Origin of the sequence: Collinsella sp. AM16-21 (genome assembly GCF_003471905.1) — a bacterium.
Lineage (GTDB): Bacteria > Actinomycetota > Coriobacteriia > Coriobacteriales > Coriobacteriaceae > Collinsella.
Map to the genome: position 1 here is coordinate 1 of NZ_QRKJ01000004.1, position 57,671 is coordinate 57,671.

At 60.1% G+C, this 57,671-nt stretch carries 48 protein-coding genes and 1 tRNA gene (1 of these 49 running past the window's edge); 13 read left to right on the plus strand and 36 right to left on the minus strand.

The window, feature by feature from the left end; translation table 11 throughout:
• From DW180_RS03035 to DW180_RS03115, 18 genes are all read right to left on the minus strand, one after another.
• The coding region (locus DW180_RS03035; RefSeq protein ID WP_118237381.1) for a dTDP-glucose 4,6-dehydratase at window positions 1-527 on the minus strand (527 nt) is incomplete at its 3' end.
• Between the two features lie 2 nt (window positions 528-529).
• On the minus strand, window positions 530-1,417 hold the full coding sequence (gene rfbA / locus DW180_RS03040) for a glucose-1-phosphate thymidylyltransferase RfbA (protein WP_117757193.1): 888 nt from the start codon (window positions 1,415-1,417) through the stop codon (window positions 530-532).
• A 178-nt stretch (window positions 1,418-1,595) separates the two neighbouring features.
• On the minus strand, window positions 1,596-2,594 hold the full coding sequence (locus tag DW180_RS03045) for an NAD(P)-dependent oxidoreductase (RefSeq protein WP_118237383.1): 999 nt from the start codon (window positions 2,592-2,594) through the stop codon (window positions 1,596-1,598).
• A gap of 2 nt (window positions 2,595-2,596) precedes the next feature.
• Entirely contained in the window at window positions 2,597-3,808 is a 1,212-nt protein-coding gene (locus tag DW180_RS03050; protein ID WP_118237385.1) for an acetyl-CoA carboxylase biotin carboxylase subunit family protein, read from the minus strand.
• Complete coding sequence (locus tag DW180_RS03055; protein WP_117757196.1) at window positions 3,808-4,944, minus strand: DegT/DnrJ/EryC1/StrS aminotransferase family protein; 1,137 nt, start codon at window positions 4,942-4,944, stop codon at window positions 3,808-3,810. Before DW180_RS03055 ends, DW180_RS03050 begins: the two co-directional genes overlap by 1 nt.
• 75 nt (window positions 4,945-5,019) lie before the next feature.
• Complete coding sequence (locus DW180_RS03060; protein ID WP_117757197.1) at window positions 5,020-6,489, minus strand: lipopolysaccharide biosynthesis protein; 1,470 nt, start codon at window positions 6,487-6,489, stop codon at window positions 5,020-5,022.
• Complete coding sequence (locus DW180_RS10140) at window positions 6,479-7,225, minus strand: hypothetical protein (RefSeq protein ID WP_147357370.1); 747 nt, start codon at window positions 7,223-7,225, stop codon at window positions 6,479-6,481. The genes DW180_RS03060 and DW180_RS10140 overlap by 11 nt, the downstream gene beginning before the upstream one ends.
• Before the next feature lie 392 nt (window positions 7,226-7,617).
• The gene (locus tag DW180_RS03070; RefSeq protein WP_117757199.1) at window positions 7,618-8,778 is read right to left on the minus strand and encodes a hypothetical protein; all 1,161 of its coding nucleotides are present in this window, start codon (window positions 8,776-8,778) and stop codon (window positions 7,618-7,620) included.
• Window positions 8,775-9,671 carry a glycosyltransferase family 2 protein gene (locus DW180_RS03075; protein WP_118237387.1) on the minus strand — a complete coding sequence of 299 codons (897 nt, stop codon included), beginning with the start codon at window positions 9,669-9,671 and terminating at the stop codon, window positions 8,775-8,777. The genes DW180_RS03070 and DW180_RS03075 overlap by 4 nt, the downstream gene beginning before the upstream one ends.
• The gene (locus DW180_RS03080; RefSeq protein ID WP_117757201.1) at window positions 9,671-10,414 is read right to left on the minus strand and encodes a glycosyltransferase family 32 protein; all 744 of its coding nucleotides are present in this window, start codon (window positions 10,412-10,414) and stop codon (window positions 9,671-9,673) included. Before DW180_RS03080 ends, DW180_RS03075 begins: the two co-directional genes overlap by 1 nt.
• A gap of 4 nt (window positions 10,415-10,418) precedes the next feature.
• On the minus strand, window positions 10,419-10,904 hold the full coding sequence (locus tag DW180_RS03085) for a glycosyltransferase (RefSeq protein WP_117757202.1): 486 nt from the start codon (window positions 10,902-10,904) through the stop codon (window positions 10,419-10,421).
• Between the two features lie 11 nt (window positions 10,905-10,915).
• Entirely contained in the window at window positions 10,916-11,383 is a 468-nt protein-coding gene (gene pssD / locus DW180_RS03090; protein ID WP_118237389.1) for a PssD/Cps14F family polysaccharide biosynthesis glycosyltransferase, read from the minus strand.
• On the minus strand, window positions 11,384-11,524 hold the full coding sequence (locus DW180_RS10455; RefSeq protein ID WP_233545162.1) for a hypothetical protein: 141 nt from the start codon (window positions 11,522-11,524) through the stop codon (window positions 11,384-11,386). It abuts the gene before it with no gap.
• 3 nt (window positions 11,525-11,527) lie between these two features.
• Window positions 11,528-12,133 (minus strand): sugar transferase, encoded by a 606-nt coding sequence (locus tag DW180_RS03095; protein WP_233545163.1) that lies wholly within the window; start codon window positions 12,131-12,133, stop codon window positions 11,528-11,530.
• 67 nt (window positions 12,134-12,200) lie between these two features.
• On the minus strand, window positions 12,201-12,746 hold the full coding sequence (gene loaP, locus DW180_RS03100) for an antiterminator LoaP (protein ID WP_233545164.1): 546 nt from the start codon (window positions 12,744-12,746) through the stop codon (window positions 12,201-12,203).
• 786 nt (window positions 12,747-13,532) lie between these two features.
• Window positions 13,533-13,608 (minus strand) — tRNA-Ala (locus DW180_RS03105).
• A gap of 70 nt (window positions 13,609-13,678) precedes the next feature.
• Window positions 13,679-14,329 (minus strand): thiamine diphosphokinase, encoded by a 651-nt coding sequence (locus DW180_RS03110; protein ID WP_118237393.1) that lies wholly within the window; start codon window positions 14,327-14,329, stop codon window positions 13,679-13,681.
• A gap of 9 nt (window positions 14,330-14,338) precedes the next feature.
• Window positions 14,339-15,028 (minus strand): HAD family phosphatase, encoded by a 690-nt coding sequence (locus DW180_RS03115; protein WP_117854652.1) that lies wholly within the window; start codon window positions 15,026-15,028, stop codon window positions 14,339-14,341.
• 331 nt (window positions 15,029-15,359) lie between these two features.
• On the opposite strand from DW180_RS03115, the gene glgB reads away from it, so the two are divergent.
• The 7 genes from glgB to DW180_RS03150 all read left to right on the plus strand — a co-directional run bounded on the left by glgB (window position 15,360) and on the right by DW180_RS03150 (window position 28,983).
• Complete coding sequence (gene glgB / locus DW180_RS03120; protein WP_118237394.1) at window positions 15,360-17,636, plus strand: 1,4-alpha-glucan branching protein GlgB; 2,277 nt, start codon at window positions 15,360-15,362, stop codon at window positions 17,634-17,636.
• 94 nt (window positions 17,637-17,730) lie between these two features.
• The gene (locus DW180_RS03125) at window positions 17,731-20,157 is read left to right on the plus strand and encodes a glycogen/starch/alpha-glucan phosphorylase (protein ID WP_118237396.1); all 2,427 of its coding nucleotides are present in this window, start codon (window positions 17,731-17,733) and stop codon (window positions 20,155-20,157) included.
• 106 nt (window positions 20,158-20,263) lie between these two features.
• Window positions 20,264-21,412: a glucose-1-phosphate adenylyltransferase gene (locus DW180_RS03130; RefSeq protein WP_035138263.1), complete on the plus strand. Its 1,149-nt coding sequence runs from the start codon at window positions 20,264-20,266 to the stop codon at window positions 21,410-21,412.
• Between the two features lie 4 nt (window positions 21,413-21,416).
• On the plus strand, window positions 21,417-22,544 hold the full coding sequence (gene glgD, locus DW180_RS03135) for a glucose-1-phosphate adenylyltransferase subunit GlgD (RefSeq protein WP_118237398.1): 1,128 nt from the start codon (window positions 21,417-21,419) through the stop codon (window positions 22,542-22,544).
• A gap of 90 nt (window positions 22,545-22,634) precedes the next feature.
• Window positions 22,635-24,932 carry a glycogen synthase GlgA gene (glgA, locus tag DW180_RS03140; RefSeq protein WP_199569863.1) on the plus strand — a complete coding sequence of 766 codons (2,298 nt, stop codon included), beginning with the start codon at window positions 22,635-22,637 and terminating at the stop codon, window positions 24,930-24,932.
• 429 nt (window positions 24,933-25,361) lie between these two features.
• A complete protein-coding gene (locus tag DW180_RS03145) occupies window positions 25,362-28,658 on the plus strand; it encodes a 4-alpha-glucanotransferase (protein WP_118237400.1) in 3,297 nt (1,098 codons plus the stop codon).
• 88 nt (window positions 28,659-28,746) lie between these two features.
• Entirely contained in the window at window positions 28,747-28,983 is a 237-nt protein-coding gene (locus DW180_RS03150) for an FmdB family zinc ribbon protein (RefSeq protein ID WP_117758103.1), read from the plus strand.
• 141 nt (window positions 28,984-29,124) lie between these two features.
• Here DW180_RS03150 and DW180_RS03155 read toward each other — a convergent pair whose 3' ends face one another.
• The 5 genes from DW180_RS03155 to gltX all read right to left on the minus strand — a co-directional run bounded on the left by DW180_RS03155 (window position 29,125) and on the right by gltX (window position 36,499).
• Complete coding sequence (locus DW180_RS03155) at window positions 29,125-30,525, minus strand: RsmB/NOP family class I SAM-dependent RNA methyltransferase (protein ID WP_117758104.1); 1,401 nt, start codon at window positions 30,523-30,525, stop codon at window positions 29,125-29,127.
• Window positions 30,522-31,442 carry a methionyl-tRNA formyltransferase gene (gene fmt, locus DW180_RS03160; RefSeq protein WP_117758105.1) on the minus strand — a complete coding sequence of 307 codons (921 nt, stop codon included), beginning with the start codon at window positions 31,440-31,442 and terminating at the stop codon, window positions 30,522-30,524. The genes DW180_RS03155 and fmt overlap by 4 nt, the downstream gene beginning before the upstream one ends.
• Window positions 31,443-31,804: 362 nt before the next feature.
• Window positions 31,805-32,341, minus strand: a complete 537-nt coding sequence (def, locus tag DW180_RS03165) for a peptide deformylase (protein WP_118237402.1) — start codon at window positions 32,339-32,341, stop codon at window positions 31,805-31,807.
• A gap of 18 nt (window positions 32,342-32,359) precedes the next feature.
• Window positions 32,360-34,813, minus strand: a complete 2,454-nt coding sequence (gene priA / locus DW180_RS03170) for a primosomal protein N' (protein WP_118237404.1) — start codon at window positions 34,811-34,813, stop codon at window positions 32,360-32,362.
• A 210-nt stretch (window positions 34,814-35,023) separates the two neighbouring features.
• The gene (gene gltX / locus DW180_RS03175) at window positions 35,024-36,499 is read right to left on the minus strand and encodes a glutamate--tRNA ligase (RefSeq protein WP_117758107.1); all 1,476 of its coding nucleotides are present in this window, start codon (window positions 36,497-36,499) and stop codon (window positions 35,024-35,026) included.
• Between the two features lie 284 nt (window positions 36,500-36,783).
• Here gltX and metK point away from each other — a divergent pair, with 284 nt between their 5' ends.
• The 6 genes from metK to DW180_RS03205 all read left to right on the plus strand — a co-directional run bounded on the left by metK (window position 36,784) and on the right by DW180_RS03205 (window position 45,402).
• Entirely contained in the window at window positions 36,784-38,064 is a 1,281-nt protein-coding gene (gene metK, locus DW180_RS03180; RefSeq protein WP_117758108.1) for a methionine adenosyltransferase, read from the plus strand.
• Between the two features lie 312 nt (window positions 38,065-38,376).
• Window positions 38,377-39,984 carry an L-serine ammonia-lyase, iron-sulfur-dependent, subunit alpha gene (gene sdaAA / locus DW180_RS03185; RefSeq protein WP_118237406.1) on the plus strand — a complete coding sequence of 536 codons (1,608 nt, stop codon included), beginning with the start codon at window positions 38,377-38,379 and terminating at the stop codon, window positions 39,982-39,984.
• Between the two features lie 149 nt (window positions 39,985-40,133).
• On the plus strand, window positions 40,134-41,849 hold the full coding sequence (locus DW180_RS03190) for a L,D-transpeptidase (protein WP_158570923.1): 1,716 nt from the start codon (window positions 40,134-40,136) through the stop codon (window positions 41,847-41,849).
• Between the two features lie 132 nt (window positions 41,850-41,981).
• Complete coding sequence (locus DW180_RS03195) at window positions 41,982-43,418, plus strand: efflux RND transporter periplasmic adaptor subunit (protein ID WP_118237410.1); 1,437 nt, start codon at window positions 41,982-41,984, stop codon at window positions 43,416-43,418.
• The gene (locus DW180_RS03200) at window positions 43,418-44,191 is read left to right on the plus strand and encodes an ABC transporter ATP-binding protein (RefSeq protein WP_117637734.1); all 774 of its coding nucleotides are present in this window, start codon (window positions 43,418-43,420) and stop codon (window positions 44,189-44,191) included. The genes DW180_RS03195 and DW180_RS03200 overlap by 1 nt, the downstream gene beginning before the upstream one ends.
• Complete coding sequence (locus tag DW180_RS03205; RefSeq protein ID WP_117758112.1) at window positions 44,188-45,402, plus strand: ABC transporter permease; 1,215 nt, start codon at window positions 44,188-44,190, stop codon at window positions 45,400-45,402. The genes DW180_RS03200 and DW180_RS03205 overlap by 4 nt, the downstream gene beginning before the upstream one ends.
• Window positions 45,403-45,634: 232 nt before the next feature.
• On the opposite strand, the gene cobK is transcribed toward DW180_RS03205, so the two are convergent.
• The 13 genes in view from cobK to cobJ are tightly spaced (at most 41 nt apart) and all read right to left on the minus strand, a layout consistent with a single transcriptional unit that may run on beyond the window.
• A complete protein-coding gene (gene cobK, locus DW180_RS03210) occupies window positions 45,635-46,390 on the minus strand; it encodes a precorrin-6A reductase (RefSeq protein WP_118237412.1) in 756 nt (251 codons plus the stop codon).
• Window positions 46,387-47,028 carry a precorrin-8X methylmutase gene (locus DW180_RS10330; RefSeq protein WP_117833454.1) on the minus strand — a complete coding sequence of 214 codons (642 nt, stop codon included), beginning with the start codon at window positions 47,026-47,028 and terminating at the stop codon, window positions 46,387-46,389. Before DW180_RS10330 ends, cobK begins: the two co-directional genes overlap by 4 nt.
• Window positions 47,029-47,544, minus strand: coding sequence for a cob(I)yrinic acid a,c-diamide adenosyltransferase (locus tag DW180_RS10335; protein WP_117833453.1), 516 nt, complete (start codon window positions 47,542-47,544; stop codon window positions 47,029-47,031). It abuts the gene before it with no gap.
• The gene (locus DW180_RS03220; RefSeq protein ID WP_233508821.1) at window positions 47,541-49,040 is read right to left on the minus strand and encodes a cobyric acid synthase; all 1,500 of its coding nucleotides are present in this window, start codon (window positions 49,038-49,040) and stop codon (window positions 47,541-47,543) included. The genes DW180_RS10335 and DW180_RS03220 overlap by 4 nt, the downstream gene beginning before the upstream one ends.
• Entirely contained in the window at window positions 49,033-50,256 is a 1,224-nt protein-coding gene (locus DW180_RS03225) for a histidinol-phosphate transaminase (protein WP_158561593.1), read from the minus strand. The genes DW180_RS03220 and DW180_RS03225 overlap by 8 nt, the downstream gene beginning before the upstream one ends.
• Complete coding sequence (gene cbiB / locus DW180_RS03230; RefSeq protein ID WP_117758116.1) at window positions 50,253-51,227, minus strand: adenosylcobinamide-phosphate synthase CbiB; 975 nt, start codon at window positions 51,225-51,227, stop codon at window positions 50,253-50,255. Before cbiB ends, DW180_RS03225 begins: the two co-directional genes overlap by 4 nt.
• Entirely contained in the window at window positions 51,227-52,183 is a 957-nt protein-coding gene (locus DW180_RS03235) for a histidine phosphatase family protein (protein ID WP_233539733.1), read from the minus strand. The genes cbiB and DW180_RS03235 overlap by 1 nt, the downstream gene beginning before the upstream one ends.
• Window positions 52,184-52,224: 41 nt before the next feature.
• Complete coding sequence (gene cobS / locus DW180_RS03240; protein WP_118237414.1) at window positions 52,225-52,992, minus strand: adenosylcobinamide-GDP ribazoletransferase; 768 nt, start codon at window positions 52,990-52,992, stop codon at window positions 52,225-52,227.
• Entirely contained in the window at window positions 52,989-53,537 is a 549-nt protein-coding gene (locus DW180_RS03245) for a bifunctional adenosylcobinamide kinase/adenosylcobinamide-phosphate guanylyltransferase (RefSeq protein ID WP_117758119.1), read from the minus strand. The genes cobS and DW180_RS03245 overlap by 4 nt, the downstream gene beginning before the upstream one ends.
• Entirely contained in the window at window positions 53,534-54,676 is a 1,143-nt protein-coding gene (locus DW180_RS03250) for a nicotinate-nucleotide--dimethylbenzimidazole phosphoribosyltransferase (protein WP_117758120.1), read from the minus strand. Before DW180_RS03250 ends, DW180_RS03245 begins: the two co-directional genes overlap by 4 nt.
• Window positions 54,669-56,051 carry a cobyrinate a,c-diamide synthase gene (locus DW180_RS03255; RefSeq protein WP_233508819.1) on the minus strand — a complete coding sequence of 461 codons (1,383 nt, stop codon included), beginning with the start codon at window positions 56,049-56,051 and terminating at the stop codon, window positions 54,669-54,671. Before DW180_RS03255 ends, DW180_RS03250 begins: the two co-directional genes overlap by 8 nt.
• On the minus strand, window positions 56,048-57,520 hold the full coding sequence (cbiE, locus tag DW180_RS03260) for a precorrin-6y C5,15-methyltransferase (decarboxylating) subunit CbiE (RefSeq protein WP_117833452.1): 1,473 nt from the start codon (window positions 57,518-57,520) through the stop codon (window positions 56,048-56,050). The genes DW180_RS03255 and cbiE overlap by 4 nt, the downstream gene beginning before the upstream one ends.
• Window positions 57,508-57,671 carry the final stretch of a precorrin-3B C(17)-methyltransferase gene (cobJ, locus tag DW180_RS03265; protein ID WP_042435525.1) on the minus strand. It continues 580 nt past the right edge of the window, so the window shows 164 of its 744 coding nt (coding positions 581-744); its start codon lies off the right edge, out of view — the gene reads right to left on this strand; it ends in the stop codon at window positions 57,508-57,510. Before cobJ ends, cbiE begins: the two co-directional genes overlap by 13 nt.

Below are 57,671 nucleotides of genomic sequence, written 5' to 3' on the forward strand. Positions count from 1 at the left end.
CGCAGGCCATAGGTGCGGGTCCAGGCGCGCACGAGCATGTCGGAGCTGGCCTTGGTCGAGCTGTACGGCGAGGACGGGTGGTACGGCGTCTCCTCGGTGAACTTCGCCGGGTCGTCGAGCGCCAGGTCGCCGTAGACCTCGTCGGTGGAGACGTGGTGGTAGCGGATGCCGTGCTTCCTCACGGCCTCCAGCAGGCGGAAGGTGCCCTCCACGTTGGTGCGAAGGAAGGGCTCCGGGTCGGCGATGGAGTTGTCGTTGTGGCTCTCTGCGGCGTAGTGCACGATCGCGTCGTGGCCCGGGACGATGCGATCCAGCAGCTCCGCGTCGCAGATGTCGCCCACGACGAGCTCCACGCGGTCGGCGGGCAGGCCCGCGATGTTCTCGGGGTTGCCCGCGTAGGTCAGCTTGTCCAGGACGGTCACGTGGACGTCCGGGTGGTTGTTGACCACGTAATGGACGAAGTTGCTGCCGATGAAGCCGCAGCCGCCCGTGACGATGATGTTCTTGGGTTCAAAAATCTCAGACATATTTACCCCCTCTTTGTCTCGTTTGCGACATTCAAAAGATACTTACCATACGCAGTCTTCTTCAGCGCTTCGCCCAGTTCGTGTAACTGATTATGGTCGATGAAACCGCGGCGATAAGCGATTTCTTCCAGGCACGCAATGTAATACCCCTGGCGGCTCTGCACGGCCTCTACGTATTCTGCGGCCTTCAAAAGACCCTCGGGCGTGCCCGTATCTAGCCACGCCATGCCTCGCCCCATCAGCTCAACCGATAGTTGGCCTTGATCTAGGTAGGCATTGTTGATGCTCGTGATCTCCAGCTCTCCACGCGCGCTTGGCTTAACGTTTGCTGCGATATCGGAAACCTGTCCATCATAGAAGTACAGTCCCGGCACTGCATAGTTCGACTTTGGAACCTCGGGTTTTTCCTCGATGCCAACCACACGATGGTTCTGGTCGAACTCCACCACACCGAAGGCTCTAGCGTCCTGCACGGGGTATCCAAACACAACGGCCCCACCATGGCATTCGACCTTCTCCTTTGCGCGTGTAAGCACGCGAGTGAGGTCTTGGCCGTGGAACATGTTGTCACCCAGCACCAGCGCACACGGCTCGCCGGCAAGAAAGTCACGTCCGATGGTAAAAGCTTCGGCTAGACCGCGAGGTTTGGCCTGCTCTGCGTACTCTAGGCGCATGCCTAACTCGGATCCGTCCTCGAGAAGCTCCTTGAACGCCGGCAGGTCACGTGGCGTCGAGATGACAAGCACCTCTCGGATTCCAGCTAGCATCAGAACGCTCAAAGGGTAGTACACAAGTGGTTTATCGTAAATTGGCAGAAGCTGTTTGCTAACGGCTTTAGTAATCGGATGCAGTCGAGTGCCAGACCCACCTGCAAGAATTATGCCTTTCAACGTTTTCCCTTCAGCGGCAGTCGAATAAAGTGCGCATTACTGCTCAAGTCACTTATGGCTGCTTGGACAAATAATATATTGGTCGTAAATCTCTCAGTAGTCTGATACCGTTCTTACTAATATTCCGTGATAGGATTCAGCGTTCGGTTCAGATTTAGCATAGGTGATGGCTTTGGTTCTATCTCAGATCTTTAAACCTATTGAGAGCCATTTCAGCCTTGAAGTCTTCGAGAAAGTGTAAGAAGTCATATTTCGGCTCGTAGCCTAATAACTCACGACAGTTTTCGATATCCATTACATAAGAAGGACCGCTTGGCATTTCCGGACGATAGACAATCTTTGATTCAACGCCATCTGGATTGAATACCTTCGCGATGCCGCGAATCCAGTCCTCGTTTGAAGTTCCGATGCCGGTACCCACATTAAAGAAGCCGCCGTCAACGTTCTCTACGGTCACAGCTTTACGTAAGAGCTGACAGAAGTCCTTGACGTTTACAACATCTTTGGCGCGAGTGGGATCGCCCCAGATTTCAAGCGTTTCTCCTGCCATGGCTCGATCCATCAGCAATCGATATCCAAGTGTTCGGCGCACTCCATCGACGTTGTATGTCTTGTCAGGGGTATAAGCGTAGACAGTGGGAAGCCTAAACACAAAGCCTTTTAATCCGTACTCAGCCTGATAATGCTTGATCAAATCAACGGCGAAGCATTTGGAAAGAGCATAGACGGTGTGATCGCCAGTCATAATAATATTGCGATCATCGTAAGGATGAATTACGGGGTTTTCCGGAGTAACGGAACCCAGCACATCGGATATGGTCTGAGCATAAAGAATGCGATCAGCACCCGTCTTACAGCAATACTCGAGTACGTTAAGGGCTCCACGGCTGTTTACGTCAATATAATCGGAAGGGTTATAGCCGCTCATATATGCTGGCAGTAAACCGGCAAGAAGAATCACCGCCTGGACGCCCTCTTGGGGGAGCTGCTCTAGAGTAGAAGCATCGGACATATCTACACTTGTATAACCAATGTTGTAGCGATTGAAAAAATTCGTCTCTCTACGACCGGCGGCAAACACCTCATATTCATCTGCAGGCAGGTGATTTACTAGATCTTCGGTAAGGTATGCACCGGTGTTGCCGGTTGCGCCGATTACTACAATCCTCTTTTTCACGGTTAGCCCACCTTCGCCCTCATGAACTCACTCGGCTCGGCGCGAAATTCATCAAGCTCGGCTTGTGTGTCGAACCTTAGGAATACCGATCCAAATGCATGATTTGCTGCCGTGAACGCCTCGACTTTGGCGCCGGGCTCAATCCACAGCTGCTCTTCGGCAAGATGAGAGACGGCGAAATCAGCTGCATACTCCATACCTGTGAACACCCCGTCGCGATCAGAGTGAAGCATCTGCTGATACCAGAAACCGTCATAAGCGGGCATCGAAAGATTGCCAACGGGTTCGCCGAGAGCGGCCTTCACCGCCGCCATGACAAGATCGGTCTTGCCGTCGGTGGCATATTTGAGCATCTCGCACAGTCGGTTACCGCCGCCGCGCGGAGAGCTCTCCATAATGTAGGCCCTGCCATCGGTTGCCACGCGGGTCTCAATGTTGAATACGCCGTCACGAAGGCCCAACAGATCGGCCAATCGCTGCAATTCCGAGACAAGCTCTATTTGTGCCCACGCCGGCAATGATGCTGGCATTGCATACGCAGCGGGCGTGTAGGGATTTGGAACGGAGGGATCGAACAGCTGCGAGGTAAAGCTCACGCACGAGAACTTTCCGCCGCTAACGAATCCGTCGGCATCGGAGGAGTCCCCCTCCTTCTCCAAAAACTGCTCGACGATACAGCGCCCATCACGCGAAAACTCGAGAGCGTACTCAATCGCCGCCTTAAGATCCTCGGGGCCATCCACGCGCGAGCAGCCCTTCGATCCAGCCGAATCAACCGGTTTGGCAATCACGGGATAAGCAATCGAATCGGCTTCTTTCATGGCCTCGTCGGCAGAGCGGTAGATATGAAGCTCGGGACAATTAAAGTCATTGTCGCGAAGGAAGGCGCGGTAGCGCTCTTTATCTTGAAGAATGCTGACCGCCTCATAGCTTCCCTGGAACGGCAGCCCCAGTTTCTCGGCAGCATATGACGCGGACACCACACCCGGGTCTGCTGCAAACGACATAATTCCGTCCACCTTGCATTGTTTAGCAGCGGCAAGCACAGCCTCGTTATCGATAATGCTCGCATTGATGTAATCATCCGAGAAAGCGTGCGCATAGTTATGCGGTAAATAATCGCAAGTAACGACCTTCGCGCCCAACTCGTGCGCCGCCTTAATAACCGGTAGCGCATAGCGTGCTCCGCCAAGAAGGAGAAGTGTCTTACTCATCAGTTTTCCTTTCCTGAATTCAACACCGTTTCGCAAATGCGGTCGACGTCCTCTAACGCTAGGTCGGCATACATGGGAAGCGTGATAACCTCAGTCGCAGCCTTCTTGGCCACAGGGGTGCGGTCGCTGGAGTACACGCTTCTGTAGCAAGCGTAATCGTTGACCAACGGATAGAAGTATTTGCGTGCGCCGACGCCAACCTTGTCCAGGGCATCGAAAACGTCATCGCGCGATGCTCCGAAGACACTCGGATCGAACAGCACTGGAAGGTACGCATAGTTGTGGCGGATGTTATTGGCGGGACGGAAAACGGTCACGCCGGCCGTGCCTTCAAGGTTGTCCCAATAACGCTCAGCAACGGCCTTGCGCTTGCCAATCTCGGCGTCCAGGTGACGAAGATTGCAGACGCCCATAGCCGCGCAGAACTCATTCATCTTGGCGTTGCCACCCACGTACTCGACGTCCTCGGGTCCCGTGATTCCAAAGTTCTTCCATTGATTGAGCAGCGGATACAGATCTTCGTCCTTGAAGCAGACGCAACCGCCTTCGATGGTGTTGAATACCTTGGTTGCATGGAAGCTGAACATGGCCGCATCGCCGAATGCCGCCGCGCTATTGCTGCTTCCGTCCTCGTTCACGCGCTCGACGCCGAAGGCGTGGGCTGCATCGTAGATGACCTTCAGCCCGTGACGGTCAGCGATCTCCTGGATGACGTCAACATCGCAAAGATTACCGTATACATGGACGGGCACGATGGCGCAGGTGCGCGGGGTGATTAATCGTTCAATGCTCTCGGGATCCAACGTTAGATTCACGGGATTCACATCGGCAAAAACGGGAGTAAGTCCCTTTCGCACGATAGCGTGAGTGGTCGAGGCAAAGGTGAACGGTGTTGTGATGACCTCTCCACCGGTCGGAAGAGCCATGGCCTCGAGGATGCACTCTAGAGCATTGTGACCATTCGTGAACAGAGCAAGGTTGTCGATCCCCAAACGCTCCTTGAGGTCTGCCTCGAGCTTCTTATGCTCAACACCCATATTGGTAAGCCAATGGCTATCCCAAAGAGGTGCGACCTCTTCAAAGTATTCCTCCATAGGAGGCATGGATGATCGTGTGACAAGAATGCGGTTACCCATATCAGGTACCTTCCCTTCGCTATGCAACTTTCAAAGAACGATGACTAAAACGGTTACAGTATTGACACAACGTCTTTAACGACGTTTAGCACCCAAGAAATCCCTAAAGGTATTGATGAGGTATTCAAAGGCTTCGAGTTTAAAAATGCCTGCGATACCAAAGTAGGTAATTGCCATTACGGCAATTACGACAAGAATTTGAAGTCCAGGCGAGGCGACAAATGAACCGCAAAACAGTGCAAGTCCTCCTGCAATTGCTGAAATCACAAATGCAGGAGCGATATCGCGTATTTGGTCAGAATAAGAGTATCCGATAACCCGTTTGTTGGGATAAGCGTTAACAAATGTTGAGATGATGCCGGTAATCATATACATGGCTACCATTAGGTAGACGTCCTTTAATATAAAGGCAGCAAACAAAATGAAGCAGATTCCATAGGCCTTTTTGATAAGTTCAAGCTTCAGGAACAGATCAGAACGCCCCATGCCGTTAAGTGCCTGCAGGTTAGTGGTGTGTATTGGTAATAGGGCGTATATAAAGCAATACATCTGCAGAAACGGTACACAAGGCAGCCATTTCTCTCCTAGTAATAAGACAACAATCGGTTTAGCCGCTACTGCAAATAGCGTCATAGCTGGAACAATAATAAAGGTTGATGTTTTTAGGGCCCTTCGTACTAATCGCTTCACCTGATCGGTATCAGCTTGAACACGCGAAATGGCTGATAGCATGACAGGCTGAATTGCCCCATCCAACATGCCCCCCAGAGCCTGGGGGTACTTTTTTCCCTGAGAAACTAAGCCGAGGTCTGAGGCGCTGAATTGCTTACCTATAATTAAATCTGAAAGAGATTGATAGCCTTGATCCAATAAACCAGAAACGAGGAGTTTCCAGCCAAAACTAAAATGCTTGCGAGCTTTCGACCTATTAAATATGGGCTTCGGAAACCATTTAACCTGGAAGCCCAAAAAAAGACAGTTGCTAAATTGATAAATTAGTTGCTGAAGAACTAAAGCCCAAAGACCGGCCCCTGCAGTGGCTGCAACAATACCAGCTATTCCAGAGACGATGACAGCTGCAATTGTTGCATTAAACACCTTACGTAGTTTAAGGTCCCGCTGTACTATTGCCACCTGAACAGAATTGAAGGCTGTGACCAATAGCAAAAAACCCATAACACGTAAGGGCCAGATTAGATAATCCAAGGAGTAAAAGGACGCAATTGCTGGTGCTGAAATATAGACCACCAAGCACAGAACAATCGAGGTTCCAAAACTCAACCAGAACACTGTCGACAAATCGGAATCTTCAACTGTTTGAGCTTGAACTATTGATGTATTTAAGCCAGATTGAACAATTGCATTGCCTATGTTAACGAAGACAAGAATAATTGCTAGGGCACCGAACTCTTCAGGGGCAAGCAGACGCGCCATAACAATCTGTACGGCGAGTTGAACAACTGCATTTCCTCCCCTTTCAAATAGTTTCCAAATTAAAGAGGAAAGTGTCTCTTGTTTAAGTGATGGCTCCTGTCTACTTGTCATTTTCGCTCCACGGGTTGATTAGCTTTTGAGATTTTCCAGTCAGCTTTCTCTGTAAATACTTCGCTAGATAACCAGTGATTAAGAATGCCCATTTCCACCAAGGTTTTGACTGAAATTTGTCGTGAAGAATAAGCTCATCCATGTTTAGGGCAGCGTCTTGGGGGTTCACAAAGTCAAATTCTGGTTCTTCTTTTAGTTTTCGATTCTGTAGTTCTGCTGAATTAGAGAACGCTTTTGTAAAGCTATGGCCGTTACCCACGACCCCTAAGTCACGTTGCAAGTTTTCGATAGGGCAAATGGCGACCTTGTCAAATACAATCATGGCAACATCCCATGTCATATCAATAGAGTAAAGTCGTCCATTGTGCCAGGGCGCTTTGGCTCTAGTGTTATATGTGTCCTTGAGATATTGGTAGCAGAGGGTCTTGGAGCGTTTGAATAGCTTTAATAAAGCTGACGGATGATCGCCAATTGATAGGATTGATTGATCTAGAACAAAGTTGTAATACGGTAGGATACATTCACTCCAGGATGCCATGCCATGCCATAGCATTTGTCGTTTCTCGGTATTGCAATCATCAGTGTTTATGCTTCTAAGTAATGGAGTGTATCCATCTCCACACCAAACGTAATCAGAAGGATTAATTACAACAACATCGTTATCGGTAGCGTAAATTTGAAGCCCCTTGTTGCAAAAATCTAAGAAACAAGGGGCAGGCTCGTTATCATCTTCCAAATGATAATCGAATTATATTTTGAGAGGATTAGACGTACGAGCCAAAGATAGTTTTCAAACGGGCCTAAATTAGCCTTATGAAAATATAGATTTAGCGATTTAAACGGATGGTCGTCATGAATTGTGTTCAGATAATTACAGACTTCCACATAACCAGACTTATATTTTGTATTCGGAGGATAATCGACTGAAATATAGACGTCAGTGTACTCGGCACAATGGCATCTACCGAGAGAATCAATCGTTGTTTTTAGGCACTCGATTCTACTCAACGTTGTAATCGCAACTGGTGCAAAGTTGCCTTCGCTAGATGAATACGATATTTCTTGTGACATGGTAAGCTATTCCCATCACGAACAAGGTCTCAAGGTTTTATAAAGTAGATTGTTTATTCAGGACGCAGCCCTGCTTCGCATATCAAAATTCCCATTAAAGCTAAGTAATGGAACAAGCAGAAATAAGGATGGATTGACAGCAGCAGCCGGGTAAAAACTTTCACTCAGACCTGCAATCATGTAAATAACCACAAATGCAAGAGATGCCCAATCGCGTGTTTCTTTAAGCCGTTTAACAATTAACTGCATTGATCCGAATAGCAAAATGAAGGCAATTAATCCGTAGGCAACGAAGACGAAGACGTAGCTATTGTCAAAATTACCCTCTGAGGTCAGCATGCCATGACCGAATGGGCTTGCCGTGTAGTTACTGAGAAAGAAGTTGTTGTAATAGATACGACCCTGAAAAATCCTATCGAGAACGCCGACAAAACCGTTTCTCCCATAGAGCAACGCAGTTCCAAACGAAAATGCAATAAGAAGCGGGAGGACGGCCGTTGAGAACCTGACGAACAGTTCCCTTATCTTCCCTGAATGCTGAAGTACATAGAACAGGAGCAGACCACCCATGCCGAGGAACAGGCCGATGTAACTGCCCGTGATGTATTCACACAAGATGTTCAAAACGGCAAACACGAGGTAGACGACAATTCCGCAATTTCCCCTTTTCATATAGAGCGTCAAGAAGACGACCGTGAGAAAAGACAAGTGCATGACGTTGGTAGAGGAGCCGTTTACAAGGACTCGCTGAATGTATGTGTCTGTCGCCATTTTATAATACTGGTAAAATTCAACTTCATAAATACCCGTAGCGGCAAACAGCACTACGAAAAGAAGTCCTACGATTTTCGCGGTCAGAAATGTAAGTAGCACCCTCTTGATATCAATGTCCTTGGCGCCAACCAACAGCATGACCGTAAGAAGCAGGGTGAACCGTTTGCTAACAACCAGCTCGATGACGCCGAGGGCTGCAAGACCCATCGCAATCAAGAAGAAGCGCGGATCAAAGTCCATAGCAAGAAACCTAATAACCGCGAATGCGGCACCGAGCCCGACGCAGGCGACATAAATATCGTCACCAGCGCTCAGGCCAAGCGTGCTCATAAACACAACCGAGAAAAGATACGCGCAGTACAGAAGGTCCACGACTCTCATGGAGGAAACGTTCCCCGCATTCATGTCGGTGTATTGCTTTATGGCAGCCTTGCGCTTAATCAAGATACTTTCCTTCCAAAACGTCTCCTTTCGACCAGCACAGACAAGGGGAATACAAGGAGGGCCAATACCCTATTAGAAACGATTCCGGATAAGGTGGGCTCAGCGACCGCCATGTTCAGGGACTCGATTCCGACGAGGGCTGAAATTCTTTCCCTCAGCGCTCGAGCGCCCGAGTACCGCCTGGCAGATTCATGTCGCTTGACAAGTGCCATGCGCGTACCCACGGGGCTGCCCAGCCAATTCTTCCAGATGTTTTTGGTGAGACCTTCCTCGAGGTATTCACATCTGTAAAAGGGCTCGTTGTGCACGCAAAACAGCTCGGGAGCAACGAAGTCGTAGTAAGCCGAGCCTTCAGGAATGAAACGCTCGCCCTGAACAACGGGAAATGAATGCCGCCTTAAAACATCAGTGTTAAAGACAATCGCCGTCTCGATGACGAGACCGTATTTCATGCGCATATCGGCAAGCTCAATCTTGTCAGCACCATCGGGAAACAATGTATCCAAAGCTGTTTGGTGCGCAAACAGCTTTGGATACAGAAGACCTTCTTCCGTATCCAAAGCTGTTATGTCGTGCAAGATAGTCTCCACGGCGTTGGGCTCAAGCCAGTCGTCCGAGTCAACGCAAATAAAATACTCTCCAGATGCCTCTGCAGCACCAAGATTATGTGCAACGTGTTTTCCAGAGTTCGGCTGTTTGATATATCGAATAGGAAAGGGCGACGCGTCTAACCAAGAGACAACCATGTTCTCAGTATCGTCAGTCGATCCATCATCCACAATGAGCCATTCGAATCGAAAGTCGGTCTGAGATATTAGTGATGAATACAGGCGCTCAAGCTCATTAATACGATTATAGGTCGGTGTAAATATCGTTAATAATGTGTTGCTCATTAACGATCGCCCTTAATTATGTTCTTAAACGCCTTGAAAAGAATAACCCCTCTAGGGCCAACCGCTCTCATAACTTTATGCTTAAAATGCGTTGCCGGTCCAGCCCATGATCCGTCGAAATGATGAATAGCATACGTATTTTCAGTTACGTTAATCTCATGCGTAAGGAAATCCTTTGGACAAAAATATTCACTTGGATAAATAGTTATCCCAGCAACTTCCTGGATGCCAGGTTTATCTTCAAGTCCAAGGCCTTTAAGAATATCAGTTGTACGAACAACGACAGTGGTCTGGTCGTAGACACCACCAGTCTTTATAAAGTGATCAGACTCATAGGAATCGAGGATAGTCTTGTAGAGGCCAAGCCCCGGATTGGCCGCAAGGCCAAGCCCCGGAGCGACAGCGCCGGCAGCACCAGAGCTGAAATCCTGTTCAAAACCCATAAAAGGGCCTCTTTGAATAATTTCATCTAGAGGCTTCAAAAGCTCGACATCAGTATCTAAGTAGACCCCTCCATGCTCAAACAAAATCTTGAATCGCGCATAGTCGCTTGCAAATGCCCATTTCTTTACGCTTATAGCTTCGCTAACATAATCACAGCAATCAGTATCAAAGTTTGATTCGTCCCAACGAACGATCTCGTAGCCTGGCATATATTTTTCCCATGAAGCAATGCAGCGTTCAGCTAGAGGGGGAAGCGGATTACCGCCAAACCAAATGTAATGAATCTTCTTGGGTATCATGGGGTTAAAGCTCCTCAATCAAACCACAGAGCTCCTTACAGAACTCTAAGTTATGGCTCTTAAAATAGGCTCCGCATGAAAGTTCACGGGCTCGCTCTATTGCTTGAGGCAGCTCTTTAACGTCATAAATAGGCACGATACCGCCCTGACGCTCCGCCACAATGCGAACGAAATCCGCTTGATGATCATTCACGTGCTCGCCAAGGTCCCCTCGACGCGGAACAACAACAGGGACCTTCCCGGCCGCCATCGCCTCAATGAAGCTCGAAGGGCCACCATGCGTAATCACCACATCCGCAACTTCCATATAATTCTTCATCTGATGGAACGGCACAAAACGCGAGTGATCACAATGGATAGGCTCATATGTTGAATAGCCTGTCTGAATGAAAACCGGTTCCGTAAGTATCCCGTCCGCCCTGAGTTCGTCGACAGCCTTGACCAAGCGATTGAACTGCTGCTCGTGGGTGCCCACGGTAACGAAAATCATTCGACCACTTCTTAGAAAATCGAGCCGAGGTTCACGGCGTGCTTGTACACTTCCAGTTGCTCCGGCCACTGGACAACGAACAGGTCAGCGATCCCGTTGAGCATCCGACCTGTCATGGTCGGCTTATCCACGCGGTCGAAAACCTCTACGTAAACGCATTTGGCACCCAGCAGCTTGCCCAGCACGAAGAAAGGAACTGCCACGGCAGCTCCAGACGAGATAATCAGGTCAGGACGCTCCTTCCGCAACACCTTCCAGGCAAGAACAGTGTTCTTCAATAAATTGGGGATATTTCGATTTGTTAGGTAATGGCAGTGGATGACGCGCTCGTCCTTGAGCAGCGAGTTCGCGTCCTCCTTGTCGAACGTTACCCAAAACCGTTCGACGGCTTGCGACCATATAGGCTTGAGTAGCCACATATGCGTTAGGTGTCCACCACTGGAGCTGGGAATGCAAACCTTTGCTTTCGAGAGATCCATCTAGCACGCCCCCTTGCCGGTGATAACCTCGATCACCGTGAGGACGATAATCTTGAGATCAGTGACGGGTCCGCGCTTGGCGATGTACTCCAGGTCGCGCTGGACCATTCCGTTGAAACCCGTTGAATTGCGGTCGGTCACCTGCTACCATCCGGTAATCCCCGGCTTTACGGCCAGGCGCTGCAGGTCGTACTCGGTGTACTCTGCAACCTCGTTGGGCAGCGGCGGACGAGGACCCACGACGGACATCTGGCCCAGGAACACGTTCAGAAACTGCGGGAACTCGTCGATGGAGTGCTTGCGGATGAACCTGCCGATCTTGGTGACGCGGGGGTCCTCCTTCATCTTGAACATGGCTCCGGCGATCTCGTTCTGCCCCTTGAGCTCGGCGAGACGCTCGTCGGCGTCCTTGTACATGGAACGGAACTTCCACATGCGGAAGGTGGTCAGGCTACCGTCGGGGCGGGTCTGTCCCACGCGGATCTGGCTGTAGAAGGGGCTGCCCTCGCTCTCCAGGCGGATGAGTGCCGCGAGCACCAGGCTGGGAATCGCGATGACCACGAGCACAACACCGCTGAACACGATGTCGAAAGCGCGCTTAACGGTGCGGTAGGCTAGGCGCGAGCGATCCCAGTCCATGATGGATTGCATGGCCCTGTAGCGGCCGGTGCCCTCACGTCGGTCCATGGCCTGAGCAATCAGCGCCGCACCCGCTGGCGCATCCGTTTCATATTCTGTTTTATCCGACACGTTCTCTTCCAACACTTCGTCCCCGGGTCGGGGGATCCTCCCTGTTCTGTGTAGCGACCGTCTGCAGCTAGGCGATTGCCTTTTTAAGGTTGCGCATGACGCGCTGCTCGGCCGAAAGCACGGCAAGGCCAACGCGCGTAGTTACGCGTCGGCCGCACAGGTTGAGCTCCAGATAAGCAGTGCTCTTGCGTCTATTAATGGTTTTGATAAGGCCTTCGTGGCCCAGCAGCGGACCTGCCGTCACTACGACTTGGTCGCCGTCTTTTAAGGCCTCGCTCATGGGCACTACGCGGTCTCCCCTATGCGTAAAGCCGCCAATAAGCTGAACCTCTTCTTTTGCCAGCGGCACAAACTGACCGTCCTGGGAAAGCACCCGGGCAAAGTCGTCCATGCGTAGCAGATACTGTTGCACGGTGCGGGGATCTGCCGTATCGCAGATAAGATAACCGGGAAAGAGCGGCTTGGTCGTATTGACCCATTCGCCGTGAACTTTAATCTCGGTTTGAAATTGGGGATAAAAGAGCTCCTGCATGGCGCTCACCGGCACCATACGCTCGATGCGCTCGCGCATTACATCTTCGCGACCGTTAATGACCTGGATCACATACCACACGAGCTCCACCCCCTTGCTGTCTTACGTATGGCTCACGTGATTTGGATATGGCTTCGCCAGGGCGCTTGTGCGCGAAGGCGCTCCATATTCAAACCCTGAGCCCAGTCAGACAAGCACGTGGCTCTGCCCCACCGTGAACGGTATGTATAAGCGCAGTTGCTAGAAACGCGGACGTATATCGCAAAATGACCGCGTCTCCAGCTGGCTGCGTGCGAACCAGTCAAGCGGGTACAAAACTGGACCGCACGCAAACAGCTGAAGGACTGCTGTGGTTTGCCGTAACAACTTATTGCACCTTCTAATGCGAACTTATAAATAGCCACAAAAGCAAGTGCAAAACGTGCATGGCAATCGATATTGGAGCTCGTGGTTTTTCTAACACCGCCGTTACGGCCGGATGCTGATCGACCCTGCGCTTTGTGGCTTACTGAAGCCGTGAGCACAGTTGAACTCATGTAACGTTAGGTATCCTAGCACAAGCTGTTAGTGAAACTGATTTGGGTTGCGTTGGACAACATTTCGTTCATTTGACGTGCTTAAGGGGGTTGTTGTGGGATGTTGTTCACGTTGGCGCAGGTTATTGTGGTGCTGGCAATAATTGGGAGTGTTCCTGAAGCCCAACTGAAGCAGCGAGCTGCACTGGTAATTGCGTTTGGATAACAAACTATGTACAGACATGGGAAATAAATTGTGCAACTTTTTGTTGATGTGGGTATGGGTTTGTGGCGCGAGGTATTTTGGCATGAAAAAAGGCCTTCGGAATTCCGAAGGCCTTTTTATTCACGATGGTGGAGACGAGGGGGATCGAACCCCTGACCTCTTGACTGCCAGTCAAGCGCTCTCCCAGCTGAGCTACGCCCCCGTGACGAGGAGATACTATAGGGGAAGTTGGCTCGACGTGCAAGGACTTTTTTGGGTGAGACTTTAAATGCCTATTGAGCCAATTGATATAGGTAAGCGATGGCGGTGCCGGTGTGGACTTGGATCTTGGCCGTTCTCCTGACTACATTGGATATTCCAGTGTCAGCTAGTAATCCCAGGGGGCTGTGGTCTAGCTCCCACTCTAGGCCGTGTTCACTTACCTCGGTGTTGGTGGCGATGGCGATGATGGAGAATGTCTTGCCCTCAGCGCCTTCGATGGTCCAGGATTCGCCTGTGTGTAGGATGCGGGCGACTACCTTGTCCTCAGCAATCCAGACCGGGGCATCCTCATAGCCAGCGAGCAGCCCCAGTACGGAAAGCGCCATATCCGGACGGCCGCCGGTGGCGCAGGTTGCTACCACTTCGGCACCTGGCCAGCGACGTCGGACGGAATCGAGCGCCAACGCCAGATCGGTATAGTCCTTGTACGGGTCGTGGCGCTCTACCTCAAAGGCTTCGGCGGCATCGACCAACGCACGACCCGCATCGCTCACCGTGTCGGCATCCCCCACATAAACGTCGCAGCCTAGCCCCGCGCTCAGCAGCGCATCGAGCCCGCGGTCCACGGCGACAACGTGGTCGCACTCCCCTACTAGCCTACGCAACAGATCCGCGCTCGCCACCAAGGGCGAGCCGCAAACCACTAATACCTTACAAGCCACAGCTCTCGCCTATCCCTCAAACGCAAGCAGGCGGGCCAGATCCAGCTCCTCGTAGCTGTCGATAAAGATATCGCAGTTGGCGCGCACATCGTCGCGCTTCATGCGGCCGTGCGGGTCATAAATACCTACACGCTTAAAGCCGGCGACCCCAGAACTCCTTAGGCCAAAGACGGCGTCCTCAAACACCCACGCGCGCTCAAACTTGTGCCCGTGGCGCTCTTCTAGGCGGCGCAGCGCCAGCTCGTATACGTCGGGGAACTGTTTGGAGCGTCCTGCCTCGCCCGTCGTGGTAACAAACTCCATGTACGCGTCGAGCCCGGCGCCCGCAAGCGCAGACGTAACCAACTCGGCCGGCGTGGACGTGGCAACGCACAAGGCAATGCCCGCCGCATTCGTCTGCTCCAAAAATGCCAGGAGCCCCTCGCGCGGCGGCACCTTGGAGTACCCATCGATCAGGATGTCGCTCAGCTCGCGATACAGCTCCTCGCCATTCGCTCCAATGCCCCAGGTGTCGTGGTAGGCCTGGCACTCGTCCTCGAGCGACAAATGCTCAAACTGGGCAAAATCGTCGACCGTCACGTCAACTCCGTGGCGGTGCAATAACTCGGGCTGGGCATAGGCCCAAACGGGGGTGCTATTAACCAGCGTGCCGTCGCAATCGAAAATAAAAGCGACATTGGGAGCGGCGGTCTGGGACATAAAAGTACCTTTCGATGTCAAATGGTAAACAACCTGCTAAAAACGTTTTACCAAACGTCAGACTAACAATCTTGAAACCCTAATTGGTAAAACTGTCAAGAGTTTTACCACGGCAATTCTGCCAGTGGTCTAAACATGGCGCTTACCGATTAAACGCCGCCCTAAAACCACTTTCCTTCATAAAAGTAACGTACAGGTGTTATCGTAGTTTCTGCCGAAAGTTCCACCGAGCACGCGAGGTGGAACGAATCATAGAACTATCGCCGTCCCTTCGATTCGTGCAGCCTTGGACCTTTCGCATCTAGTCACCAAGGCAACACGCTGCCGCGTCATGATGGGATCAAACGTGAGCGATACAAAGCTAAAGCCAGCAACCAAAAAGCCCGCTACCCGTAAAGCCGCCCCGCACGCGCCGGAACTCTCTAAGGACGATGTCTATCTGTTTGGCATTGGCATGTGGGAGCGCAGCTGGGAAAAGATGGGCGCGCACCCCGACACGCAGAACCGTACGCGCGGCTGGCGCTTTTGCGTTTGGGCGCCCGACGTAAAGAGCGTCCATGTCATTGGCGAATTTAACGATTGGAATGAGGAAGCCAACCCGCTGGTGCCCGTGCATACGAGCGCTATTTGGGAAGGCTTTATTCCTGGCGCCGAGCAGGGCCAGCTCTATAAGTATCTCATCGAGACAAACGAGGGAGAAAAGCTCTATAAGGCCGATCCGTATGCCTTTAAGGCCGAGTGCCCTCCGGGTACTGCGAGCGTGCTGTGGACACTCGACGGCTATAAGTGGAACGATGCCGCGTGGCTCAAGCGCCGCGCCGGTCACAACCACATGTCGCAGCCGCTCAACATCTACGAGGTGCATATTGGCTCGTGGAAGCGCCACGGCGACGCGCCGCAGGGCGAGCCGGACGAGTTCGGCAACTACCCCGGTCCCATGGACCCCTTCCCCGCGCAGCGCGGCGAGTTCTACACCTACGACGACCTGTCGGTGGAGCTCGTGGACTACGTGCGCGACATGGGTTACACGCATATCGAGGTCATGCCGCTCATGGAGCATCCCTTCGATGGCTCCTGGGGCTACCAGACGACCGGCTACTACGCCGCCACGTCGCGCTACGGCAACCCGCAGCAGCTCATGCACTTTATCGATGCGTGCCACGAGGCAGGCATTGGCGTGATCATGGACTGGGTGCCCGGCGGTTTTTGCGCCGACTCCCACGGCCTTGCTACCTTTAACGGCCATATGCTGTTTGAGCACGAGATTCACCCCAACTGGGGCACGCACAAGTTCGACTTCGCCCGTGGCGAGGTCCGCTCCTTCCTGGTCTCCAACGTGCTGTACTGGCTCGAGAACTTCCATGTTGACGGCATTCGCATGGACGGCGTGTCCAGCATGCTGTACCTCAACTTTGGCATCGACGATCCCGGCCAAAAGAAGTTCAATAAGTACGGTACCGAGGAGGACCTGGACGCCAGCGCGTTTATCCGCCAGGTCAACTGCGCCGTGGAGGCCCACTTCCCCGACGTGATGATGATGGCCGAGGAGTCCACAGCGTGGCCGCTCGTGACCTACCCGCCGCAAGACGGCGGCCTGGGCTTCCACTACAAGTGGGACATGGGCTGGATGAACGACACCCTGCACTACATGCAGACCGATTTTCCGTGGCGACCCGGCAACCACGGCCTGCTCACGTTCTCCATTATGTATGCCTTTACCGAGAACTTCATTTGCCCGCTGAGCCACGACGAGGTCGTGCACGGTAAGTGCTCGCTCATCGGCCGCATGCCGGGCGACTGGTGGCGCCAGTTTGCCGGTCTGCGCACGCTGGCCTTCTACCAGATGACGCACCCCGGTGCCAAGCTCAACTTTATGGGCAACGAAATCGGCCAGTTTATCGAATGGCGCTACTACGAGTCCATTCAGTGGTTCCTGACCGAGGAGTACGAGACCCACCGTCATCATCAGGCGTTTATTAAGGCGCTCAACCACCTGTACACCGCGGAGCCCGCCCTGTACGAGCGCGGCTACACCGACGACGGCTTTACCTGGATCGACGCGGACAACTCCAAGCAGTCAATCGTGAGCTTTGTACGCCAGGGCGAGGACGTCGACGACGACCTGGTGATCCTGATCAACTTTGACCCGGCGAGCTACGAGAGCTTCCGTGTGGGCGTGCCGCGCGAGGGCGACTGGGAGGTCATCTTCGACTCCGATCGTCCCGAGTTTGGCGGCAGCGGCTATGCCGGCGAAGAGCCCTACGCCTGCTCGAGCGAGCCCTATCCCTGGAACGGGCAGATGGACTCCATTGAGATTAAGGTGCCCGGTCTGGCAGGCGTGGTGCTTAAGCGCCGCGGTCCCAGCAGCTACAAACCGCCCGTGGTCGAGGAGCCCAAGGCTGCGCCCAAAAAGCGTATGTCTTCGGTGAAGCCCAAGCCTGCGGCTGCTAAGAAGGCTCCGGCTAAGGCCAAGGCTACGACGACCAAGGCCAAGGCCAAGGCTGCCGCAAAGCCCGCTGCTAAGGCCGCAGCCAAGAAACCAGCTGCCAAAAAGGCCGCTACCAAGGCCAAGTCTGCTTCTGTTAAGCCGTCTGCCAAGGATGCGTAACAAAACCGTTACAGCTGTAATTACCCGCCCCGCGAGGGCGTAGGATACAAGTCATAACCGTTCCGGGAGAAACATCCCCGGGGGAAAGGAACGTATGAATAAGATCTTCGACAACAAGCAGGAGTTTACCGAGCTCTATCGCGATGCCGTCATGAGCATCAGCGGCAAGAGCGTCGAGGCCGCGAGCGACCTGGACCGCTTCAACGCCCTGGCCAAGCTCGTGGCCGAGAAGGCGCGCACCGTTGCCACCAAGAGCGACGCCCGCGTTACCGCCGAGGGCAAAAAGCGCGTGTACTACTTCTCGATCGAGTTTTTGATCGGCCGCCTGCTCGACAACTACCTGCTCAACTTTGGCGTGCGCGATATGGTCGCCGAGGCGCTCGACGACATGGGCTTCGACCTGTCCGTCATCGAGAACCAGGAGCCCGATCCGGCTCTGGGCAACGGTGGCCTGGGCCGCCTGGCCGCTTGCTTCCTGGATTCCATGGCAGCCGAGGGCATTGCCGGATACGGCAACGGCATGCGCTACCGCTACGGTCTGTTTAAGCAGGAGATCGTCAACGGCAGCCAGGTCGAGACCACCGACGAGTGGCTCACCCATGGCTATCCCTGGGAGGTCCGCCGTCAGGACAAGGCCGTGACCATTAAGTTTGGTGGCCATGTTGAGGGCTTTGAGGAGAACGGCCGCACGTTCTACCGCACGGTGGACACGCAGGACATCCTGGCCGTTCCTTATGACATCCCCGTGGTGGGCTATGCCGGCGAGACCGTCAACAAGCTGCGCGTCTGGGCTGCCGAGCCGGTCGTGGAGCACTTCGATCTGGAGGCCTTCAACCGCGGCGACTACGCCCTGGCCGATGCCGAGCGCGCCGAGGCCGAAGCCATTAGCGCCATCCTCTACCCCAACGACGCCGGCGAGCACGGCCGTCTGCTGCGCCTGAAGCAGGAGTACCTGTTTGTCTCGGCCGGCATCTACAGCCTGCTCGACACCTTTGAGAAGGAGCACGGCGAGAACTGGGAGCTGCTGCCGCAGTTTGTGGCCATCCACACCAACGACACGCACCCTGCCATGTGCGGCCCCGAGCTCATGCGTATCCTCATCGACGAGAAGAAGCTCGAGTGGGACGACGCCTGGAACATCGTGACGCAGGTCGTGAGCTACACCAACCACACCATCCTGCCCGAGGCCTTGGAGAAGTGGCCCATCGGCACGTTCTCCAAGCTCCTCCCCCGCGTGTACCAGATCATCGACGAGATCAGCCGTCGTTGGCACGAGTCGTTCGACACCTCGCAGGAGGGCTGGCAGGAGCGTCTGCGCCAGACCGCCATCCTGTGGGACGGCGAGATTCGCATGGCCAACCTGTCCGTGATCTGCAGCCACAGCGTTAACGGCGTGGCCAAGATCCACTCCGACATCATCAAGAACATCGTGCTCAAGGACTTCTATGCCCTGACGCCCGAGAAGTTTAACAACAAGACCAACGGTATCTCGCACCGTCGCTTCTTTGCCGAGGCCAACCCCACCTATGCCAAGCTCGTGACCGAGGCCATTGGCGATGGCTGGCTCAAGGACGCCTTCGAGCTGGAGAAGCTCAAGGAGTTTAAGGACGACACCGAGTTCCTGAAGGCCGTGGGTGCCTCCAAGCGCGCCAACAAGGAGCGTCTGGCCGCCTACGTCAAGGCCGAGACCGGTCTGGTTATCGACCCCAACACCGTCTTCGATGTCCAGGTAAAGCGCTTCCATGCCTACAAGCGTCAGCTCATGAACATCATGAAGGTGATGGACATCTATAACCGTCGCATCGCGGATCCCAACTTCCATGTGACGCCGACGACCTTCATCTTTAGCGGCAAGGCTGCCTCGAGCTACACCTTTGCCAAGGAGACCATCCGCCTCATTAACTCCGTGGCCGACGTCATCAACAACGACGCCCGCGTGAACGAGGTCATGAAGGTCTGCTTTATCCCCAACTTCCGCGTGAGCAACGCCCAGCTCATCTACCCCGCCGCCGAGATCTCGGAGCAGATCTCCACGGCCGGCAAGGAGGCCTCGGGCACGTCCAACATGAAGCTCATGATGAACGGCGCCATTACGCTGGGCACCCTCGACGGCGCCAACATCGAGATCGCCGACCTGGCCGGCCGCGAGAACGAAGCCATCTTTGGCCTGACCGCCCCCGAGGTCGAGCAGCTCTGGGCATCCAACAGCTACTTTGCCTGGGATACCCTCAACGGCGACCGTGAGCGCCTGGGCCGCGTGATGGACGAGCTCAAGGACAACACCTTTGCGGGTCTTTCGGGCAACTTCGAGAGCATCTACAACGAGCTCATGAACAACAATGACCCCGACCTGGTCATGGCCGACTTCCGCAGCTACGTTGATGCATGGGAGAACCTCACGGGCAGCTACGGCGACCAGGAGACCTGGAACCGCAAGGCCCTGCTCAACACCGCCTCGAGTGGCTGGTTCTCGTCCGACCGCACCATTCGCGAGTACCGCGACGAGATCTGGCACGCATAAAGGCCGCGAGCTCCCTTTGCCAGCACGGCATTACTCGACGGGCGCGACCGAGCGCCGCGCCCGTCGCTAATGGGTTTAGGAACATCGATGACAGAAGGAGAAATCGATGAGTAAGAAAGAATGCATCGCGATGCTCCTCGCAGGAGGACAGGGCAGCCGATTGGGGGCACTCACCCAAAAGATCGCCAAGCCGGCGGTTAGCTTTGGTGGCAAGTTCCGCATTATCGACTTTTCGCTGTCCAACTGCTCCAACTCGGGCATCGACACGGTGGGCGTTCTGACGCAGTATCGCCCCTACCTGCTGCATGCCTATGTGGGCTCCGGCGAGGCATGGGATCTGGACAGCCGCGACGGTGGTGTGTCGATCCTGCCGCCGTACGAGACGCAGACCGGTGGCGCCTGGTATGCGGGCACGGCCGACGCCATTACGCAGAACCTCGACTACATCAAGGCCAACGACCCCAAGTACGTCCTGATTCTTTCGGGCGATCACCTGTATCGCATGGACTACCGCAAGATGCTCAAGACGCACATTGAGAACAACGCCGACCTCACGGTGAGCGTTATGCCCGTTCCGTGGGAGGAGGCCAGCCGCTTTGGCATCCTGACCACCGACCCCGAAGACGGCCGCATCACCAAGTTCACCGAGAAGCCCGAGAAGCCCGATTCGAACCTCGCGTCCATGGGCATCTACATCTTCTCGGCCGACGTGCTGATCGAGGCGCTCGAGGAGGACGCTCTGGACCAGCGCTCGAGCCACGACTTTGGCAAGGACATCATCCCCAAGCTGCTCGGTGAGAACAAGCGCCTGTACAGCTACGAGTTCCACGGCTTCTGGAAGGACGTCGGCACCATCGCCAGCTTCCATGAGACCTCGATGGACCTGCTGGGTAACAACCCCGAGTTCGATCTGTTCGACAAGAACTTCCCCATCATGTCCAACATCACCACGCGTCCGCCGCACTACATTGGCCCGGACGGCCGCCTAGACGACTGCCTGGTCTCCAATGGCTGCAAGATCTACGGCACCGCTCGCCACTCGATCCTTTCGACCGATGTCATCATCGAGGAGCGCGCCGTGGTCGAGGACTCCGTGCTGCTGCCGGGTGCGCACGTTAAGAGCGGCGCACACATCTGCCGCGCTATTTTGGGCGAGAACTCCACGGTCGAAGAGGGCGTGAAGCTCGGCTCTGTCGATACCACCAAGGATACGGCCGTCGTTGGAAATGACGTCGTTATCGGGAAGGGGGAATGATCCGATGATCAATCGCAAGGCCATCGGTTATATCACCGCTAACTACTCTTCGTCCTACGGCAGCGTCCTGCTCAAGGACCGCCCCATCGCGTCCGTTCCGTTTTTGGGCCGCTACCGCCTGATCGACTTCCCGCTGTCCAACATGATGAATGCCGGCATTAAGACCGTCGGCGTCGTCATGCCGGGCAACTACCGCTCGCTGATCGACCACGTGGGCTCGGGCAAGGACTGGGGCCTGGACCGCAAGAAGGGCGGCCTGTTCATGGTGCCCGGCAACGCGTATGGCACCACCAAGGGCGGCATGCGCTTCCTGCTGCGCGACATCATCTCCAACAAGACGCTGTTCCAGCGCTCGGAGAAGCCCTATGTCGTGATGATGGGCACCAACATCATCTTTAACATGGACCTCAACACCATCATCGAAGCGCACGAGAACTCCGGTGCCCAGATGACCGTGGTGTACTGCAAGGCCACGCGCAATGTCGAGGACGAGACCAAACTCGAGATTAACGAGAACGGCCGCCTGACGGGCGTGAGCGCCGGCGTCGCGTACGGCGACAACGCCTCCATGGACTGCTGCATCGTCAACCGCGAGACGCTCCTCGAGATCATCGACCACTACCAGGCCGCCGACTATCTGGACCTGCTCGAGGCACTCCAGGGCGACTTTGGCAACATCGACGTGTGCAGCTACGAGTACAAGGGCGAGGTCGTGGGCGTGTTTAGCGAGAAGTCGCTGTATCGCCGTAGCATGGACCTGCTCGACCAGACCGTGGCCGACCAGCTCTTTGACCCCGAGCGCCCGATCCTGACCAAGGCTCACGACGTGCCGCCTTCGCGCTATGCGACCGGCAGCCACGCGTGCAACTCGATCATCTCGGCCGGCTGCATCATCAAGGGCACCGTGCGCAACTCGATCCTGTCGCGCGGCGTTGTGGTCGAGGAAGGCGCTTCGGTCACCAATTCGATCATCAACCAGAGCTGCATCATCAAGAGCGGCGCCCGCGTTGAGAACGCCATTCTGGACAAAAACAACGTGGTTCCCACCAACACCGAGCTTCGCGGCACGCCCGAGAACATCCTGGTGCTGGGCAAGGCTCCGTTAACTTGCGACACCACCATCGTACGTTAACGTTGGCACCGCAACATCGCTCGTAACATGTAGAATAGCCGCCCGGTTTGTGCCAGGCGGCTATTCTCGAATTGCAACATGGGAGACAATATGGCAGATTCCAGCAAAAAGATGCAGATCGTGTTTGCCTCGGCCGAGTGCGCACCGTTTGTGAAGACCGGTGGCCTGGGCGACGTGGCGGGCTCGCTGCCTGCGGCGCTTGTGCGCGCCGGCGCCGAGGTCATCGTCATGGTGCCCAAGTACGCCACCATCAAGGACGAGTACAAGGCGCAGATGGAGCACTTCTCCGACTTTTACGTGAGCCTGGGCTGGCGCAATGAGTACTGCGGACTCGAGAAGCTCGAGCACGACGGCGTCACCTATATGTTCGTGGACAACGAGCGTTACTTTGCGCGCGACTATCCGTACGGCTTCTTTGATGACGGCGAGCGCTTTGCATTCTTCTCCAAGGCCATCACCGAGAGCCTGCAGCACCTGCCGGCCGGCTTTGAGTGTGACATCCTCCACTGCAATGACTGGCAGACGGCACTGGCGCCCGTGTTCTTGCGCGAGTTCTACCAGGGCCTGCCGCTGTACGACCGTGTCAAGACCGTGTTCTCGATCCACAACGTGGCGTTCCAGGGCCAGTTCAGCGACACCGTGATGGAGGACATTCTGGGTGTGGCGCATATTCCGGCGGCCGCCTCGCAGCTGCGTTGCGATGCCTGCAGCATCAACTACATGCTGGGCGCGCTGCGCTATGCCGATGCCATCACCACGGTGAGCCCCACCTATGCCAACGAGATCCAGACGCCCGAGTTTGGCGAGGGCCTGGACGGCGTTCTGCGCGAGCGCTCCTATGCGCTGCAGGGCATTTTGAACGGCATTGACGTGGCGGGCTTTGACCCGGCGACCGACAAGCGCATTGCCGCCAACTACACCGTCGAGGACCGTTCCGGCAAGGCCGTGTGCAAGGCCAAGCTGCAGGAAGAGCTGGGGCTCGAGGTTCGCGACGACCGTCCGCTCATGGTGATGGTCACGCGCCTGACGCGCCAAAAGGGCATGGACCTGGTCATGTACGCACTCGACCGCATCCTGGCCGGCGGCGTGCAGGTGGCCGTGCTGGGTACCGGCGACCGCGACTACGAGGACGGTCTGCGCTACTTCCAGGACAAGTACCCCGGCACCATGGCCGCGCGCATCGAGTTCGATCCGGCGCTGTCGCAGCGCATGTATGCCGCCGCCGACATGTTCCTGATGCCTTCGAAGTTTGAGCCCTGTGGCCTGTCGCAGATTATCGCCATGCGCTATGGCACCCTGCCCATCGTGCGCGAGACCGGCGGCCTGAAGGACACCGTGCAGCCGTACAACGAGTTTACCGGCGAGGGCACGGGCTTCTCGTTTAGCAACTTTAACGGCGACGAGATGGGCGACGCGGTGTTCCGCGCGGCGCGCCTGTTCTGGGATAACCGCGACGCTTGGAACCAGCTGGTCACGCAGGCCATGAGCCAGGACTTTAGCTGGACGCGCTCGGCTGACAAGTATCTGGACCTGTACTTCTTTATGCATCCGGAGATTGAGCGGCCGGCGGCTGTTGTCGACGAGCCTGTGGTTGTGGCTGAGAAAGTTGAGGCCGAGCCCGAGCCCAAGGCCGAGTCGGTTGTTGAGGCGCCCGCTGCTGCTGAGGAGCCCAAGGCTGAGGAGAAGCCGGCTGCGAAGCCTGCGGCAAAGAAGACCACGACTCGTAAGACGACGACTAAAAAGGCCACGACAACAAAGGCCGCTGCGAGCAAGACCACCACTGCCAAGGCAACTACCGCCAAGGCAGCGACCACGCGCAAGCGCACCACCGCAGCTGTCAAGAAGGCCGCCGAGGCCGAGGTCGTTCCCGAGGTAAAGGCCGAGACCGCTGCAGCCGAGGTTAAGCCCGCGGCAAAGGCTCCGGCCAAGACCGCCGCCAAGAAGACGACCGCGTCCAAGAGCACAACCAAGACCCCTGCCACCAAGAAAGCTACAGCTACCAAGGCCACTGCAACGAAGGCTGCCGCAAAGCCGGCCGCCAAGGTCGAGGAGACGCCTGCCGAGTCCAAGGCGGAGGCAACCGTCGAGGCCAAGCCTGCCGCCAAGACCACCTCGCGCAAGCGCACGACGACAGCCAAGAAGACCATGGCAAAGACCGCAACTCCCAAAGCAGAGACTAAGCCCGCTGCTGCCAAAGAGGAGCCCAAGGCCGAGGTAAAGGCCAAGCCGACGCCGAAGGCCGCTGAGGTCAAGGCCGCACCGAAGGCAGAGGCTAAGCCCGAGCCTGCCAAGGAGACTCCGGTCTCCCCCGCCACTCCGGCCGAGGAAAAGGCTCCGACCAAGAAGACCTCCGTCCGCAAGGCAACTGCCACCCGCAAGCGCCGCTAATCCTGACGATTAAAACTTAATCCTCAACGCAAAAGAGGGCGCCCCAAGCAGGCGCCCTCTTCTTGGTTGAACCCCGCATTAAAAAGAGGGCCGGTTTACTACGACAAAATGGCTCCGGCCGACCACGGCGAGTAATCATCGAAATTGGCAACGCTTCTACCTGCAGTTTTAATATCACTAAAATGACTGTGGTTGAGATCATTCAATTCGTCGTAGTAAACCGGAGCTGTTTTGTTTGGCTACAAATACTATCTACATAGGCGTTTTCGAGTATCGCGATAATGTGGATGGTAAAACGATTTTCTAGGACAACCGTTCGCCGATAATGAGCGGCTGTAGTTTATACAACTAAAGTGCAACGATATACTTAAGTATTGTGCGTTAAGCCCATGGCCCGCTGGCCATGATTGTATAGAACTGGACCGTACTATGAGATTGATTCACAACAGCCGTCTGCCGCAGTTTCGCACTCCGTTTGGCGCTGTGACCACTGGAACTTCCGTTGCACTCTCGGTGATTTTGGAGGATGCCGATCCCAACCAGGCAACGCTTACGCTGCGCACCTGGATCGATGAAATCGGTGAGTCTCTGTATCCCATGACGCACGAGGGCGACGGCATATTTACCGTAGAGCTTGAGTGCACCGAGCCCTGTCTTATCTGGTACAGCTTTATATGCAATATCGAGGGCCAACCCGAGGTTCGCTTGGGCGCGCCGCAAGGCCGCACCGGCGGCGAGGGCGTAACCTACGACTACGCCGAGGTCCCGTCCTTCCAGATTACCGTCTACAAGCACCGCGAAGTTCGTCCCGAGTGGTACGAGCGTGGCATGGTTTACCAGATCTTCCCCGACCGCTATGCACGCGACGAAAACTGGCGCGAGCGCACGCAGACCGAAGTCGAAAAGCCTCGCAACGGAATCCAGCGCCGCATGGTCGAGGACTGGAATGAACCGCCCGAGTACAAGCGTGCCGAAGACGGCTCCATCAAGACCTGGGATTTTTACGGTGGCTCGCTCAAGGGTATCCAAAATGACCTGCCCCGCATCGCGGAGCTGGGCTTCACGGCCATTTACCTCAACCCCATCTTTGAGGCCGCGAGCAACCACCGCTACGACACGGCCGACTACACCAAGATCGACCCGATCCTGGGCACCGAGCAGGACTTTACCGAGCTGTGCCAGGCAGCCGAGAAGCTGGGCATCTCCATCATCCTGGACGGCGTCTTTAACCATACGGGCGATGACTCGATCTATTTCAACCGCTACGGCAACTACCCCGGCGTGGGCGCCTGGCAGAGCGAGGATTCGCCGTGGCGCGATGCGTTTTATTTCCACGAGGACGGCTCGTATGACTGCTGGTGGGGCGTGGGCAACATGCCCGCCATCAATGAGAGCTCCGAGCTGGTACGCGAGCGGCTCCTGGGCAAGGACGGCGTGATCCGTAAATGGCTACGTGCCGGCGCTCATGGCTGGCGCCTGGACGTGGCCGACGAGCTTTCCGACGACTTCCTGGCCGAGATAAAAAAGGCCGTGCTCGCCGAGAAGCCTGACGCACTGTTGCTCGGCGAAGTCTGGGAAGACGCCTCTAACAAGATTAGCTACGGCCATCTGCGCCGCTACCTGCAGGGATCCGAGCTGGACTCTGCTATGGATTACCCCTTCCGCGACGTGGTCATCGGCTTTTTGATGGGCTACAAGAACGCCTACGAGGCCGCCGAGGATATCGAGACCCTGCGCGAGAACTACCCGAGCGAGGCATTGTCCTGCGCGCTCAATCTGCTTTCGAGCCACGACCGCCCGCGTATCATCTCGGTACTCGGCGGCGGCCCCGACGAGTCGCAGCTGCCCGAGTGCGAGCACAGCAAGTGGCGTCTGGACGAGAACTCGATGGGCCTGGCCAAGAGCCGTTTTTGGCTTGCAACGCTTATGCAGATGACCTTCCCCGGCGTGCCTTCAATTTACTACGGCGACGAATACGGCCTGGAGGGCCTTACCGATCCGGGCAACCGCCGCACCCTGCCGACCAAGGACCAACTGCACGACTTCGATACGCTGGCTATTGTCAAAAACGCCTCTGCGGTACGCCGCGCACTGCCGTTTATGATCGACGGCGAGATCAAGGCCTTCGCGCTCAACGACGAGGTGCTGGCCTACAACCGCACGGGCAAGAATGGCGAGTCCGCGACGGTTATCATCAACCGCAGCCTGCGCAATTCGCACCGCGTGACGATTCCGGCGCTCGGCGAATGCGCGAGTGACGTGATCAGCGGTCACGAATGCGAGATCCACAACGGTACGGTCACGCTCGATCTGTATCCGCTGGGCTCGTCGATCATCTATCACCATGCCGAGCAGCGCCTGCAGGAGCCGCTCGATCACGGCGCGGGCGTCGTTTGTCATATCACCTCGGTACCCACCGACGACGGCAAGCCCGGCACGATCGGCGCACCCACGCGTCGCTTTATCGACCATCTGGCCGCCATGGGCATGCGCTACTGGCAGGTCCTGCCCGTCAACCCAACGGACTTCTTCCGCTCCCCTTACGCCGGGCCTTCGGCCTTTGCGGGCAATATTGACCTGCTGCCCGAAAGCCAAGAGGAGCTGGCGGCCGACTTTGAGACTTGGAAGGCCCGTGGCGGCGAGGATGCAGACCCGCTCTACACGGCGTTTAAGCATCGCAACGCCGATTGGCTCGAGAAGTACTGCGTCTACATGGCCGTCAAGAAGTACTTTGAGGGCGAGTCGCACCACGATTGGCCGGCAGATGTCGCGCGCTACAACGAGCATCTGATTGACGACAAACGTTTCCACGACGAGGCAGAGCTGCAGGCGTACATGCAGTACCGCTTTGACCTTGCCTGGTGCGAGCTCATGAACTATGCGCACAAGAAGGGCATCGAGGTCATCGGCGACATTCCCATGTACGTTTCGGACGATTCGGCCGACGCGTGGAGCGAGCCCGAAAACTTCTGGCTTTCCGATACCGGCAAGGCAATCGAGATCTCCGGTGCGCCGCCCGATAACTTTGCGCCCGAGGGCCAGGTGTGGGGCAACCCGACGTTCCGCTGGGACCACATGAAGCAGAACGGCTACCGCTGGTGGATGGACCGCCTGCGTCGCGCGTTCTCGCTCTACGACCGTGTGCGCCTGGACCACTTCCTGGGCTTCCACAGCTACTTTAGCATTCCCGCAGGCAAGGCCTGCGCCGACGGCCGCTGGCTGGCGGGTCCGGGCAAGGACCTGTTCCAAACCGCCTTTGACGAGCTGGGTCCGCTCAACTTTATCGCCGAGGACCTAGGCTACCTGACGCCCGGTGTTCGCGCCATGGCTTCGACCTGCGGCTTCCCCGGCATGGACGTGCTGGAGTTTAGCGATTACGACGTTCGCTGCGGCGTGCATCCAACGCCGGGCAAGATTCTATACACCTCGACGCACGATACGTCGACACTCGCCGGTTGGTGCACGCGCTCCTTTGCTGGCGGCGACGAGCCGAGCGGTGTTGAGGTGGCGGCCAAGCTGATGGGCGACGCGCTCGCAAGCAATGCTCCCCTGGTGATGATGCCGCTGCAGGATGTCCTGGGGCTTAGCGACGACGCGCGCATGAACGTGCCGGGTGTCGCCACGGGCAACTGGACCTGGCAGGCCGATGAGGCAGACGTTGCGGCCGCTGAGGGCAAAACTGCACAGCTCCTGCGCAACACCCATAGATTCTGGGGCGAAGCGTGATAAAACCCCCGATATAGGGTACAGTTACAGCTGTTTGAATTTATGCGGGCAGAGCGATCTGCCCGCTTTGTGCTGAAAAGGAAGTATTATGGCGCGCTACGATTACAAGTGCTCGAGTTGCGGCAACGTGTTTGAGGTTGAGCATCCCATGTCCGAGACCCCCGAGGTCGTGTGTCCGAGCTGCGGCGCTCCGGCGACAAAAACGTTCTCGGCAAGCGGCATCAAGTTTGAGGGCAGCGGCTTCTACAACACCGACCAGCGCAGCGGAGGCTCCAGCACCAACGCCACCAACGGCTGCTGCGCCAACTGCCCGCACAGCCACTAAGAACAACGCAGCCCCGCGACCGGCACCGATCGCGGGGCTGCTTCTTTAGCTACCCAGGTTTCCTTATGAGTTGCGGTGAAATAAGGACTGATTGGCGGCTAGAAGCCGCTATTCAATCCCTATTTCACCGCAACTTAGTCGTTACTTGCGGACCAGGCGGGCGCAGAAGTGGCCGTCGTAGGAGTCGGCGTTTACCGGCACGCTTTGGAAAAGGCCACGATCGTTTTGACGGACGGCCACCAGCTTCTTGGCCTGTGCGAAATCGGGCAGCTGCAGAATCTGGGCTTCGGAGAACGGTGCCACGGTAAAGCCGGCGCCCTCGGGAGAAGCCAGGAAGGCATCCACGACCTGCGTGTTCTCTTCATCAAAAACCGAGCAGGTAGCATAGATAAGTTCACCACCGGCAGCCACGCGCGCGGCTGCTTCCTTGAGCATCGTCAGCTGCAGACGGGGCAGCTCAGTCGTAACGTCGTTCTCGGTCAGACGCCACGGAATCTCGGGGTGGCGGCGCATGGTGCCGGTGCCAGAGCACGGCGCATCGATAAAGACCGTGTCGAACAGGGCGGGTTCGCCAAGCATCGCGTCAAAGGACGTAAGCACCTCATTGAGCTCGCAGGCATCGCCCGACACCGTACGAACACCTGAGATACCCGCCTTGTGCAGGCGCGCGAGATTCTGATCGCACTTACGATCGTGCAGATCGAGCGCAGTATGCTGACGCTCGTACCCGGCACGCTTGGCCTGGCACATCATCACGTAGGTCTTGGTGCCGCGACCGGCGCCAATCTCCAGGCAACGACCGGGACGTGTCGCGGCAGTAGCGATAAGCTGAGCGTTGAGGTCCGAGGCAACCGCGGCAGCACGCTCAAACACGCCCGATGCAACCGCGACCTGCGCATCGACCGGAGCATGGCAGCCCGGGAAGACAGGAGCGACGAGCTGCGAGATATACGGGTCGGGTTTGGTCGCAAACGCGTTCTCATGCAGGGCCAGCGGCGCGGGGGCCAGATTGCCGGCGAAGTTCAGCGCGCCCTCGGGCGTATCGAACGAGGCAATAATTCGAGCGCACAGCCAGCGCGGCAGACCCATCAGGCGCGACAGACGAACCAAGCGTCGCTCAGACTCACCCACATCGGACGCCGTGGCAAAGTCCTCAACGTTGTCCGCAACCTTATGCAGCACGGCGTTCGCCAGACCGGCGGCCGATTTAGCACCGCTGCGAACCAGCTCAACGCCCTGGCTCACGGCAACGCGACCCGGGGTATGCAGGTAGAGCATCTCGAAGGCCGAGATGCGAAGCGCCATGCGAACGCGCGGCGCGACCTTTTTGGGCTTATCCAAAAATTGATCGAGCAACTCATCCAAAATACCCTGCGTGGCGGCAACACCAAGCGCCAAACGGGCGGCAAAAGCAGAATCGCGCTGGTCAATGGCCTTGGCGGAAGCACGTGAAGACAACACGTCACGTGCGTACATACCGCGACGATCGGCCTCCATCAACACATCGAGCGCAAGCTTGCGCGCGGGAGACAACTTGCTCATGACAGTACACCCCACCTAAGTTCGGCACCCTGCAGGCCGGCAGCCCAGGCAGAGGCAGCCATTGCACGCTTGCCATCGGGCTTAACCTCGAGCAGTTCAACAGCGCCATCAGAAAGGCCCAGGTAGACACGCTTGGCCTTAACGAGAACCTGACCCTCGCCAAGCGACACATCGGAAAGCGCAGCATCGAGCACGCGAACCATCTTGCCGGCAATCACGCAACGGGCAGGCGCGGTATCGGACGAAGCGAGCACATGGCGCACGCAATCGAGCGCCGCCATCTGCGGATCCAGACGCATCTCCTGCTTGGAAATCTTGGCAGCATGAGTGACGAGCGACTCATCCTGCTCAGTCCACACGGCGGTGCCATCAGCAAGCGAAGGAAGCGTATCGGCAAGCAATTTGCCGCCAAGCTCAGCAAGCTCCATGGTCAGCGCCTCAGCATGCTTACCGGCAACCGACGTCGAGGCCTGCGCGCAATAAGCACCAGTATCAACGCCATGCCCAATGCGCATAATAGAAACGCCAGCAACCTCGTCACCAGCAAGAATCGCACGCTGAATGGGAGCAGCGCCACGCCAACGAGGCAACAGCGAAGCATGAACATTCACAATACCAAGCGGCGCCATATGCAGCACCTCATCAGGCAAAATGCAGCCATAGGCAGCCACACAGAAAATATCAGCCTGCGCAGCCTGGAGCGCCTCAACAACCTCAGGCGTCATGCGATTTGCCTCAATAACCGGCAACCCCAGCTCAAGCGCCTTGGCCTTAACAGGAGAAGGCTCAAGCTTCTTACCACGCCCACGAACAGCATCGGGACGAGTAATAACAAGCGCAATCTCGTTCCCAGCCTCAACAAGCGAAGTCAGCGAAGGCACAGCAAAATCAGGCGTACCCATAAACACAATACGCATAAAGAACGTCTCCCCTCAACCAAAGCCGAGACGGCTACAAACAACAGCGGAAAGCCAAGTACCCAGCCCATCCGCAATAACAATTCAACAAGAACAAATATACCCAAAACCAAAGAAAGAGCCGCAATAAAAGCAGCTCTCTCTCAACAAAGACTATCAGCGAAGACGCCCCTCCCTGGCCCGACGGCACCCGGGCGAAAAGGAGCACGAAAACGCAGTCCCCTTCCGCCGCAGGGCTTAGGTTATTGCTCCACGCGCAGTTCCGCACGAGCCGAAGAGCACTTAATGTGCTCTTCGTGCGAGCAGGACTGTTTGAGCATGGAGCAAAACCTAAGCCCTGCGGCGGAAGGGGACGGTGGGACCTACTCCGTCTCGCCCGGTCGAGCGCCGCGGGCCAGGGCGTCCTGGTACTCCTTGACTGCCTTGATGCGCTGCATCGGCTTGAGTCGCTCAAACATGGTGTTGCCATGCAGGTGATCGATCTCGTGCTGCAGGCACACGCAGAACAGGTCGCCCGTTGCCTCATAGCGAATCAGGTTGGCGTCCAGGTCATACGCCTCGACGACGACATGATCGGGACGCTCGATCTCGCAGCTAATGCCGGGGATGGACAGGCAGCCCTCGCTAAACGGCACCAGATGGTCGCTCTGCTCAACAATGACAGGGTTGATGAGCACGTACGGGTCATAGTCATTCTTGTCGCTGTAATCGCAGTCGATGGTGACAAGCTGAATGAGCTCACCGATCTGCGGGGCAGCCAGACCGCAACCGCCGTTGTCGAACATCATCTTCTTCATCTTCTCGGCAAGCACCTCGATCGCCGGAGTGATCTCCTCGATGACGGCGCACTCCTGGCGCAGACGAGGGTCGGGCGACAGTACGATTCCGTTGGCTTCCATGGCCATCCTTTCGGGTTGTTACATCAAATCATAGGCATCGACGTCAACGCTCACGCTCACGCCGCGCACAGAGCCCACCTCTTTGAGGCAGGCGTCGATATCATCAGAGACATGGTACCCCACAGGCGACTTCACAAGCAGATGGAAGCGGTAACGGTCCTTGGCTCTCTCGATTACACACGAAGCCGGGCCCAGCACCTGGGGCACGGCGCTCCCCGCCCGCAAAAAGTCGGGCGCGGCGGCATGCCAGCGGCGCTTAAGAAGCTTTGCAATGCGCCCAATGTAGTCCTGCGCGTCGTCTCGGTTCGCCGACCACACCAAGATGTTGACCAGGCGAACAAACGGCGGGAACAGCGCGTCGCGGCGCTGGTCCAGATCGTAGTCGGTAAAGATCGAACGGTCGTGCTCGGCGACGGCGCGAATAACCGGGTCCTCGGGCAGATAGGTCTGGATGATGACCTCGCCAGGGCGATCACCGCGACCGGCACGGCCGGCGACCTGCTCCAGCAAATCGTAGGCGCGCTCCCCTGCGCGGAAGTCCGGCAGCTTGAGGGCGAAGTCGGCATTGACCACGCCCACGAGCGTGACCTCGGGAAAGTCGAGACCCTTTGCGATCATTTGGGTGCCCAGCAACACGGCGCAATCGGCCGCATCGAACTGCTCGAGCAGCTTTTTGTGCGCATCCTTGCCGCGCGTGGAATCGGCATCCATGCGAATAATGGCGACGTCCTCGGGAAGCATCTGGTGCAGTGCGTCCTCGATCTGCTGCGTGCCCAGCCCCATTTTTGCCAGGTAGCGGCTGCCGCACTTGGGGCAACGACTCGTGGGCGCGGGATACGGCTGCACGCGCCAGGAGGATCCGCATGTGTGACATTGCAGCGTGTGCGTGCGCTCGTGATACGTAAGCGCTGTGGAGCAGTGGTTGCAGGTGGGGACGCAGCCGCACTCGCGACACATCAAAAACGGCGCAAAGCCACGGCGGTTATGCAGCAGCACGGCCTTCTCGCGACGCTCGACCACACGCTCCAAGCCCTCCATCAAGGGTTTTGAGAACATGGAGCGGCTGCCGTGAGAAAACTCACGGCGCAGGTCGGCAATTCGGACCATGGGAAGCACGGCGTGTCCCGGGCGCTCGGGCATCTCGACACGCGTCCAAGTGGCACCGTTATACGTGCCACGACGGCAGCGGTCGAGGGCCTCGGCCGAGGGCGTGGCGGAGCCCAACACGAGCGGGCAGCGATAGCGCCGCGCCATCTCGGCCGCCACCTCGCGCGCGTGGTAGCGCGGACTGGAGCCCTGCTTGTAACTGGTCTCGTGCTCCTCGTCGATGATGATGAGGCCCAAGTCGCTGAGCGGGCAAAAGAGCGCCGAGCGAGCGCCGACGACCACGCGGGCCGCACCGCTAGCAACCATATCCCACTGGTCCAGGCGCTCGCCGGCCGAAAGCCGCGAATGGAACACGGCGACCGTCTCGCCAAAGCGCGAGCGGAAGCGGCCGACGGTCTGGGCCGTCAGCGAAATCTCGGGCACCAGCACGCAGGCCGAGCGACCGGCTGCGAGCACGCGCTCGATGGCGGAGAGGTAAACCTCGGTTTTGCCGGAGCCGGTGACGCCGTCGACCAGCACCACGTCGCCATGAGCGTCCAGACGGGCGCGCTCAATCTGCGCGAGTGCCTGTTGCTGGCCGTTGGTAAGGGAGACCGGCGCCTTGCCGCTTGCCGAGGACAGCGTGGTCTGCTCGCTGCAGCCACGCCAGGCGCGGCGCTCTTCCACCACCACGACGCCGCGTTTTTCGAGCGACTTGATGGTCGCCGACATACTGTTATAGAGAAGGTTGAGGTCGCGCGTCGTGACAGGACCACACTGGAGCGCCTCGATGAGTTGGCGCTGGCGGACCGCGGTCTTGGGTGGCGTGTAGTCAAAGCCTTCGGGCGTAAGCATCACCCAGCGGTTTTGGATGGGTTTGACGGCTGGACGTTCAACCGTCCACACGCCGTCGTCGCCCTTGACCACACGCGGGCTGCCGCCCGGTGGCAAAAACAGGCGCAGGCACTCGGAAAGCGTTGCGACGTACTCGTGGCTCATCCAACGCGCGATGCGTGCAGCCTCGGCGGTAAAGAGCGGTTTGCTGAGGATAGACTCGATGGGCTTGATGCGCACGGGGTCGAGGGCGTTGTTGCCCGGCAGATCGCCCAGATCAGGCGCAATGTCGACGACATAGCCCGCGGCGGCACGGTTACCAAAGTGGACCAGGACTGTGGATCCGATCTGGACCTCGTTGGCAAGGGACTCGGGGATGCCGTAAGCAAACGGTTCCGACAGCGCACGGGTGGGGATGTCGAGGACCACGCTCGCGTAGGCGGCAGGGGGCTCGGGCGCAGGCTTAGACTGAGCCGAGGCAGCGGCAGGCTTGGGCTTCACCGGAGCTTCCTCCGGTTCCGGCGAACCAAACAGCGACAGTTGTTGAGCCATACACCACCTCTAACGAACGGACCTGAAAGGGGTGGGACAAAATAATCAGTAGAGTTTGTCCCATGGCCGATACGAGTGTCGAGCTCGTTGCGTCACTCGAACATGGGACAAACACTACTGATTATTTTGTCCCAGCAACCCACTCATCGGTACAGAAACAAGAGCCCCGCTCGGGTGAACGGGGCTCGGATACAAACGTTTGCGCAGCGATTACAGCGCCATCGTGCGGGCGCGGTCGATGCGCGCCAGGCAGTCGTCGCGGCCGACGAGCGCCATGGTCTCGCCCAGCGGGGGGCTCACCATGTTGCCGCAGACGGCGACGCGCACGGCCTGGAACACCACGCGCTTCTTAAGGTCCATCTGCTCGGGCAGCGGCTCAAGCGCGGCGTCGATGTTGGCAGCCGTCCACTCGTCCACGCCCTCGAGCGCGGCCTTGGCGGCATCGAGAATGGCGCCCATGCCTTCCTTGGCCAGGCCCTTGTTAACAGATTTCTCGTCATACTCGAGCGTCTCGGGCGTAGCAAAGATGGGAGCGGCGACGGTCACGGCGTCGGCCGGCATCTTGGTGCGCGGCTTGACGATGGCGGCAAGCGCATCGATCCAGTCCTCACCGTACTCGACGTTGCCCTCGATGAGACCCGCCTCGTGCAGCTCGGGGACCATGATCTCGTCGGCAAACTGGGCATCGGACATGCCGTTGATGTACTCGGCATTGACCCAGTCGAGCTTCTTGGGGTCGAAGGTCGCCGGGTTCTTGGAGATGCGGTCGAGCGAGAACTTGCTGGCAAGGACATCGCGCGGGATGATCGTGGTCTCGCCGTCGAGCGACCAGCCGAGCAGCGCCAGATAGTTGACGAAGGCGTCGGACAGGTAACCGGCGTCGCGGTACTCCTCCACCGAGGTGGCGCCATGGCGCTTGGAGAGCTTCTTGCCGTCGGCGCCCAGGATCATGGAGATGTGGGCGAACGTGGGCACGGGCGCGCCGAGGGCCTCGTAGACCATGACCTGACGCGGGGTGTTGGACAGGTGGTCGTCGCCGCGGATGACATGGGTGATCTTCATCATGGCGTCGTCGACGACGGTCGCGAAGTTGTACGTGGGCGTGCCATCGGAGCGGAAGATGACAAAGTCGTCGAGCTCCTTGGCGTCGAAGGTCACCTCGCCGTGGACGGCATCGTGAATGACGACGTCGCCGCGGTCCTCGGGCACCTTGATGCGTAGGACATAGGACTCGCCGGCCTCGATGCGACGGCGGGCCTCCTCGGGATCAAGATCGCGGCAACGGCGCTGATAGCCCTGGAAGGGGTCCTTGCGCTCCTGCGCGGCCTTGCGATCGGCGTCGAGCTGCTCCTTGGTGCAGAAGCAGGGATAGGCCTTACCCTCGTCCCAAAGCTTCTGGGCAGCCTGCTTGTACAGGTCCAGGCGCTCGGTCTGGGCGTAGGGGCCAAAGTCTCCGCCCACCTCGGGACCCTCGTCCCAGTCCAGGCCCAGCCAACGCATGGCGCGCAGGATGATCTGCGTGTTCTCGTCGGTAGAGCGGGTGGGATCGGTGTCGTCAATGCGCAGGATGAACGTGCCGCCGTTAGCACGGGCGAAAGCCCAGTTATAGATAGCGGTGCGGGCGCCGCCGATGTGCAGCTTGCCCGTCGGTGAGGGTGCAAAGCGGACGCGAACGTCTGATGCCATGGAAATCTCCTCGATTGCAGGATGGATGTCTAACCGCACCAGTATAAAGCAGCAATGCCCACCTCCGCACAAAGGGCACCGACCCAGTCATTGGGGACAGACTTAAATGACCAATCTTTGGGCAACCTGTCGGCACTTAGGCAAGGCTGCTCATTTAAGTCTGTCCCCAATGAGTAGGTGCGGAAAGGGTGTGAATATTCGATTAACGCGATATCATGTGCCCTTGCATACAGAGCCCGGCGGAATGGTAACGGTCGCCGGGACACGTTTTTGAAAGGACAATCATGTCAGAAGAGCTTCGTTCCATCCCGCCCCAACACGGATCGTTTGTGTTTACGTCGGAATCGGTGACCGAGGGTCATCCCGATAAGATCGCTGACCAGATCAGCGACGCCGTACTCGACGCAATCCTCGCCAAAGAAATAGAGCTCCAGGAGCAGGGCTATATTGCGCCCAACGGCGTGCCCGCCAACGTGGAGAACGTCCGCTGCGCCTGCGAGACCCTCGTGACCACCGGCACCGTCATCGTCGCCGGCGAGATTCGCACCCAGGCCTACGTCGACGTACAGGAAATCGCCCGCGGCGTCATCCGCCGCATTGGCTACAACCGCGCCAAGTTCGGTTTTGACTGCGACACCTGCGGCGTTATGAGCCTCATCCACGAGCAGTCGCCCGATATCGCCCAGGGCGTTGACGAGTCCTTCGAGACCCAGACCGGCGCTACCACCGACCCGATCGACCTGATCGGCGCCGGCGACCAGGGCATGATGTTCGGTTATGCCTCCAACGAGACCAAGACCCTCATGCCCATGCCGCACTACCTGGCAAGCCGCCTGGCCGAGCGCCTGGCTGCCGTGCGCCATGACGGAACCCTGCCCTACCTGCGCCCCGACGGCAAGACCCAGGTCACGGTGCGCTACGAGGAAGGTAAGCCCGTGGAGGTCACGACCATCGTCATCTCCACGCAGCACGCCGCCGAGATTGAGGACATGGGCAAGATCAAGGCCGACCTCATCGAACACGTCATCACCCCGGTCATGGCCGCCGAGAACATGCCGTGGGACAACGCGGACATCTACGTGAACCCCACCGGTCGCTTTGTCGTGGGCGGCCCCATGGGCGACACGGGCCTCACCGGCCGCAAGATCATCGTCGACACCTACGGCGGCTACGGCCGTCACGGCGGCGGCGCCTTTAGCGGCAAGGACTGCACCAAGGTTGACCGCTCCGCCGCGTATGCCGCGCGCTGGGTCGCCAAGAACGTGGTCGCCGCCGGTCTGGCCGACCGCTGCGAAGTCGAGCTTGCCTACGCCATCGGCGTTTCCAAGCCCCTCTCAATCATGGTCGACACCTTCGGTACCGCGCATGTTGCCGAGGACAAGATCGTCGAGGCCGTCGAGAAGACCTTCGACCTGCGCCCGGGCGCGATCATCCGCGACCTGGACCTGCGTCGACCGATCTACGAGAAGACGGCAGCCTACGGCCACTTCGGCCGCGAAGACGCCGACTTTACCTGGGAGAAGACCGACCGAGTCGAAGAACTCAAAGCAGCCCGCGGACTGTAATTGGGAACCACCAAGGTCACAACACGCACACGCTTTCAAAAGAAGTACCGCCCCCAAGCGGTACTTCTTTTTTATTTATCCGGTAGTGAAGATGTTTCGATATGAGCCAACGCTGCGTCACTAGCTAATGAATTTTGCAGCACGGGCACTCCAACCATGTATCCTTAGTCCCGAGGGGCGGGGCATAAGGTTGATCGCGAGTTCCGCACGAGCCGGAGAGCACTTAATGTGCTCTCCGTGCGAGTCAGGACTGTCCGAGCAGGCGACCTTATGCCCCGCCCCTCGGGACGATGGGATAGAACAGGAGCGCATATGGCAGGCAAGCCACAAACACTAGCTACGACCTCGGCATTCGAGATCTTGGGCCCCGTCATGGTCGGCCCCAGCTCATCGCACACCGCCGGCGCCCTGCGCTGCGCCCAAGTTGCCGCCAGCCTGCTGGAAGGCCGCATCACCAAAGTCACCTTTGGCCTGTGGAACTCCTTCGCCCACACCTACCGCGGCCACGGCACCGATCGTGCGCTCGTCGCGGGCATCCTGGGCCTCGACACCGACGACGAGAACATCAAGCAGGCCTTCGACCTCGCAAGCGAGCAGGGCCTCGAATATCACTTTGACATCAAGGGCGACGACGCCTCCATCCACCCCAACACCGTCGACATTGACATGGTCGACGACACGGGCGCCACGGCACAGGTCCGCGGTGAGAGCCTGGGCGGCGGCAAGATGCGCATCAGCCGCATTAACGGCGTCGGCGTTGACATCTCGGGCATGTACTCAACGCTCTTCGTGGCGCACAAGGACGTCCCCGGCGTGCTCGCCGCGCTCACCAACCTGCTCGCCTACGCACACGTGAACATCGCCTTCTGCCGCACCTACCGCACCGAAGTGGGCGGACGGGCCTACTCCGTCTTTGAGACCGACGGCGCGCCCGACGACACTGTTGTCCCGATGCTGCGTAAGCTCGACAATGTCGATTACGCGACCTTTATCGAGCTCCCCGGTTCTGCCTCGTCGCTCTCCCCCGGCGTCTCGGCAAAGGAAATCTTCGACGACGGCGAGCAGCTGCTCGATGCGTGCGCCGAGCTCGGCCTGAATATCGGCGCCGTTATGGCCGTGCGCGAGGCGCGTCTGACCGGCGAGGCCCACGCCGTCGCCGCCATGCGCCGCGTGCTCGACGTCATGCGCGAGGAGACCACGACCCCCATCGTCAATCCGCAACGATCGCTCGGCGGGCTTATCGGCGGCGAGGCAAAACTCGTCGATGCCACCGGCCGCAACGATTTGAGCACGAGCCTGATGGGCACCGTTCAAACCGACGCCGTGGCCCGCGCGATGGCCGTGCTCGAGCGCTCCGCCACGATGGGAGTGATCGTCGCCGCTCCCACGGCAGGCTCCGCGGGTGTCGTGCCCGGCTGCGTGCTGGCGCTCGCCGATCACCTTCAGCTCGACGACGAGCAGGTCATGGACGCGCTCTACTGCGCAGCCGCCATCGGCCTCAACCTCACCACGAGCGCCTGCGTCGCCGGTGCCGAGGGCGGCTGCCAGGCTGAGGTAGGAAGTGCGGCCGCCATGGCAGCCGCCGCGCTGGTGCAGATGCTCGGCGGCACGCCCGGGCAGGCGCTCGACGCCAGTTCCATCGCGCTGAGTAACTTGCTGGGCCTCGTTTGTGACCCCGTCGGTGGCCTCGTGGAGGTACCCTGCCAAAACCGCAACGCCATCGGCGTGGCAGCCGCCTTTAGCTCGGCGCAGCTTGCACTTGCCGGTATCAAGAGCCTGGTGCCGTTTGACCAGATGGCGCACGTCATGCTCTCCGTGGGCCACGCGTTGCCGGCCACGCTGCGCGAGACGGCAAAGGGTGGCATCGCGCAGGCTCCGGCCGCACTTTCGGCCTGTGCAAAATGCGGTGTGTGCGGATAGCGACAAAGAAAGACTCGAAGGTGGGACAAATGTCCCACCTCTTTTGAATGCCACCGTTTCCATACCACAAACAACTAGGTAATCGCTATAATGCAAGCCCAGTAAAAACACGATGAGCCGCAAGGCGAAATTCGAAGGATATGCATACGATGTCGCAAAACGATCGAACTCAACTGATTCCCGATCCGCAGCAGCCGAGCAGGCACACCGGCGGCGTTCAATCGCCGCGTCCTATCGCGCCGAGCCGCGGTCAGCAGCGAGGTGCGGCAAACGTTTCCCAACATCCGAACAAGCAGCATCAGCAGCGCCAGACAAATGGCAATGCGCCCAAGCAGCCCCCCACGCACGCTCGAGGCGATCGCGGCCCCGCACGCAAACCCGCCGAGAACAATAAGTCGGGCAAAAAGACGACGCTCTTTGTCGTTCTGGGTCTTATCGTCATTGTCTATATCGTAGGCGTCGTGGCGTTCTCGCAGGTCGCTTACCCCAACACTACCATCGCCGGCGTCGACATCTCGCTCTCTAACGCATCTTCGGCAGCCACCAAGGTCAACTCGGCATGGAAGCACTACAAGCTCACCGTGTCGGGCTATGACTTTAGCTGGACCTACCAGCCCGAGTCCGACGAGCCCATCGTCGATGGCGAGGAAGCCGCCCACGAGATTATCAGCAAAAACGAGCCGCTGTTGTGGCCATCGCGCCTCATCGCGTCGCTCGGCGGTAAAACCGTTAGCGCCACCAAGAACGGCTCGGTCGACTTGGACCAGGACGTCGACCTGTCCATGCTCTCCGATGCCTTTGACCAAAAGCAGTTTGAGGAGGACCTGGGCAGCGCCATCGACGAGTTCAACGAGGGCCGCTCGGGCACCTTCGAGGCCACCAGCTCCTATGATGAGAAGGCCGGCAAGTTCACCGTTGAGAAGGCCCGTTCCAACGAGAAGCTCAACCGCGAGCATGTCATCAAATATGCCGAGATCGAGCTCGCGTCGCTCATCGAGAACGTCGATATCACCAAGATCGGCAACGACGCCTACGAACCGCTCAACGGCACCCTCACCAACGACCAGATTCAGGCTGCATGCGATGCCGCCAACAACTTCCTGGGCGTCAACGTGACCCTTAAGCTCAACGGCAATGATGCCGGTAAAGTGGACGGCAGCTCGGTGCTGCAGTGGATCAGCTTTGCCGATCCGGCCAACCCCACGCTCGATACGTCGCAGATCGGCAGCTGGGCCGCCGAGCTCGCTAACGGCTTTAACACCGTGGGATCCACCCGCTGGTGGACACGCGCCGACGGCAAGCAGTGCGCTGTCGAGGGCGGCGACTTTGGCTGGTCCATCGACAGCGACACACTCGCCAAGCAGGTCGAGGACGCTATCAATAACAAGCAGACCGGCGATATCGAGATTTCGTACTCCAAGAAGGCCGACACGTTTACCGCCAAGGGCGAGCCCGATTGGAAGGCCTATATCGACGTCGACCTGTCCGAGCAGCACGCGCGCTACTACGACGAGAACGGCAATATCGTGTGGGAGGCCAACATTATTTCCGGCAAACCGGGCGAAGACGCCACCCCGGAGGGCGTGTGGCAGATCAACAGCAACGACGGCGCAAGCAAGCTCATCGGTGCCAAGGACCCCGAGACCGGCAAGCCCAAATACGAGAGCCCGGTAAGCTACTGGATGCCGTTCGAGGGCAATATGGTCGGATTCCACGACGCCACCTGGCAAAACGATTCGAGTTTCGATAACGCCGAATCGTACAAGTGGTGCGGTAGCCACGGTTGTATCAACCTGCGTCTGGCCGATGCCAAGTCGCTCCACGAGCGCATCAAAGTCGGCCTCTGCGTGGTCGTGCACTCGTAACGCAGCTAACGTCTACAACAAGTAAACAGCACGGCGACAAAACTTACAGTACCGTCATCCGCAACTTCTATACGCCCGCCTATCGCGACGGGCGTATATACTTATCAGAGCCATATCGATAAAGGAGACGCTATGTCCAAGGTCCCCACGATCAATCCGGGTCCTAACGATTCCGATCGCATGCCCCAAGATGCCACCGAGACCCTGCCGATTATCAGCGCTGCAGACACCAAGCAGCCCCAAACGAGTCTCGACGATTCGACCGATATCTCCGATGAAGAAGCCTATGCAAAGCTCAAGGCAAAGCGTGCCGAACGTCGACGCAAAAAGCTGATTCGACGCGGCATTGCCGCCGGCATCGTGGGTGTCATCGCGCTCATTGCAATTGTCGCAACCCTAGTTATCAATGCGCAGCCGCAGGGCGCTAGCGGGCCTGTGACCGACATGGTGACCGAGGGCACGTTTACCACAACGGTCGAGGCGAAAGGCCAGCTCAAACCCATTTCGTCCTCAGTGGTCTCCCCTTCTGTCGACGGCACGGTCGATTCGATCAACGTGCAGGCAGGCCAATCCGTCAACGAGGGCGACGTGCTCATGACCATTAAAAACGACGAGCTCGATCGCAACGTTGCCGAGGCGCAGCGTGCAGTAGCAGCCGCTCAGGAAGACCTCGCCAACGCGCAGAAAGCCGCAGCTGCCGCGCAGGCCACCCCAACGACGGACGTCGATGGAGCTTCCGCAGCGGCTGGCATCTCCGCCGCATCAGCGGACACGAACGCTGTATCGGCCGCGCAGCGCAGCCTCGCATCGGCCCAGGCAAACCTCGATCAGGCGAACGCCAAGGCCGCCAGCCGTACGGTCACGGCCCCGAGCTCGGGCAGCATCGTGGAGCTCAACGCCAAGGTCGGCGCCACGGTAACAGGCGGAATGATCATGGGCGAAAGCGATACGAGCGGCGGCAAGCAGTGCATGCAGATCGCCGACCTGTCCAAGATGAAGGTGACGGTTCAGGTGGGCGAAAAGGATATCGCCAAAATTGCCGTGGGCCAAAGCGCCAACGTGACCTATCCCGCGTTTCCCGATATCGTGAGCCAGGGCACCGTCACGGCTATCGCCTCGGTGGCAAACTCTGACTCCGGCTCCGGTAGCGGCGGCAGCGTGACCTTTAACGTCGACATCCTCATCGAAGCACCCGACAGTCGCCTTAAGCCGGGTATGACTGCCGAGGTCTCGGTAGTGACCGAGAAGCTCGACGACGTGGTTATGGTGCCGACCATGGCGCTGATGACCGAAGATGGCGAGCACTATTACGTCAATCTGGCCACCGATTCGGAAGGCAAGAAGACGCGCCGCGTGAAGGTGACCGTCGTGACGCAAAACGACAACGAAGCCGTAGTCGGCAAGACACAGATCAAGCGCGACGACCAGGGCAACGAAATCAATCCTGGCGTGCCCACAACCAAACTGCGCGACGGTGACACCCTCGTCATGGACACCGGAGCGGGCGCAACGGCTGACGGCGGCTACAGCGCGGATTCGGGCAGTATGTCTGCCGACGAGGGTATGTAATGCGTCCCGTCATCGACATCCGCAACGTGCACCGCATTTTTGAGAGCGAAGCGGGTTGCGCCCACATCTTGCACAACGTGAGCCTAGCGGTAGATCCCGGCGAGTTCGTCGCCATTACCGGCCCCTCGGGCTCGGGCAAGTCGACGCTCATGAACATCCTAGGCTGCCTGGATAAGCCGACGGCGGGCGACTACTACCTGCAAGGGCTCAACGTGGCCGAGCTTGACGATGACGAGCTCACCGAAGTTCGCGCCCTGAGCATTGGCTTTGTCTTTCAGAGCTTCAACCTGCTGCCGCGCCTGTCGGTTATCGAAAACGTCATGCTGCCGCTGGCCTACACCAACGTACCCCGTAGCCAGCGCGAAATGCGCGCCGTGCACGCGCTGCAGGCCGTCACGCTGCCCGTCGACCATTGGGACCACCGCATATCCGAGCTCTCGGGCGGCCAGATGCAGCGTGTCGCCATCGCACGCGCCCTCGTCAACGATCCGCCCATCATTTTGGCTGACGAGCCGACGGGAAACCTGGACTCCGCAACCGGAGCGCTTGTGATGGAGACCTTCCATAAGCTCCAGGAGCGTGGCAAAACCATCGTGCTTATCACACACGACCCCGGCATTGCCGCCGAGGCCGACCGTGCCATGACCATCCGCGACGGTCGTATACACGACGGCGCGTATATTCCACATACACCGCGGACCCTGCGCAGCGCCGTAGATAGCCTGCCCATGATTTCCGCCTCCGCCAACCCGCCGAAAGGAGTGGTGGCATGAGCGCCCGCGATCTCATCCAGGAAGCACTTCACTCGCTCGAGGCCAACAAGGGGCGCAGCCTGCTCACCATCCTGGGCATTGTCATCGGCATCGCATCGGTCATCGCCATGACTTCGCTCATCGGCGGCATACAAAACAGCCTGGTCAACAGCTTGGGGCTCAATGCAGCCCGCATGGTGCAGATCTATTCGTCCCAAGAACTCACGGAGTCGGATATCGAGAAGCTACAAAAACTGGTGCCGCAGATAGAGCAGATCGGCATTGTCGACAGCGCGTATACCGAGTACAAGTCTGGCGATAAAAGCTATACCGTCATGGCACAGGGTGTCGACAGCGACATGCTCGACGCCGTGGGTGCCAGCAAGCTCGTTGCAGGACGTGTCTATTCACAGGCAGAGTCTCAATCAGGCTCGCGCGTGGCGCTCATCAGCCGCGGCGGCGCCGATCAGCTTTACGGCAACGAACAGGACGCACTGGGGAAAACCATCAAGGTGTCCAACGGCGAGGTGCAGATTGTAGGCGTGATTGATGGCGGCAGCGACTCCATGGGCTCGCTCACGCTGTATATGCCACGCGAAACCATCTCCGGCCTGTTTGGCGACGAGAATCCTTCATTCCCCAGCGTGACGGCACTTGCCGCCGAGGGCACAGACATGGACGAGCTCTGCAAGACCATCGAGTCTAAGGTGCGCGCGATGAAGGGCATCTCGGAGGATGATGAGTACGACAGCGTATCGGCGACCTCCATGAAAAGCGCCATCGATGCACTCAACTCGTTTATGGGCGCCTTCTCGCTCATCATGGGCGCTGTCGCCAGTATCTCACTGCTTGTCGGCGGAATCGGCATTATGAATATGATGCTTACCAACGTGACTGAGCGCATCCGCGAGATCGGTATTCGCCGTGCCTTGGGCGCCAGTCGCCGCGATATCACCGCGCAGTTTTTGGCCGAGTCCTCGGCGCTGTGCGTCACCGGTGGCCTGCTGGGTGTCCTGATTGGCTATCTGCTGGCCTGGGGCCTCGCGATGTTTGCCGCAGGATCAGGGGTTCTCAACGAGCTCGGTGCCAGTGGGCAGATCACACCGAGCTTTTCAATCGCCACGGTGCTGCTGGCCTTCGGCGTCTCCGTCGGCATCGGCGTAATCTTTGGCTTCTACCCCGCTCGCCGCGCGGCAAAGCTCAACCCGGTGGAGTGCCTACGCTACCAGTAAGCCACCACCAGCTACCAGTAAGCCACCACCAACAAGTTGCGGTGAATTAGGGACTGAATATACTATCTAGCAGCAAAAACAGACACTATTTCACCGCAACTTATTGAAGGGCTGTTAGCGCCAGTTCTGGGCGTCGTCCTCGAGCTATTGATGGATGACGGGCTTGTACGGGTCGAGCTTGCTCGGGACGCTCCTCCTCGCGGGCGGGAGGGCGCGCAGGCGCGGCAAGCGCCTAGCGCGCGAACTCCCGTAAGAGCGCGTCTTCCACTTCCCGAAGCGAAAGGGCCCCGCCTCCCTCGGCGGGACGGGTGACCACGATGCAGCGCGCTCCCACGTTGCGCGCGGAGGCGAGCTTCTCGGCCGTGCCGCCTACGGTTCCCGAGTCCTTGGTCACAAGCCACTGGGCGCCCACCTGCCGAAGCATCGCCTCGTTGAGCTCGCGGGTGAAGGGCCCCTGCATGCCGATGACGTGCGACGGCGAAAACCCCGCGTCGATGCACTTCGTTATAGCACCGGGCAGCGGGAGCACACGCACGAAGAAGCGCTCCGCGAAATCGGCGACGCGCGTGTAGGGAGCAAGCTCCTTGCTCCCCGTCGTGAGAAGCGCGCGACCCGGGTTCTCGGAGAGAAAGCGCGCCGCGCAGGCGATCGACGCGACCGACACGATGCCTTTGGGCAGCGCCTCGACCGGGCGCGCAAGGCGCAGGCATCGTGCACCCGCGGCGAGCGAAGCGGCCCGGATGTTGCCGCTTGCGAGCGTAGCGAAGGGGTGCGTGGCGTCGACGACGATGCGCGCGCCGGAAAGCTCGCGCTCCATGTCGGCCTCGTCGAGCCTGCCCGCATGCACCTCGATGCCCGGAAGCTCGCCCAAAAGCTCGCCTCCGTACTCAGTTGCCGCGTAGGCACGAGCGGGGATGCCCACCCCGCTCGCCCATTCGCACAGAAGGCGGCCCTCGGTGGTCCCGGCGAAGATGCGCAGCGCCGTCACTTCGGGCCGCCTGTGCGCGTGATCTGGTAGAGTAGCGCGTTCATAATGGCGGCCGCCACGGTCGAGCCGCCCTTGCGACCCCTCGCGACGATGGCCGGCACGCGTCGCGCGAGTAGCTCCTCTTTCGCCTCGACCACGTTCACAAACCCGACCGGCACCCCAACGACGAGCGCGGGCGCGATCTTCCCCGCGTCCATGAGCTCGGCGAGGCGCAGAAGTGCTGTGGGAGCGTTGCCGACGGCCACGATGAGCGGACCCTCGATGCCGCAAGCTTTGTCCATGCTCGCAACGGCGCGAGTCGTGCCCGCGGCGCGCGCAGCCGCGGCGACATCAGGGTCGGCCATGTAGCACACGGCCTTGCAGCCGAGCTTCGCGAGCGCGGGCTTGCTAATGCCTGCGAGCGCCATGTTCGTGTCGGTGAGCACCGTGGCCCCTGCGCGCAGTGCGTCGAGCGCACAGTGCGCGGCGTCATGGGTGAACACGAGGGAATCGGCGTACGAGAAGTCGGCAGTGGTGTGGATGACGCGCTTCACGACGGGCTCTTCGAGCGGCAGGAACGTGCGGCCGCTGAGCTCTTCGGTGATAATCTCGAAGCTGCGCCGCTCGATGTCGCCGGGCGCCATCTCCTTGGAATCCAACTAGTACTCCACTCCTTCCCTTGCACATATCCCCTGCTCGTAGGGATGTTTCTCGCACCGCATCTCGGTTATGTAGTCGGCCTTCTCCACGATCTTGCGGGAAGGCGCGCGCCCGGTGAGCGCTACTTCGACGCCGCGCGCGGACATATCGAGCGCGCGGTCCACGAGCGCCTCGTCGACAAGCCCCTTCGAAAGCGCGTCGAGCGCCTCGTCGAGCACGAGCAGTCCCTCTTGCGCGCCCTCGAGCTCGGCGAGCGCGGAAGCGAGGTTCCCATCGTGCAGCTCGCACGTCGCGGCAAGTTCTTCCGACGTCATCGACCAGGTAAACTTGTCCGACGCCTTCCCCGCGAACACGGGCACGCCGAAATGCTCAGCGAGCAGGCGCACCTCCCCGCTTTCGCCGTCTTTCAGGAACTGCACGACGACGACGCGGCGGCCTGCGGCGATCATGCGAAGGGCGAGGCCCATCGCCGCCGTGGTCTTGCCTTTGCCGTCGCCATGATACACGTGGATCATACGCCCTCCTCGATAATGCGGTAGACATACTCCATGTCGAGCGCCCCGCGCACGACGTCGGCCAGGCGGTCGAACTCGCGCGCACGGTGATCGGCCGCGGACGCCGCGCCCGCAGCACCCACGACGTTCTCGGGCAGGCCGCGCATGCGCGCGAGTGAGCGCGCGAGGGCGAGCGCCACCCCCGGTTCGTCGAACAGGCCGTGGAGATAGGTTCCGAACACGTTTCCGCAGGCCGCGCCTTCTGGTTTGCCGCCAATTGTGCCCGCAGGGGCGCAGGAGACGGTCGTTTCGCCGTCGTGAATCTCGTACCCGCGCGCCGTCATGCCGTTCCACGCCGAGAACGCGCCTTGGGCGCCCGTGATGCGCAGCTCCGACTGGGCGAGGCGCTTTTCCTCCTTGAACACCGTACTTGCAGGGATGAGCCCGAGCCCGCGCGCGGTGCCAGCGCCTTCCCTGCCGTGCGGGTCGGAAAGCTCGTCTCCCAAAAGCTGGTAGCCTCCGCATATGCCGAGCACCGGCGTGCCCGCGCCCGAAAGCGCGCGTACACAGGCTCCGATGCCGCTAGCCGCAAGCCAGCGCGCGTCGTCGAGCGTAGTTTTCGAGCCGGGAAGCACCACCAGGTCGGGTCGGCCCAGATCGGTCGTCGAGGAAACGTAGCGCACGCCCACGCCGGGCACGCGCGAAAGCGGGTCGAAGTCGGTGAAGTTCGACAAATGCGGAAGGCGCACGACGGCGACGTCGATGACGCCGCGCGCCTCGCGGGCAGATAGGCGCGGCGCGAGCGAGTCCTCGTCGTCCAGGTCGAGCGTAAGATACGGCACGACCCCCACGACGGGAACCCCGCACATCTTCTCGAGCGGGGCCAAACCCGGGCGCAGGATTTCCACATCGCCGCGGAACTTGTTCACCACAAGCCCCCGCAAAAGCGCGCGGTCCTCGGGCGCAAGGAGCGCGACCGTGCCGTAGAGCTGGGCAAACACCCCGCCTGGGTCGATGTCGCCCGCGAGCAGCACGGGGGAGGACACGGCGCGCGCGAGCCCCATGTTGACGATGTCGTTTTCGGAAAGGTTGATTTCGGCGGGGCTGCCGGCGCCCTCGATGACGATGACGTCGTTTTCCTCCGCGAGCGAATCGAACGCCTCCAAAATCTGCGGCATGAGCGCCTTCTTTCGCGCGAAGTAGTCCCTCGCAGCGAAGGCTCCCTGCGCCTTGCCGGCCACGATGAGCTGGCTTCGGTGGCCGCTTTCGGGCTTGAGCAGGATGGGGTTCATGCGCACGTCGGGCGCGATGCCGCACGCCTCGGCCTGCATGATCTGGGCGCGCCCCATCTCGAGCCCGTCGGCCGTGACACCGCTGTTGAGCGCCATGTTCTGGCTCTTGAAGGGAGTCACGCGCAGGCCGTCCTGCGAAAGCACACGGCACAGCCCCGCCGCAAGCAGGCTCTTCCCCGCGTTCGACATGGTGCCCTGGATCATGATGGGCTTCGCCCTACCCACGGGTATCGACCTCCTTCGCCGAGCCTCGGCCATCCGCGCCCGCCATAGCGCCGCTGCAAGAAGCGCCGCCCCGTTCGTCGGGTTGGCCTTCGTCCGATGCACCTTCCGCCCGAAGTGCGCGGCTGAACGCCATCGCAAGCCGGGCATTCTCCTTGCGCGTGCGCACCGCGACGCGGCACCAGAAACGGGACAGTACCGAAAACGAGTCGCACGTGCGGACCAAAACCCCCTGTTTATACAGGCGCTCGGGGATGTCTTTCGCCGGCGTGCGGACTAAAAGGAAGTTCGCATCCGATGGCACGACGGAAAGCCCGAGCGAGGAGAGCTCGTGGGAAAGCCACGCTCGCTCACCCGCCAATACATCGCGCGTGCGCGAGACGTATTCAACGTCTTCCAGGGCGGCGATGCCCGCGGCCTCGGCGACCGAGGAGACGGGCCACGCCTGCCCCGCCCGGCGAATCCCCTCGATGAGTTGGGCGTTTCCGCTGATCAGATATCCCAGCCGCAAGCCCGCCATTCCGTAGAGCTTGGTGAACGCGGAGAGCACGGCCACATGGCGCGAACACGCGGCGCGTGCGGCCACGCTCCTTTCGCGGGCGTCGAGCGCAAATCCGAGGAAGCACTCGTCCACGACGAGCAGCGCGCCCACCTGCTCGCAGCGGCAAGCCGCGGCATCGATCACGCTGGGGTCGACGAGACGCCCCGTCGGGTTGTTCGGATTGCAGAGGTACGCCACGTCTCCCGGCCCCTCGATCGCGCGGGCGAAGGAGGCGGGCACGTCGAAGTCGTCCGCTTCGGAGAGCGGGAACTCCTGCACGCATGCGCCGTAGTACGATGCCGCCTCCGCATATTCAGAGAACGTCGGCGCGCACACGACGATGCGTTTCGGGCGCACCGCCGCGGCGAGCCGCCAGATGATGTCGGACGCGCCCGCGCCGCAGACGATAGTATCTTCGGGAATGCCCTGGGCGCGCGCTAGGGCGCGAACGAGGGCGAGGCTTTCCCTATCGGGGTAGGCGTCGATTCGAGAAAGCGCCTTGCAAGCTGCGGCGACGGCGCGCGGCGAGGGGCCTGCCGGATTCACGTTCACCGAGAAGTCAATGAGGTCGGAGGCGCCCCCTTTGCAAGCGATGCCGAGCGATTGCGTGCTACCCCCATGCGCACGGGCACGCAGGATTCCCCCGGCAGCCCGGGGCGCGACGTGGTCTTCCCTCATGCCATCGCCCCCACGGCGAGCACGACCGCCGCGCGCGCAGCACCGAAGACGACAAGCGCGCATACGGACGCGGCGAGCATGAGCCTTGTCGCCCGGGCGATGTCGCCCCACTCGATTTCGCGGGACGCGTCGCCTATCGTCGGTTTCTCAACGAGCTTGCCGAAATACACCGCGGGTCCTGCCAGGCGCAGCCCGAGCGCGCCCGCGCACGCCGACTCGGTCTGCGCCGCGTTCGGGCTCGCATGGCGACGCCTGTCGCGGCGCCAGATGCGCGCCGCCCCGCGCGCGTCGAGCCCGACGATCGGGCACACGGCGATCATGAGCAGGGCCGATAAGCGCGCGGGAATCCAGTTCGCCGCATCGTCGAGGCGCGCCGAGGCGCAGCCGAAGTCGATGTAGCGCTCGTTTTTGTAGCCCACCATGCTGTCGAGCGTATTCACCGCCTTGTACGCCATGCCCAAGGGCGCACCCCCGATCATAAGGTAGAAAAGCGGCGCGATGACGCCGTCGCTCGCGTTCTCCGCCACCGTTTCCACGGCGGCACGTGCGACGCCGTGCTCGTCGAGAACAGACGTGTCGCGTCCCACGATGAGCCCGACGGCTTCGCGCGCCGCGACAAGGCCGCCCTTCGAGAACGCGCGGGCCACGGCCAGGCTCTGGCGGCGCAGCTCGCATGTCGCGAGAATCTGATAGCTCGCCCATGCCTCGGCAACGAAGCGCAAGCCGGAGTGAACCATGCCGCAAAGATACAGGATGCCCCAGGTCAAAAGCCCACACGCAAGCGGAAGCGCCACGGCGAGCACAAGACCTGCGGCGCGCGTGCCCGCGGACGTTTGCGGGAATGCGCCCCGCAGGCGGCCTTCGGCCCACGTGATCGCGCGCCCCATGGCGACGACGGGATGGGGAAGCCAGCGCGGGTCGCCGAAGGCAAGGTCGGCCGCGAACCCGGCGGCGACGGCAAGAATCGTCATCACCGGGCATCGCCCCCCGAAGCGGGACGAACGTCGCGAAGGCAGCGCCCATCCCAGGTGGCGGCCCATGCGCCGCCCGGCTCGGTATGCACGTCGAAGTATCCAATTTTCGGGACAGCTAACTCGGAGAGCAGCGCTTTCACGGTACCCGCGTGAACGACGAAGACGGCGCGCCCACTCCCCTGGGCACGCTCCGATTTGCACGCCTCCCGAAACGCCGCGACGACGCGGCGGGTGAAATCGCTCTTGCCCTCGCCATGCGGGCAGCGCGTCTCGCACCAGGAGTCTACCCAGGCGCGGTAGCGCGCATCCTCTTTAAGCTCGGCGGCGCTTCGTCCCTCGAAGTCGCCGAAATCCATCTCGCGCAGACCGGGGCACGCCATAAGCTCCGCGTTCGGGAAGAGGATGCGCGCCGTCTGGTCGGTGCGGGCCATGCCGCTCGTGATAACACGGAACACGTCACGATCGCACGCGAGGTCGCGCAAAGCGCGCTCGCCCGCGCTCGACAGGGGCTCGTCGGTGCCCGCCCCGCTGTAGCGATGGTCTTCCGTGCCCGCCGTGGCACCATGGCGCACGAAGACGACTTCCAAAGGCGCGCCCGCGCCCTGCGTCCCTCGAGGCGCATCATCAAGATTTCCCTTGATGACCTGGGGAATCCCGCACGTCATGCGCACGACGACGTCGGCGCGCGCAGCGAGCGCGCATCCCAGGCGCCCCGCGCGCTCGCGCCATTGGGCGTCTTCCGCACGCATAGGGACGACCCCCGAGCCGACCAAGGACAGAATCACTACGTCGAAGCCGATCAGCCGCTCGAGCGCCCGGTCAGCGTCGAGCGCGCGTACGAGTTCCTCAGCACAGTAAGCGACACGGCCGGCAAAAGCCGCGGGCACGCCGCCCTCCGCAAACTGCGCCGCGTCGACGAAATCGTCCGCCGCGAACCCGAGCTTTTCGCGCACGAAGGTCCTCTTCCCCGAATGCGCGCCACCTACCACGAGCATCATAGGAGCATGCCCCCCGCCACCAGCATGGCAAGCATCGCGAGCTCGGCCCATTGCAGAAACCATCCGGCCAAATCCCCCGTCACCCCGCCGAAGCGGGACAGGGCAACATGGCGGTACCACGCGAGCGCCAAAAGCCCCGCCACCGCCATAAGGGCGCCGACGGCCTGAGCGCACGCGACCATCCCTGCAGCCGAAGCCGCAGCGAAAGCGCAAAGCGGCACGACGATCGCCGCGTGCTTCTTAGCAGGCGAGAGCCCCGCGGCCATGCCGTCCGCACGCGCGGCAGGCCAGCATTCAACGGCGAGCCCCGAAAGCGAGCGGGAGAACACGAGCGAGCACAGAAGCGCGAGGAACGCCCCCGCCGTAAGCGGCAGCGCGGTGAACAGGGAAAACTGCAGAATAAGGTACACAACAACACCGATGACCCCGAAGGCGCCCGCCCGCGGGTCGTGCATGATCTCGAGCTTTCGCTCGCGCGGGGCCCAACTTGCAAGCGCATCGGAGGTGTCGCAGAGCCCGTCTAGGTGGATGCCTCCCGTCACCGCCACAGGCAGCGCCACGAGCACGGCCGCGACGATGGTCGCGGGCACGCCGAGCAGGTTCGCAACGTGTCCCCACGCCGTCATGAGGAACCCTTCCGCAAGGCCCACCAGGGGAAACGCGGCAAGCGCATGGGTTGACCCGAAATCGGTCCAGGCCGATTTCGGGACGGGGATGCGCGAGAACGTTCCGAACGCCGCGCCGATTGCCTCTGCTATCTTCACCTTGTAGGTCCTTCACCTTTCATCCACACGGGAATCCCGCATACCACCTCGACTGCGCGGTCGGCCAGCGCCGCCACGCCCGCGTTCACGCGCGCGAGCGCGCGCCTCCATGCCTCGGTCCCCTCATCGTAGCGCATCTCATCGGCGAACACGTCGACGGTGACCACCACCGTATACGCAGCGGCCTGAGCGAGCCGTTCGATGCCTCCGAGCACCTCGCGCGCCACAGCGTCAGGGTCACGCGGGGACAAGCCGCCTTCCGCGAAAAGCTCGTTCGCAACCAGGTTGCCCACGTCTTCCAAAAGAAGCGTGCAGCCGCGCGGAAGCTCGGGCACTGCGGTGCCCACGTCACGCGTGCGCTCGAGGGTGGAAAACCCCTTGCCCTCGCGCAGCGCCCGATGGCGCGCGATGCGGCGGGTGCCCTCTTCCCCGAAGGGCTCCATCGTTGCCAGGTACACGCGGGGGCCGTCGTGCCCGAGGCACAGAGACTCGGCGTAGGCGCTCTTGCCGCTCGCGGCGGCGCCGATAACGAGCGTCACCGTCATTTCACGGCCTCGAAATGCTCGTAAGCAGCCATGCCAGTCGCCGTGAACGTCTTCCCATCCCGGTATACGCGCAGCGCCGAATCCAGAAGGGGCAGATACGCCATGGCGCCCGCGCCCTCGCCCAAGTGCATGCCTGCGTCGAGGGGTGCCTTTATGCCGAGCTCGAGAAGGAGCTCCTGGCTTGCGGGTTCGCTTGATGCGTGGGTGCCCACGAGGTAGCCCAAGGCGTTGGGGCACAGGCGCGCCGCGCACAGAGCCGCCGTGCAGGATATGACCCCGTCGAGGAGCGCCGGCGCCTTCGAGGCCGCGGCCCCCAGGTAGAAGCCGCACATCGCCGCGATGTCGAAGCCGCCCACCTTCGAGAGCACGTCGATCGGGTCGGCGGGATCGGGCGAGTTCGCGTCGATAGCGCGCTCGACCACGTCGCGCTTGCGCGCGAGCGAGGCGTCCGAGAGCCCCGCGCCGCGCCCGACGAGGCTCCGCGCGTCCGCCCGGATGAGCACTGCGGCCACCGCCGCCGAGGTGGTCGTGTTGCCGATGCCCATCTCGCCCGCGGCGAGAAGGCGCACGCCGGCGCGGGCAAGCCCGCACGCGACGGCGATTCCGACCTCGATCGCGCGCACGGCCCCATCTCGAGACATAGCGGGGCCGTGCGCGATGTTGCCACTCCCCCGCCGCACGTTCGCGCGCACCATGCGCGCGTCTTCTATGCCCCGGGCCATACCCACGTCGACGGGCACGACCTCGGCACCCGCGAACGCCGCCATGCGGCAGGCGCTCGTGGCCCCCTCGCACATGTTGCGCGCGACGGCTCGCGTCACGTCTTGCCCGCTTTGCGACACGCCTTCGGCAACGATCCCGTTGTCGGAGAAGAATACCGCGAGCGCACGGGGAAACTCGGCCACCTCGGCGCTCCCCTGAGCTGCGGCGATACACGCGACGGCGTCTTCAAAGTCGCCCAATCCCCCCAAGGGGTGCGCGATGGAGTCCCACGCGGCGTACGCGGCGGCGCGGGCGCACTCGTCTGCGGGCTCGATCCGGGAGAGCGTGGCTTCGAGCACGGCGCCCGGCGCCGACGAGAACGCGCGCTCGACTTCCTCGCGGATGCAGGCAAGCGCGGTTTCGGTTGCTTCAGCCATGCCGTCTCCTCTCTGCAAACGACGCTGCGGCAGACGCGAACGCGCGCGCAACGTCGGGGTTCGCAGGATAGTACACATGCGGGAAGCCCGCAACCAGGGACGGGGTGGTCGACATGCACGGCCAGCCCTTGTCGCGCCGGGGCTTCTGCGCCCAGAAGTCGCCGCCCGGGCAGGTGGACTGCCAGTAGTGGAACTCGTGCGCGCGGATGCGTGTGCCGCGCGGCCCGTAGAGCCCGTCGCGTTGGGAAGTGAGCTCCACGTACCCGAAATGGGACAGCCTTCCCCCATTCTCGCTTGCGCCCTCAAGGGCGCCCGCAACAGGCCAGCGCCGCCCCTCGCTATCGGCGATTTCGCGCTGCAGGTACAGAAACCCACCGCATTCGGCGACCGTCGGCATGCCGGATTCCACCGCGCGCCGCACCGCCTCGCGCATCGGCGCGTTCTCGGAGAGCTGCCGCGCATGGAGCTCCGGGTAGCCGCCCCCCAGATAGAGGGCGCTTGTCCCCCGGGGCAACTCGCTATCACACAGGGGGCTGAAAAAGGCCAGCTCGCAACCCAGGTCCTCGAGCGCGCGCAGGTTCTCCTCGTAGTAGAACGAGAACGCCTCGTCACGCGCGACGGCGACGATGGGCCGCGCTCCCGCGATCGGCTCCAACCGGTAAGGTTCCTCGCGGATATCGGGTGCCGTCACCGCTATTTCGAGCAAGCGGTCGACGTCGACGCTCTTTTCCACCAGCTCGGCCATCTTGTCGATGCGCGCGGAGAGCTGCTCGACCTCGTCGGCGGTCACAAGCCCCAGATGCCGGCTTTCGAGCGAGAACGCCTCGTCGGCGGGGATATTCCCCAAAACCGCGACGCCCGTGTGCTTCTCGATCGCAGGCGCCGCGTAGGCGCAGGCAGCGGCGCTCGTCTTGTTCAGCACGACGCCGCGCACGTTCGCACAAGGCAGGAACTCGGCAATGCCGCGGATTACGGCGGCGAGCGATAAAGACGCCCCGCGCCCGTTCACCACTAAAACGACCGGCGTTTCCGTGTCGCGCGCAACCTGGTAGCTGCTCGCGTCGGCCACGCCGGGCGCCATGCCGTCGTAGAAGCCCATAACCCCCTCGAGCACCGCGACATCCGCGCCCGCGGCGCCGCGTGCGAGCAGGGCGCGCAGCGTCGGGGCGTCGGTGAAGAAGCCGTCTAAATTGCCCGAGCGCGCACCCACGACGCGGCGATGAAAGAGCGGGTCAATGTAGTCGGGTCCGCATTTGAAGGCCGCGCATGCAAGGCCGCGACGCGCGAGCGCGCGCAGGAGCGCGCACGTGACGACCGTCTTGCCGCTCCCGCTCGAGGGCGCAGCGACCATGAAGCGCGGGATGGACGTGCTCACTGGGCGCCGCCTTCCCCACCTGCGGCGTTGCAGTTAGCAAGCGAGACCACCTCAACGGATGGTTTCCCCTCGGCAGAGGGGTCCTCCCCGACAGGTGACTCAACAAGCGCCCCGACATCGGCAAGCTCCTCGGCATCCGCGCCCGCACCACGCGCGCTGACGAGGAACACGGGGTTTTGCGCCTTCATAAGATGGTGCGAGCCTACAGCCTCGGCGCGGGCGGCCGAAACCTGGCACGCCTCGAACTCCTTAAAGCGCGAACCCGAGAGGAGCGCGCACGCCTCGGTGAGCGTCTCAACGGTGACGCATGGCACGCACAGGCGAACCTGCGAGTTCTTCTCGAGCGCCGCCTCCACGATGGAGGGAAGCTCGCCCGCGCTCCCGCCGACGAACACGGCGTCGGGGACGGGCAGTTTCGCGAGCGCTTCGGGGGCGACACCGGGGACCGCATGCACGTTGCCGCACCCGAATGCATCCGCGTTCTCTCGGATGAGCCGCACGCCGGCCGCGTTGCGCTCGACCGCCCATACCGACCCCGCTCGCGCGACGAGCGCCGCCTCGATCGACACGCTCCCCGTGCCGGCGCCGACATCCCACACGGTGTCGGTCGCGGTAAGGCGCAGCTTCGCGAGCGCGACGGCGCGCACCTCCTGCTTGGTCATGGGAACGTCGCCGCGGATGAAGAGCTCGTCGGGAATGCCCGAGGAAGCGTACGGCCAGCGGGAGCTCGCGGCGCGGGATGCGCCCGCAGAGTCCGCCGCGAAAGAAGCCGCCGCGGGCGCAGACGCGCCGGCCGGCGCCTCGGAGGCTGCGCTAGAGCCCGCAGGCGACCCGGCGCAGCCTGCGAACTCGATAAGCATCACGTTCAAGTCGTCGAACGTCTGACCTGCGATTTCACTTGCGGTCGCGCAGGTGATGCGCTCGTCGGGGTACGACAGGCGCTCGGCCACCGTCACGCGCGCGTCCGCGAAGCCCGCCTGCACAAGCTCGCCCGAAAGCCGCGAGGGGTCTTCCCCGCCCGACGTGGCGAGGAAGAGCTCACCTGCGCGCTCGGCCTCGGCCACGATGTCGCACGCCACGCCGTGAGCGCTCGCGAAGCGCCAATCCTGCCATGGACGCGCGAGGCGCGCGGCGAGATACGACGCTGAGCTTATGCCGGGAATGACGCGCACGTCCACCCGCGCGTCGCCGGAGAGCGCCTCCACCAGGCGGCGCGCGCCGCTGAACAGCCCCACATCGCCCGTCATCACGACCACGGCGCGCTGCCACGACGCCGCATCAGTGAGCGCGGCGACGATGTCCGCCGTCTTCACGAGCTCGCATCTCACCACGTCGGGCGGCACGTCGATGCCGACAAGCGCGCGATGAGCGCCGATGACCACGTCGGCGATGTCGATCGCGTCGAGCGCCGCACGCGAGAGCAAGTCGGGGTTTCCGGGCCCCGCCCCGATGATCGTTACCTTTCGCATGGAATCTCCCGATACCCGCGCGGCGTGACCATACGGCCGCCTACGCGCTTCGTGTCCGCGTTGCCGACGAACACGGTGGTGAACATGTCGGCGTCGAACTCCCCCAGCTCGGAGAGCCTGCACATGCCCGACTGCTGCCCCTCGCGCCCGA

Bases quoted from the DNA above. Each gene is read 5' to 3' on its own strand.
- DW180_RS03050 (WP_118237385.1), bottom strand. From the start codon at position 3,808: ATGAGTAAGACACTTCTCCTTCTTGGCGGAGCACGCTATGCGCTACCG.
- DW180_RS03055 (WP_117757196.1), bottom strand. From the start codon at position 4,944: ATGGGTAACCGCATTCTTGTCACACGATCATCCATGCCTCCTATGGAG.
- DW180_RS03060 (WP_117757197.1), bottom strand. From the start codon at position 6,489: ATGACAAGTAGACAGGAGCCATCACTTAAACAAGAGACACTTTCCTCT.
- DW180_RS03075 (WP_118237387.1), bottom strand. From the start codon at position 9,671: ATGAGCAACACATTATTAACGATATTTACACCGACCTATAATCGTATT.
- DW180_RS03080 (WP_117757201.1), bottom strand. From the start codon at position 10,414: ATGATACCCAAGAAGATTCATTACATTTGGTTTGGCGGTAATCCGCTT.
- DW180_RS03085 (WP_117757202.1), bottom strand. From the start codon at position 10,904: ATGATTTTCGTTACCGTGGGCACCCACGAGCAGCAGTTCAATCGCTTG.
- pssD (WP_118237389.1), bottom strand. From the start codon at position 11,383: ATGGATCTCTCGAAAGCAAAGGTTTGCATTCCCAGCTCCAGTGGTGGA.
- DW180_RS03115 (WP_117854652.1), bottom strand. From the start codon at position 15,028: ATGTCCCAGACCGCCGCTCCCAATGTCGCTTTTATTTTCGATTGCGAC.
- glgB (WP_118237394.1), top strand. From the start codon at position 15,360: ATGATGGGATCAAACGTGAGCGATACAAAGCTAAAGCCAGCAACCAAA.
- DW180_RS03125 (WP_118237396.1), top strand. From the start codon at position 17,731: ATGAATAAGATCTTCGACAACAAGCAGGAGTTTACCGAGCTCTATCGC.
- DW180_RS03130 (WP_035138263.1), top strand. From the start codon at position 20,264: ATGAGTAAGAAAGAATGCATCGCGATGCTCCTCGCAGGAGGACAGGGC.
- glgD (WP_118237398.1), top strand. From the start codon at position 21,417: ATGATCAATCGCAAGGCCATCGGTTATATCACCGCTAACTACTCTTCG.
- glgA (WP_199569863.1), top strand. From the start codon at position 22,635: ATGGCAGATTCCAGCAAAAAGATGCAGATCGTGTTTGCCTCGGCCGAG.
- DW180_RS03145 (WP_118237400.1), top strand. From the start codon at position 25,362: ATGAGATTGATTCACAACAGCCGTCTGCCGCAGTTTCGCACTCCGTTT.
- DW180_RS03150 (WP_117758103.1), top strand. From the start codon at position 28,747: ATGGCGCGCTACGATTACAAGTGCTCGAGTTGCGGCAACGTGTTTGAG.
- DW180_RS03155 (WP_117758104.1), bottom strand. From the start codon at position 30,525: ATGAGCAAGTTGTCTCCCGCGCGCAAGCTTGCGCTCGATGTGTTGATG.
- fmt (WP_117758105.1), bottom strand. From the start codon at position 31,442: ATGCGTATTGTGTTTATGGGTACGCCTGATTTTGCTGTGCCTTCGCTG.
- def (WP_118237402.1), bottom strand. From the start codon at position 32,341: ATGGAAGCCAACGGAATCGTACTGTCGCCCGACCCTCGTCTGCGCCAG.
- priA (WP_118237404.1), bottom strand. From the start codon at position 34,813: ATGGCTCAACAACTGTCGCTGTTTGGTTCGCCGGAACCGGAGGAAGCT.
- gltX (WP_117758107.1), bottom strand. From the start codon at position 36,499: ATGGCATCAGACGTTCGCGTCCGCTTTGCACCCTCACCGACGGGCAAG.
- metK (WP_117758108.1), top strand. From the start codon at position 36,784: ATGTCAGAAGAGCTTCGTTCCATCCCGCCCCAACACGGATCGTTTGTG.
- sdaAA (WP_118237406.1), top strand. From the start codon at position 38,377: ATGGCAGGCAAGCCACAAACACTAGCTACGACCTCGGCATTCGAGATC.
- DW180_RS03190 (WP_158570923.1), top strand. From the start codon at position 40,134: ATGTCGCAAAACGATCGAACTCAACTGATTCCCGATCCGCAGCAGCCG.
- DW180_RS03195 (WP_118237410.1), top strand. From the start codon at position 41,982: ATGTCCAAGGTCCCCACGATCAATCCGGGTCCTAACGATTCCGATCGC.
- DW180_RS03200 (WP_117637734.1), top strand. From the start codon at position 43,418: ATGCGTCCCGTCATCGACATCCGCAACGTGCACCGCATTTTTGAGAGC.
- DW180_RS03205 (WP_117758112.1), top strand. From the start codon at position 44,188: ATGAGCGCCCGCGATCTCATCCAGGAAGCACTTCACTCGCTCGAGGCC.
- DW180_RS10335 (WP_117833453.1), bottom strand. From the start codon at position 47,544: ATGATCCACGTGTATCATGGCGACGGCAAAGGCAAGACCACGGCGGCG.
- DW180_RS03225 (WP_158561593.1), bottom strand. From the start codon at position 50,256: ATGAGGGAAGACCACGTCGCGCCCCGGGCTGCCGGGGGAATCCTGCGT.
- cbiB (WP_117758116.1), bottom strand. From the start codon at position 51,227: ATGACGATTCTTGCCGTCGCCGCCGGGTTCGCGGCCGACCTTGCCTTC.
- DW180_RS03245 (WP_117758119.1), bottom strand. From the start codon at position 53,537: ATGACGGTGACGCTCGTTATCGGCGCCGCCGCGAGCGGCAAGAGCGCC.
- DW180_RS03250 (WP_117758120.1), bottom strand. From the start codon at position 54,676: ATGGCTGAAGCAACCGAAACCGCGCTTGCCTGCATCCGCGAGGAAGTC.
- cbiE (WP_117833452.1), bottom strand. From the start codon at position 57,520: ATGCGAAAGGTAACGATCATCGGGGCGGGGCCCGGAAACCCCGACTTG.